Raw genomic sequence first — 57,139 nt, forward strand, 5'->3', positions numbered from 1 at the left:
ACCATATTTGTAGTAAAAAGTTTAAAAAATGATTTAGATGGGTCGTTAGCTCAGTCGGTAGAGCAGTTGACTTTTAATCAATTGGTCGCAGGTTCGAATCCCGCACGACCCACCATCATTTCAAGAATCCCAGGTCGTTTAGCTCAGCTGGGAGAGCACCTCCCTTACAAGGAGGGGGTCACTGGTTCGATCCCAGTAACGACCACCATATTTGTAGTAAAAAGCGTAAGAAAAAGCTGAAATCTGTAGCAATATTTCAGAGAAAAATCCCCACTCAGGTGGGGATTTTTTTGCCTGAAATTCAGTCCCCAAGCATATCCCGCTGTTGCCATGACGAGCTGATCTCCACCTATTATCGTGCCACACTGCCACACTGCCACACTGCCACACTGCCACACTGCCACACTGCCACACAGCGCCTCTTCTATTCTGCTCTTCCTAGTTTCCCTACCTTACCCTACGACCGCCCATTGCAGTCCTATCCATCGTTATGTTTCCCATTCGGACGCCAGCAATAAAAAGGGCAGGCCAAGGCCTGCCCGTAAGAGTGCGCAAGGTGTTACATGATGCCGCGGATCAGGATCCCGCTGATCAGCAGCGGCGCCACCACCCGCCAGCACCAGAGCAGCGCCAGGCGCAGGATGGGGGGCAGGCCCGCAGGCAATATGGTGTCACCCAGGCGCCAGCCCAGCAGCAGGGTCAGCACCAGGCCGAACAGCGGCATCATCAAGTTGGAGGTGAGGTAGTCGAGCAGCTCGAAGATGGTCTTGCCAAACAGGGTCAGCTCGCTCCATGGGCCGAACGACAGGCTCACCGGAATGCCGGAGGCCATGATGAGCAGGGTCAGTACCCGACAGGCGCCGCGGCGTGACCAGCCCCACTCCTCGGTGGTGAAGCGCACCAGATGCTCCAGCATAGAGATGGAAGAGGAGAGAGCAGCGACCAGCAGCAGCAGGAAGAAGACCACCCCCAGCCCCTGACCGAACGGCAGATGGCTGAACACGGCGGGCATGGTCATAAAGGTGAGGCCGGGACCCGCTGTGGGGTCGATGCCGGTAGAGGCCAGCGCCGGGAAGATCATCAAGCCCGCCAGCACCGAGATGATGCTCGCTAGGGTGACCACCCAGACCCCGGAGCGCAGCACACCTTCGCTATTGGGCAGGTAGGCACCATAGGTGGTGTGTACACCCAGCCCGATGGAGAGAGAGAAGAAGGCCAGCCCCAGCGCGTCCAGCACGCCCTGGCCGGTCAGCATGGAGAAGTCCGGCAGCAGCAGTTGGCGCACGCCAGCCATGGCACCGGGCATGGAGAGGCCGACCGCCACTAACAACAGCATCATGATGAACAGTGCTGGCATCATCCAGCGCAGCGCTCGCTCCACCCCTTTTTGTATTCCCCCTTGCACAAACCACCAGGTCAGCCCGGCAAAGACCAGATGCGTGAGGATCGGCCACAAGGGATCGCTGACGTAACCGTTGAACAGGGTGGTCAGGGCGCTGCCCTCGCTCAGGTTGAGCTTGCCTGCCATCGCCAGTGCGGCATAGCCCACGGTCCAGCCACCGACCACGCTGTAGAAGCTGTAGATCAGGAAGCCGCAGAGGATCCCCATATATCCCATCCAGCGCCAGTTCGGCCCAACCAGCTTGCGGAAGGCGCCGAGCACCCCGCGCTGACTATGGCTGCCGAGCAGGGTCTCGCCGACCTGTACCGCCACCCCGAGGGTGAAGCTAAACAGCAGAAACACCAGCAGAAAGGCGCCACCGCCATTGGTGGCGGTCACATAGGGAAACTTCCAGATGGCACCAAGGCCAATCGCGGTGCCTGCTGCGGCCAGCACATGACCAAGACGGGAAGACCACTGAACCTGGCTCATACAACCTCCGGGTAACACAACATCGAAGCAATACTCCTGAGTAGCAATAAACGACAGACCATAAAAAAGGCCGCCCGAGGCGACCTTTGCAATGAACATTCAGAAAACTGTGCGTGCAAGGTCACCTCTCTTGCGAGCTAAAAAATCGACCAAACAGCACGAGGATGGCAGACATGAGATGACAACCTGACTAATGAATGAGGAAACAGCCTAAACCATGGAAAGAATAATTGACACATAAAATAAAATTTTTTATGTGGGCAGCAATCACCACACTGCCTGTACGTACCACTCAATGGGGGAGCAGCTCGCCGAGCGCATCTTTTCTACCTTGTGACTATTTACTGGGCGATACTCGACGTAGCTTCTTCTGGAACTTGTGGCCGCCACATGGCGCTGACGGGAACAACTATGAGACAGGATGTCGTATGAGATGGGTGGTTCTGCTCTGGTGGCTGATCAGCCTGAGTGTGTCGGCGCAACCCGGATTAACCCTGCTGAGTCACGATTTACCCCCCTTTACCGAATACCGCGACGGCAAGCTCGACGGATTTGCCATTCGCCTGATCGATGAGGTGCAGGAGGAGCTTGGCACCCGTTATCCGGTGCGGATTTACCCGCTCAAGCGGGCGCTGGCGCTGGCACGGGTCGAGCCCGGCTATGGACTGTTCGTGGTACAGCGGCTCCCGGAGCGGGAGTCCCATTTCAAATGGGTTGGCCCGCTCTTTATCAATCGGGTCTTTATCTATCAGGCGCCGGATAGTCGCCACCCGCTGACCTCGCTGGCACAGCTGCGAGATCTGCCCAGAGTGGGGGTAGTGTTGGGCAATGCCGATGATGTGCGGCTGACCCATGAAGGCTACACCAATCTGGTGCGCTACAAGACGGTCGGGGAGGCGATAGAGCGGCTGATGCTGGGCAAGATCGATGCCTTGCCGATGGCGGAGCTGGTGATGGAGGCCACCCTCGACAAGATGGGGTTATCCCGGCGCAGCATCGTCAGCAGTGGCGTACTGCTCCATCAGGCCGGTCTCTATATCGTCTTCTCCAAGGGAACGGATGATGCCGAGATCACCCGCTGGCAGCATGCCCTGGAGGCCGTCAGAGTCGCACAGGGGCGGGCCGATGAGCCCACCCGCGAAGAGTAACCGTCACACCAGACCGCGAATCAAGATCCCGCCGATCAGCAAGGGGGCAATCCAGCGCCAGCAGTTCATCAGCAAGTGATGCCAGTGGCTGGCAATCCCCTGCGGCAGCGCCTTGCGTCCCAGCTTCCAACCCAGCAGCAGCGTCAGCATCAGGCCGAACAGCGGCATCATCAGGTTGGAGGTGACAAAGTCCAGCAGCTCGAAGATGGTTTTGCCAAACAGGGTTGCGTGTTGCAGCGGGCCAAACGACAGGCTGACCGGAACACCGCTAACCATGACGAATCCAGTGATGGCGCTGCAGGCCGTGCGGCGTGACCAGCCCCAGGTCTCGCACAGGAAGCACTGCAAATGCTCCAGCAGGGAGATGGCCGAGGAGAGCGCCGCAAAGACCAGCAGGGCGAAGAAGATCACCTCAAGCACCTGACCGAAGGGCAGCAGCTGAAATACTGCCGGCATGGTCATAAAGGTGAGACCGGGGCCGGAGGCCGGGTCGATACCGGTCGAGGCCAGCACCGGGAAAATCATCAAGCCCGCCAGTACCGCCACCATGCTGGCCAGCAGCACCACCCAGAGGCTGGAGCGACCAACCCCTTCGCTGGTCGGCAGATAGGCGCCGTAGGTGGTGTGAATGCCCAGACCGATGGAGAGGGAGAAGAAGGCCAGCCCCATGGCATCGAGCACACCGGACATCCCCAGCTTGCTGAAGTCGGGCATCAGGAAGTGACGCCCCCCCTCCATCGCATTGGGCAGAGTGAGGCCAAAGGCGACCAGCATCAGGATCATCAGGAACAGGGCCGGCATCATCCAGCGCAGAGTGCGCTCCACCCCTTTCTGAATGCCCCCTTGCACCACCATCCAGGTGAGGGCGGCAAACAGCAAGTGGGTGAGAATGGGCCAGAAATCACCGCTGACATAATCATTGAAACGTGCAGTGAGGACGGTGGCATCACCCTGATTGAGCTGGCCCGAGATAGCCATGCCGGTGTAGCCCAGGGTCCAGCCTCCCACCACGCTGTAGAAGCTGAAGATCATCAGGGTGCAGACCAGACCCATGACGCCGACCCAGCGCCAGCGTTTGCCAAGCAACTCGGAGAAGGCGCCGACGACCCCGCGACGGCTGATGCTGCCGAGCAGGGTCTCCCCCATCAGCACCGCGACCCCCAAGGTGAAGCTGAACAACAGGAAGACCAGCAGGAAGGCGCCGCCGCCGTTAACGGCAGTGACGTAGGGGAATTTCCAGATTGCGCCGATACCGACTGCGGAACCGGCTGCGGCGAGGATGTAGCCGAGTCGGGATGACCATTGGGACTGCTTCATAAGAACTCCAATCGAGAGCCCCCTTTGGCAGGGGCAGAATGGCGCTCATGTTACGGGGGGCGCGGCGCAATCACTACGACGGTTATCAGACGTAAATGCAATTTATTGGCATGATTCTCTAATTTAATTCTGTTTTTCGCCTAATCCTGCCACCAAATAAAAACCGGAGCGAGATTGCTCCGGTTTGGTCTCTGACAAGTGATCGTCTGCTGACTAGATCACCCCCAGCTCCCGCAGCCGCTCCATCAGGTAGCTGTGGGCGGTATGGCGCTCGGAGAGCACCACATTCGGGCGCGGATGGAGGAACAGCGGCAGAGAGATGCGCGACTTAGCGGCACTGCCCCCGGTCGGGTTGATGACGCGGTGGGTGGTGGAGGGGTAGTAGCCGCGAGAGGCCTCCTGCAGCATGTCACCGATGTTGATGATCAGGGTGCCAAAGTCGCACGGCACGTCCATCCACTCGCCATCTGAGCCCTTAACCTGCAAGCCCGGCTCGTTGGCGGCAGGCAGAATGGTGAGCAGGTTGATATCTTCGTGGGCGGCAGCGCGGATGGCACCCGGCTCCTCGGTGCCATCGAACGGCGGGTAGTGCAGCACCCGCAGCAGGGTCTTCTGGCTCTCTTCGATCATCGAGGAGAGGGGACAGCTGTAGTGAGCGGCGATATCGGCCGGGGTGTACTGCTCGACCCAGCCCAGCAGCTCGGCGGCCAGGCCGTTGGCGAGGCGGTAGTACTCCATCGCCTGCTCTTTCAGCTCTTCCGGCATCTGGCCCCAGGGGTAGAGGTGGAAGTACTCCTTGATGTCTTTCTGGCTATGGCCCTTGGCCACCTCGGAGACCGAGGGCGGGAAGTAGCCATCCTGAGTCTCGCGATTGAACAGGAAATCCTGCTTCTGCTCGCTCATGAAGAAGCGATACCAGTTGTCGTAGATGGACTGCACCAGCTCTTTCGGGATGGGGTGGTTGGTCAGCACGCCAAAGCCGGTGGTTCGCAGGGATTCGGTGAAGCGTTGGGCCGCATCGGGTGAGCGGTAATCGACGGTCAAAACTTTCATTGTTTTTGTTGCGCGCCAGTTAAAAGATGGCGCAGTTTACCTTTCACCTGATAACAAGGAAAGCGGGTTGGTCGCCCCGTCTGGCACGGCGGCCAATAGTGACAAACACATCAAAAAAACAGCCCCAACCCGCGCGGGCGTGCATCCCTTGTTCTGGCCTTTTATCCTCTCTAGAATGCTGGTCACTATCTTGTCCGGAGTCTGTTCATGTCCCCCAAAATCCTGTTGCTGACCCTGCCGGTATTGCTGGCGGGATGCAGTGCCCTGTCAGAAGATGAGTGCCGCACCATGAGCTGGTACAACCTGGGTTATCAGGATGGATCCCAGGGTAAAACCCGTCTGGCGACCCGAGACTACGTTTCGTCTTGCAGCGAGTTTGGCCTCAGAGTGGATGAAGCTGAGTGGAAACGGGGTTATGACAAGGGGCTGGAGCTCTACTGCATTCCCGAGCTGGCCTACAGCAAGGGCAAGGAGGGGCAGGCCTATCTGGGGGTATGTCCCAACGATGCCAGCTTCCTCAAGCAGTATCAGCGCGGCTACGAAGAGTACAAGCTGGCAGCCCGCCTGCGGGAGATCAGTGATGAGCTGGAGCGTACCGAGCGGGATATCGATACGCTTGAACGCAGCATCCGCAACGAAACCAACACGGAACAGCGCGACTACTACCGCGCCAAGCGCGATCGTTCCATTCGCCACTACGAGTCCCTGCGGCGGGAATACAACCGCCTGCGCTATCCGGATCGGGTGATCCAGTTCTCCTTCGGCGGTTAATTCCTCTCTTGATGGCCAGCCAGCGTGCTGGCCATGTTGCATCTTGTCAGATCAGGGCAGTACCCAGCGCTGCAACGCCAATGCGATGCCATCCTCATTGTGGTCGGCCGTGACCTGATGGGCATGGCGCTGGATCTGCGGGGCCGCATTGCCCATGGCGATCGCCAGCCCCACCTGTTCGAACATGCTGATGTCGTTGTTGTTGTCACCAAACGCCACCACCTGCTCCATCGCAATGCCTTCGCTGGCCGCCCACTGGGCCAGCCGGTTGCCCTTGCTGCAACCGGGCTGCACCAGCTCCACCGCATAGGGGGCCGCCCAGTCGCGGGTAAAGGGCATCTGCTCGACCACCTCGCCCATAAAGGTGTGCAGGCGTGCCGGATCCTGATTGAACAGCTCCAGCTTCCAGACCGGGTTATCGAGCCAGCCTGCCAGATCCTCGACCGGATGGAGGGCGATCTTGAGGTGGTCCGGCTGATGGGCTGCCCAGTGGCGGATGCGGGTGACATGCTCCTCGCAACCGATGTAGCCGATCCCGTCGCTCAGGTGGAACAGGGCGCCCATCTGCTGCATCTCGACCGCGGTCAGCAGCTCGGTGAGCGGAGCGACCGCCAGCGGGTCGCCGCTGAGGATCCGGTTTTGCGCCGGATCATAGATATATGCGCCGTTGCTACAGATGAGGGGGGTATCGAGGGCCAGCTCATGGTGGAAAGGGCGCGCCGTCATGTAGTGGCGTCCCGTGACCAGTAGCACCTTGATGCCGTGGGCGCGGGCCTGCGCCAGTGCCGCCCTGGTTGCCGACGAGATCTGGTGATCCCGGGTCAGCAGGGTGCCATCCATATCGAGCGCGATGGCCTTGTACTCACTCATAGCTCCTCCTGAGGGGCGAACGGTGCGAGGTGGAATCGGGGTTGAAGCCTGTGCAATGAGCAGCAGTCATCCATGTCGCCCTGATAGTCATCGACAGAGGGGATTAAAGTCCCAAAACTATCAATAGCATGCAAGCACTCTGCATCATGGTGCTGTGAGGTTGTGATCTGGCGCGGAGTTATGGCGAGTGCCTGGCAACCGCCAAAAACAACAAAGCAGGCGCCGGGATGCCTGCTTTGTTGCCTTCGGGGAGGGGGTTCTCTCGTTCCAGCCCGTCGTTTCCCGATAAGGTAAGACGGCTGATGGGGCTCTTGACCCGGTAAGGTCCTTCACCGCAGAGACCCGGTCAGGTATCTGCTTTGCCACCGGAAGATGTAACCATAGTATCCCTACCTCGGCGGTGAGTGGTTGCAAAGTAACCACTAATTTCGGTTGTTTTTGCAATAGTTCACCCTTAATCTAGGAAAAGTGGATTAGTCATTGCAACGAGGAAGGGTAAATGCTGAAACTTGATCGCATAGACAGACATATTCTCGAGCTGATGCAGGAGAATGGCCGCATCAGCAATCTGGAACTGGCCGAGCTGGTAGGGCTCTCGCCGTCCCCCTGCTCCCGCCGGGTCAAGGCGCTGGAGGATGCCGGTCTCATCGACACCCACGTTACCCTGCTCAACGCCCGCCAGCTTGGCCTCACCCTCACCGCTTACATTCACATCTCCATGGACAGACACACGCCGGAGCGGTTCGAAAGTTTCGATCGCGCCATCAAGGAGCTGCCCGAAGTGCTGGAGTGTGATCTCATCACCGGCAATGACGCCGACTACCAGCTCAAGGTGGTGGTGCGCGACATGGAACACTACCAGCACTTTCTGCTCGACAAGCTGACCCATATTCCGGGGGTGACCGGGGTGCGCTCCAGCTTCGTGCTGCGCCGTATCAAGCACAAGACCGCGCTGCCACTCAACCATCTGGGTTGAGTCACTACGCGCGGGACGGCGGCAGGTCTGGTGCGTGATAGCGTAAGACCGCCGCCACCGAACTCTTCGGGTTGAGTCGTACGCAAATAGAAAGAGGAGGCCAGTGGCCTCCTCTTTCTATTTGCTATCTGTCGCGGTAACTGTGAGCCGTGGCAGATATGTTCAGACACTTACCTGGCTGATGTCTTCCACCTGCAGCAGCCAGCCGGTCTGCTCTTGCTGCGGTTCGCCGCTGACCCGCAGCCGTTCACCGGTCGGCACCCACTGCCCTTCGGGCAGAGAGACCAGCAGGCTTTCACTGCCGTTGTCGAACAACCAGCGATCTTCACCTCGCGCTTCAATCAGATAACCTTCCATCTCCACTCTGGACTCGGCTTGCCAGGATGGCGCAACGGAATCACGGCTCTCGATGAAATCCCCCTGAACACCAAAACTGGCTAGCCCCCACAGAATGGAGAGCCCGACCAATGATGTTTGCATCTTGTCTCTCCTCTTTTTTGGAACTGTAGGACCAGTATGGGAACAGAAAACTGAGCGCACCATGAATAAGGTGGCAAAGTGCTGGCGAGATCGCGAAAAAAACCAGCCAGCTCGCAGCTGATGTCATTTTATGGCGCATGGATCACACTTTTTGGCACGATTCTCCGCCGTTGGTTGAGTCCATAGCGTATTCACCTATTGCACTAGAGATAGCCCACCCAGATCCGGGCAGCAGGGGTTGCATGCCAGTCACGGGCCGCTTGTTGTCGTTGTGTAGCCGGCCTAAGGTAGGTCGCTTTGATACCACTGTTGAGGAGCTTGTCTGATGTCCACTCTCTATCCCCGTGTCGGGGTCGGCGTTATTTTAACCAACGGGCAGGGGCTGGTGCTGCTTGGCAAACGCAAGGGGAGCCACGCCCCCTACTGGTCAATTCCTGGTGGCCATCTTGAACTGGGAGAAAGCTTCGAGTCGGCGGCGATCCGCGAGGTGGCCGAGGAGACGGGGCTTGAGATCCACGGGCCCGAGGTGGTGGCGGTGACCAACAATCTGGAGACCTGGCGCGAGAGCGGGCTGCACTATATCTCGGTCACCCTGCTGGCGCAGACCGATGGCGAGCCGCAACTGCTGGAGCCGGAAAAGTGCGAAGGCTGGATCTGGTGCGACCCGCGCGCGTTGCCCGAGCCCCATTTCGATGCCAGTCGCCAGTCCATCGCCTGCTGGCTGGCGGGACGCTGCTACTTGCCGAGTGATTTGCCAACGGTGTCGGCCGAATCAGCCGAATTGTCATAAAACGATCATTGGGCTGTCATATTATCCCCACTGGATATGTGATGAAGGGATGGGAGTGAGGTAATGGGACCGGTTTTTCTCCAGTTTTTGTGGCTCGGCTGTATCAGTTTTGGTGGCCCAGCCGCCCATATCGGCTACTTTCAGCGCACATTTGTCCAGCGGCTCGGCTGGCTGAGCCAGGCTGAGTTTGCCCGTCTGCTGGCGCTGTGCCAGCTGCTGCCGGGGCCTGCCTCCAGCCAGCTCGGCTTTGCCATTGGCCGCCAGCGTGCCGGTCTGGGCGGGGCGCTGGCGGCCTTTATCGGCTTCACGCTTCCCTCTTTCCTGCTGTTACTGGCTGCCGCGATCGGGATTGGCCAGTTGGGAGCCAATCTGTGGCTTGATGCAGCTCTGCACGGCCTCAAGCTGTTGGCGCTGATCGTGGTGACCGATGCGGTGCTCACCATGAGCCGCCAATTCTGCGCCACACCACTGACCCAGGGGATCATGGTGGCGACCGCCGCGGCACTCTGGTGGCAGCCCGGCCTGTTGACCCAGTTGCTGATGCTGGCGGGGGCCGCGCTGATCTGTGCTCGCTTGCTGGGTGGGGAGGGCACAACGCAAGCTGCCGTCGGGCAGCCAGGTCAGGCCACGGCTCGTCAGCCCCACTGGCCGACCCTGCTGCTGTTTGCTGCACTTTTTGTCGGGCTGCCGTTGTTCGGTGGCCCGATTGGCCAGCTGGTTGCCGACTTTTATCGGGCGGGAAGTCTGGTGTTTGGCGGTGGCCATGTGGTGTTGCCCCTGCTGCAGGAGAGTGTGGGCCATGGCATCAGCCAGCAGCAGTTTCTGACCGGCTACAGTCTGGCGCAGCTGGTGCCGGGCCCGATGTTTACCCTTGCTACTTATCTTGGTGCCCAGCTGTTACCGGCAACGCCGCTGATGGGCGCTTTGCTGGCGACCCTGGCGCTCTTTCTACCCGGCTTTCTGCTGCTGTGGGCTGTCGGTCCCTGTTGGCAACAGTGGCTGACCCAGCCCCGTCTGGCGGGAGCCGTCACCGGCATCAACGCCGCCGTTGTTGGCTTGCTGCTGGCGGCCCTTTATCAGCCGGTGTGGCAGAGCGCTGTGCTGGCGCCGACCGATCTGGCGTTGGCCTCCATCGGTTTCTATCTGTTGCGAGTGGTGAAATTGCCGGTGTTGGCACTGGCTGGTTTGCTGGTGGGGGCTACCATCTTGCTGGCGTGAGCGCCGGGGAAACCGGATAAAAAACGGCGCCTCCGTGATGGAGGCGCCGTTTTTATTGCGATGGGTCAGCCGTTCAGGCTTCGGGATCGAAATCCAGACTCAGGCTGTTGACGCAGTAGCGCTGGCCGGTCTCGGTTGGCCCGTCGGGGAAGACGTGACCGAGGTGGGAGCCGCACTGGCGGCAGGTGATCTCCACCCGCTTCATGCCGTGGCTGCTGTCTTCGATGTAGTTCACTGTCCCCTCGATGGCCTTGTCGAACGAGGGCCAGCCGCAGCCGGAATCAAACTTGGCATCCGAGTGAAACAGCACGCTCTTGCAACAGACGCAGAGGTAGTCACCGCTCTTGCGATTGTGGAGCAGAGCGCCGCTGTAGGGACGTTCGGTGCCCTTTTCCCAGCAAACGTGAAACTGCTCGGTACTCAGTTTGCTGCGCCACTGCTCCGGATTGTTACTGCTCATACCGACTCCTTGCCTTTCATAACGGCGTCCAGCATAGCGGCTCCGTAAAGCTGACTCCAGCATGCCTGTTATGCTTTGTCCGCATCTGTGATCGCTGTGGCAGGCTGGTCCGCACTGGATACAGGGATGAGTGCTGGCAGTGGTGGCTGGGCATCCACCGCCGTGCTGGCCAGCGCCACCCGCTCCAGCAGCTTGAGAGAGTGGGCGCGACCGACCGCCACCTGACGCTTGATATCATCAGGCAGAAACGGCAGGCCATCGTTGGTCGCCGTGTCGATGGTCTGGATCCACTCCAGCCCTTCCCCCGGTGGCGGCAGGCGGAACTGGATATCGTAATCGCTGGCGTTGAACAGCACGTACCAGCGCTCGCCGATACAGTTGATCATGCCGATATCCATGGCAAATGCCTGCCCCATAGGGGCGTGCCAATCCTGATCGGTGAGCTGGTGGCCGTCCGGGTGATACCAGTTGACCTGATGGCAGCTGGAGGACGCGCCGTTCCAGCTGTCATCGCTCAGTTGCAGGTTGGAGAAAACCCCCGATTCCGCCCGCAGCGCCATCATCTGCTGGGTGAAGGCGAACAGCCGCTCGTCTTCTGGCCGCCATTGCCAGTTGACCCAGCTGATCTGGTTGTCCTGACAGTAGGCGTTGTTGTTGCCAAGCTGGCTGCGGCCCATCTCGTCACCGGCCAGAAAATGGGGGGTCCCCTGAGAGAGCAGCAGGGTGGCGATCAAGTTGCGTTTTTGCTGCTGGCGCAGGCTGTTGACCCGCGGATCCAGGGTCGGCCCCTCCACCCCGTGGTTATGAGAGAGGTTGTTGCCGTGGCCATCCCGATTGTCTTCACCGTTGGCCTGATTGTGGCGCTGGTTGTAGGAGACCAGATCTTCCAGGGTGAAGCCGTCGTGATAGCAGAGGTAGTTGACGCTGGTGTGGGGGGATCGCCAATTCTTCGGGAAGATATCCCGCGAGCCCACCAGCCGGGTGGCAAAGTCCCCCATCTTGCCGGCATCACCACGCCAGAAGGCGCGCACCGTATCGCGATAGCGGTCGTTGATCTCCTGCCACTGGCTTGGAAATTGTCCCAGCCGGTAGCCGAAGGGCCCGATGTCCCAGGGCTCGGCAATGAGCTTGACCTGCGACAGTAGCGGATCGGCCATGATCGCCTTGAAGAAGGCCCCCATGGGATCGAACTCACCCGCTTCCCGCGCCAGCGTCACCGCCAGATCGAAACGGAAACCATCCACCTGCATCTCGGTCACCCAGTAACGCAGGGCATCGAGCACCAGCCTAAGGGTATTGGGGTGATCCAGATTGACGCTGTTACCACAGCCGGTGACGTTGGCGTGACGGGTGTAGTCGGGGCCGTGAGGGCCCGCTTCGAAGGCGAAATAACCGGCGTTGTCGAATCCCTTGAACGACAAGGTGGGGCCATCGAAGCCAGAGGCGGCAGTGTGGTTGTAGACCACATCCAGAATCACCTCCAGCCCGGCCCGGTGCAGCTCGCGCACCATGGTTTTGAACTCGGTCACCGCCTCGTCCTGCTTGGTGCTGTAGCGCGGCTCGGGGGCGAAGAAGGCGATGGGGTTGTAGCCCCAGTAGTTGGTCAGCCCCAGTCGTTCCAAACGTGGTTCCGACATAAAGGCGGCCACCGGCATCAATTGTACCGAGGTGATACCGAGACTCTTCATGTGTTCGATCATCAGCGGATGACTGACGCCCAGATAGGTGCCCTGCAGCGCCTTGGGGACCCCCGGGTGCTGTTTGGTAAAGCCCTTGACGTGAGTCTCATAGAGGATGGTGCGAGCATGGCTGATGCGGGGTTTGCCGACACCCTGCCAGTCAAAGCTGTCATCCACCACCACTGACTTGGCAATCATGGCGGCACTGTCACCCTGATAGAGCTCGTCATCCCAGTAGGTCGGGCGGCTGAGCGCTTTGGCGTAAGGGTCGATCAGCAGTTTTTGCGGGTCGAACAGCATCCCCTCCTGGGGGATGCCATAAACCCGATAGCCGTAGCGCTGGCCAGCCTGCACACCGCGCACGTAGCCAAAGCGATACTGGCCACGGCGGCCGGGCAACTCCAGCCGCATCAGCTCCTGCTCTTGCTCGTCAAACAGGCAGAGTTCTACCTTGTCCGATTGGGGGGCCCAGACACAGAAGTGACAACCATCCTTATCAAGTTGAGTGCCCAGTGGGTGGCTCAACCCGGTTTCCATAACAAGCATCAAGACTCCTGTTTAATGAACAAGGTTGCCAGCGGTGGCAGATCCAGCACTATGCTGTGTGCCATCCCCTGCCAGGGGGTCGGCTCGGCAGCGAACACCAGGCCCACATCATAGTTGCTGCCCCAGTAAAACTCGCTGTCGGTGTTGAGTACCACCCGATAGTAGCCAGCAGCCGGGACGCCGACCCGATATTCGAGACGGGGCACCGGGGTGAAGTTGGCCGCCACTACGATGGCCTGCTTGCCCTCTTTATCGGCCCGCAGCCAGGCAAAGATGCTGTTGTCGGCATCGTTGTGATCCAGCCAGCGGAAGCCGGTCTGTTCATAATCGGCCTGATACAAGGCAGGCTCATGACGGTAGAGGTGGTTAAGATCGCGGATCAACCGCTGCTGGCCACCGTGCTTGGGGAACTGCAGCAGGTGCCATGGCAGTTGGGCATCGTGGTTCCACTCGTTGCTTTGGGCGATTTCGGTGCCCATAAAGTTGAGTTTCTTGCCCGGGTGGGCATACATGAAGCCCATGTAAGCGCGCAAGTTGGCCGCTTGTTGCCATTCGTCGCCGGGCATCTTGTAAATCATCGAGTGTTTGCCGTGCACCACCTCATCGTGGGAGAGCGACAGAATGAAGTTCTCGTCATAGTGGTACACCATGGAGAAGGTCATGTCGTTGTGGTGATAACGGCGGTGGATCGGCTCTTTCTGCATATAGGTGAGGGTGTCGTGCATCCAGCCCATGTTCCACTTGAAGCCAAAACCGAGGCCGCCGAGGAAGGTGGGGCGGGAGACTCCGGCATAGGCGGTGGACTCTTCGGCGATGGTCATGGCGTGAGGATACTTGCTGTACACCTCTTCGTTGGTCCACTTGAGCAGGCTGACCGCTTCGTAGTTGTGGTTGCCACCATCGACGTTCGGCACCCACTCGCCCTCATTGCGTGAATAATCGAGATAGAGCATGGAGGCGACAGCGTCTACCCGCAGGCCATCGATGTGGAACTTGTCGAGCCAGAACAGGGCGCTTGCCACCAGAAACTGGCGGACATTGTTGCGGCCATAGTCATAGATGTAGGAGTTCCAGTCCGGGTGCCAGCCACGGCGCGGGTCTTCATATTCATAAAGTGGCGTGCCATCGAAGCGAGCCAGTCCGTGGGCATCGGAGGGGAAGTGGGCGGGCACCCAATCCAGAATGACGCCGATGCCAGCCTGGTGGCACTGGTCAACGAAGTACTTGAAGTCATCGGCGCTGCCATAGCGACTGGTGGGGGAGAACATGCCCACCGGCTGGTAGCCCCAGGAGCCGCTGAACGGGTGCTCGGAGATGGGCAGCAGCTCGATGTGGGTGTACTCCATCTCCTTGACGTAGGCCACCAGCTCTACCGCCAGCTCACGCCAGCTCAGGCTGTCGCCATTGGGGTGGCGCTTCCAGGATCCGATGTGCAGCTCATAGATGGAGAGCGGCTGTTCCCGCTTGTCGTTATGCTGGCTGGCAAGCCAGTCTGCATCCTGCCACTGATACTGCTGCTGGTCATAGACCACGGAGGCGAACGACGGGTACTGCTCGCAATAGAAACCGACCGGATCGCTCTTGTGCGGCAAGCGATGACCAGCGGGATCTTTCAGCTCGAACTTGTAGCGATCCCCTGCTTTCAGCCCCGGTACAAACAGCACCCAGTGACCGCAGAGGCTGCGTTGCATCGGGTGGCGACGGCCATCCCAGAAGTTGAAGTCGCCGATCAGGCTCACCGCAGTGGCGCTCGGCGCATAGACCGCAAAACGGACCCCTTCGACCTGTTGACCAAGATGCTCAACGGTGCGTAATTGTGCACCAAGGGTGTGGTAGAGGTTTTCTGGTTGCGCGGTCAGTTCAGCAAGATCCGCCCAGGCAGCATCCTGAAATTGATAGGGGTCGATGACCTCGGTGGTGGCATCTTGGTAGCTGGCGAGCAGCTGATAAGGAAAGGGATTCTTGCGGCGGGTGAAAACAGTTTCAAAAAGGCCCGATTCATCGGAGGGTGCCAGAGTGGCAACAATTTTGCCTGATTTGAGATCCTTGATGCGGACTTCGAGGGCATCAGGCAACCAGGCGGTCAGTTTGAGGCCGGGCCCAGCCGGATTGGCCTGCAGGCCTAGATGAGAGAAGGGATCGGAACAGCGGGCAGCAACCAAACTTTCAACGAGCATCGAGATTTCCTTTCATGACAGAGCATCCACTCCGGCCTGGGCCGGAGTGGATTTAGGTGAGTCAGCTGTGTTGCACAGTGGCTCAACGACTGGCCTCATCACGGGCTTGGCTCATTTTGCCAGCCAGTGCCTTGAGTGCCTCATTGGCAAAAATATCTTCCAGGTCAGCAGAGAGCTTGCGGCGCCAGTTGGGGTATTCGTAACTGGTGCCCGGCACGTTGACCGGTTTGTCCATCTCCAGCCAATCCTCCAGCTGGGTACTGAACAGGGCACAGCTACCGCGGGACATGTGGAGCTGCAGACCGTGGTTGAGTTCGGTGTTCATACCGACCCAGTTCACGTCATGGCTGATGTGGTCAGAGATGACGTGATGCGCATGCAAGCTGTCCAGGATCCGCTGCTTGGCCTGATGGCGATCAGCATACAGCGTCTTCAAAACATCCTCATCTGGATATAAACCCAGTTGACGGCCCAGCGCCAGATCATCGCAATGCCAGAATCCCTTGAGGGTCGGCATGTCGTGAGTGGTCAGGGCTGACATCGCCTGCTCGGTGTAGTGGGCAGGTGAGATGAAGCCGCCATCCGTCTTGGCGCGCTCGAAGAAGAACACCTTGTAGGAGTGGACGCCATTCTCTTTCAGGGTCACGTCGATCCCTTCCGGCACAGTGCCCAGATCCTCGCCGATCAGCAGGCACTGGTTGCGGTGGGATTCGAGGGCCAGAATGCCCAGCAGATCGTTGACCGGATAATAGATGTAGGCGCCTTTGGCGGCAGATGCTCCGGGCGGTACCCACCACAGGCGCAGCAGCGCCATCACGTGGTCGATGCGCAGTGCGCCACAGGAGCGCATGTTGGCACGAAACATCTCCACCATTGGCTGGTAGGCGGCTTCAAACAGCTGGTTCGGATTCATCGGGGGCAGGCCCCAATTCTGACCCAGTGGCCCCAGCACATCAGGCGGCGCACCGACCGAGGCTTTCGGGCAGTAGAGATCCTGGTTGGCCCAGATCTCGGTGGAGCCTTCAGAGACGCCAACCGCCAGATCCCGGTAGATCCCCATCACCATGCCGGCCGCCTTGGCGCGCGCATCGGCTTGCGCCAGCTGCTCATCGGCCAGGAACTGCAGGTATAGGTAGAAGTTCACATCTTGCTGATGCTCGGCCATCCAGGCGGCAACTGCGGGGTTGTGGTAATTGCGGAACGGCTCCGGCCATACCGGCCAGCCCCAGGCGTTGTCGCCTTTGGCATAGAAGTAGGCCTGCAGGGCATCAAATGCCGCTTGCTGTTGCAAGCTGTCGCCACCGGCGGCCACGAAGGCATCAAAGGCAGCCTGACGTTCGGCGCCAAAGCTGGCTTCGTCGAACACCTGACGCAGCATGGCGAGTTTGGTCTGGATAACGCCAGTGTAATCGACGTTCTCCTGGGCGCGCAGCTCGGCCAGATGTTGCTGGAAGGTGGGGCTTGCCACTTCCGCTTTCAGGCGATCGCTCTGCTGGAATTCAGGCACCGCTTCCACATTGATATAGGCGACGTTGAGCCAGCGACGGGAAGAGGGGCTGTAGGGGCTGGCACTCTCCGGATTGGCCGGGTAGAGGGCGTGGATAGGGTTGAGGCCGACGAAGTGGGCACCCCAGGCGGCGGCTTTCTCGACCAGCTGGCCCAGATCGCTGAAATCACCGATGCCCCAGTTGTGGCGGCTGCGCAGGCAGTAGAGCTGCACGCTCGGGCCCCACACCTTGCGGCCATCGGCAATCGGCGCCTGCTTGTAGCAGGCTTGGGGGACGACGATAAGGCGCATGGTAGCCAGCGGCTCGTCGTTACCCTCTTCCAGCAGCACCAGCTGGTGATAACCCAGCTCGGGGGCCATCTCCAGCGTCACCTGATAGGCCTGGCACTCCATCTCCTCAAATTCAGCCACGCCGACCAGCTCACCCTCGATGGGGGTGAATTGACCGGACAACACCGCACCCTGCTCCTGCTGGAGCTGCCAGATGAGGGCGTCGTTGACGAATTCGAGGGGGAGGCGGACCTCGAGGGTGACGGCGTCGCCGGTGCGAACCACCATCACAGGATCCAGCGCCCGCAGCCAGTGCTGGCGATGCTCCTCTTCCAGCTGTTGCACCAGTGCAGCCTCGTCATCGACGCGGTAACCCATGGCGCCCAGCATGGCGGCCTTGCTCTCTTCGGATACCTGTGCCGGATGGCCCCAGGCATCAACATATTCACTGGCAATGCCCTTTGCGGCAGCCAGCTGTTCAATCAGGGTGGTCATAGTTTGAGAATTCCCGCTGTGGATTCTATCTATACTATTTTGATTCATTTTTATGGGTTGGTATGTGAACAGTGGCTTTTGGGCCATGCTAAACCGCGCACATTTTTACATATCTCTGTGAATGGTTGTGTGACCGGGCAGGCACTATTGTGGATCTCTGTGCACGACCCCGTTATGACACTATTTTCATCAAAATATGGTAATCAGTTACATAAACAGAAAATTAATTTCACAGTTTTTCATGACGTAGCGCAATTTCAGACAGAAAGTTGGTTGACTCACCTGAGAGTTCTAGTAAATTTACAAACGGAATTTTCTTTAACTACTGAACAGTTAGGTAACAAAATTATGACTATCAAAGTAGGTATCAACGGTTTTGGCCGTATCGGTCGTTTCGTATTCCGTCTGGCTTGCGAGCGTGCAGACATCGAAGTTGTTGGTATCAACGACCTGATCGATGTTGACTACATGGCTTACATGCTGAAGTACGATTCAACTCACGGTCGTTTCAACGGTACCGTAGAAGTTAAAGACGGCAACCTGGTTGTAAACGGTAAAACCGTTCGCGTTACCGCCGTTCGTGACCCAGCTGAGCTGAAGTGGGGCGAAATCGGTGTTGACGTTGTTGCCGAAGCGACTGGTCTGTTCCTGGATGACGCTACTGCACGTAAGCACATCCAAGCTGGTGCCAAGAAAGTTGTTCTGACTGGCCCGTCCAAAGACGCTACCCCGATGTTCGTAATGGGTGTTAACGACGCGACCTACGCTGGCCAGGACATCGTTTCCAACGCTTCCTGCACCACCAACTGCCTGGCACCGATCGCCAAGGTTCTGAACGATACCTTCGGTATCGAGTCTGGCCTGATGACCACCGTTCACGCTACCACTGCTACCCAGAAGACCGTTGATGGTCCGTCCGCCAAAGACTGGCGCGGTGGTCGTGGCGCTGGCCAAAACATCATCCCGTCCTCTACCGGTGCAGCTAAAGCTGTTGGCGTAGTTATCCCAGAACTGAAAGGCCTGCTGACCGGTATGGCTTTCCGTGTTCCGACTCCGGACGTGTCTGTTGTTGACCTGACCGTTAACCTGAAGAAGCCTGCTACTTACGAGCAGATCTGTGCTGCAATGAAAGCCGCTTCCGAAGGTTCCATGAAGGGCGTTCTGGGCTACACCGAAGATCAAGTTGTTTCCAACGACTTCATCGGTGAGCGTCAGACCTCCGTATTCGATGCCAAAGCCGGTATCCAGCTGAACGACAAGTTCGTTAAAGTTGTGTCCTGGTACGACAACGAAATGGGCTACTCCAGCAAAGTTCTGGACCTGATCGCTCACATCTCCAAGTAATTTGGGATGCGCAATCGCGTAGCTTAAAAAAGGCGGCCATTGGCCGCCTTTTTGTTTTTCGCTTCCCCTGATGACAGGAGTCCATATGCATACCATTCGTCCTCTGACCGCCAACTGCCAGCTCGCCAACAATGCGGCCGGTCTGCCGGTTCTCACCATCAACAATGACTATGGCAAGGCAGAGATAAGTCTGTTTGGTGCTCATGTGCTGAGCTATCAGCGTCATGGTGAGCCCGCCTCCATCTGGCTGAGCGACAAGGCTGTGCTGGATGGCAGCAAGCCGATCCGTGGCGGTATCCCGCTCTGCTGGCCCTGGTTTGGCCCGGCGCCAGCGCGCGTCGGCAGTGGCAAGCCTTCCCATGGTTTCGCCCGTACCACCCTTTGGGAGCTGGACGGTGTGTCCGACCATGCTGATGGCACGCTCGTCCATCTGTCTCTGCGTGATAGTGATGGGACCCGCGCCCTGTGGGATCATGCCTTCGAGCTGGAGCTGGATGTGCTGGTGGGCAAAGAGCTCTCGCTGGTGCTGGCCACTCGCAACACCGGCGCTCAGCCGCTGACTTATAGCGGTGCGTTGCACACCTATCTTGCTATCAGCGCACCAGAAGCTGTGAGTGTGACCGGTCTGGGCGAGCCCTATGCCGACAAGCTGACCGGACAGGATGCCCAGCAGCAGGGTGCATTGACCCTCAATGGCGCGTTGGATCGGGTCTACTGGCAGCCAGAGGCGCTGGTTTGCGTCAAAGATGGCGAGCGTGAGACCCGGGTCATGAGCGGCCACCACGACAGCGTGGTGGTCTGGACCCCCTGGCTGGAAGGCGCCACCGCCATGGCCGACATGAGCGACGATGGTTATCGCACCATGTTGTGTGTCGAGGCGGCCATCGCTGGTGAGGCGGGGGTCACTGTTGAGCCGGATGAAGAGCACAGCTTCTCTACCGTGATCATCTAACTTCAGCCACATCCCATAAAACAAGAGGGCACCCATCGGGTGCCCTCTTTGCATCTCATCCCCGTTGCAATCAAGCGTTGCCTTGGGTCTTGAGCTTGAGTTCGGCAGCAAAGTTGAGCATCCGATCGAGGGGGATCAGCGCTTTCACCCGCAGTTCCTCATCTACATGGATCTCGTGCGGCTCAGCGCCATCGGTGAGGGCGGCTTTGATCGCCACCAGACCGTTCATCGCCATCCAGGGGCAGTGGGCACAGCTGCGGCAGGTGGCGCCATCGCCACCGGTCGGTGCTTCCACCATCTCTTTATCCGGACAGGCCTGCTGCATCTTGTAGAAGATGCCCCGATCGGTTGCCACGATCAGCTTCTGCTGGGGCAGCTCTTTGGCGGCCTTGATCAGCTGGCTGGTGGAGCCCACCGCATCGGCCAGCTCGATCACCGAGGCGGGGGATTCCGGATGAACCAGCACGGCGGCGTCCGGATTTTGCTCTTTCAGCTCGCGCAGGGCGCGGGCCTTGAACTCGTCGTGAACGATACAGTGGCCCTGCCAGCGTAGCATCTGGGCGCCGGTCTTCTTCTCGATGTAAGCACCCAGATGGCGATCCGGGCCCCAGATAATCTTGTGACCCTGGCTATCGAGGTGCTCGACAATTTCCAGCGCGATGCTGGAGGTGACCACCCAGTCAGCCCGCGCCTTGACCGCTGCCGAGGTATTGGCATAGACCACCACGGTATGGTCGGGGTTGGCGTCACAAAAGGCCGAGAACTTATCGATAGGGCAGCCCAGATCGAGGGAACATTCAGCCTTCAGGGTCGGCATCAGCACCTGCTTATGGGGGCTCAGGATCTTGGAGGTCTCACCCATGAAGCGCACCCCGGCGACGATCAGGGTCTGTGCCTCATGATCCCGGCCAAAGCGGGCCATCTCCAGCGAATCCCCGACGAATCCGCCGGTGGCTTCGGCCAGCGCCTGGATCTCGGGATCCGTGTAGTAGTGGGCCACCAGTACCGCCTTGCGAGTCTGGAGCAGCGCCTTGATGTCTGCGATCAAGGTCGTTTTCTGCTCGGTGCTCAGGGGAATAGGCTTGGCCGGAAAGGGGTAGTCCATTTCGACTACCGGCGGGACACTGCTCAGTGCATTGCTCATTGCGACTGTTCCATCAACGCTCGGGAAGGCGAAAATTATAACCAGAAGCTGGCGACAAACCCATCACAAATCCGGTGAAACGCAAGTGGGGGAATATACTCAGATAATTCGTTGTCACCCTGCCATAAGGAGTTGCCCCATGAAGCAACGCTCCCTCAAGTTCAAGTTGTTGTGCCTGACCATGGGACTGTTTCTGCTGACTGGGCTAGCCATGACCCTGTTGCAGTCGGCCTCCTTCAGCACCCTTCGTAGCATGGTGATGACCCAGACCAGCGCCGCGCTGGAGCAAGAGGTCTCCCGCAGCCTGCAGTATCAGGCGGAGCGCTATGCCATCCAGATCGCCTCGCTGATGCAGAACTCCTATCAGATCCCCCTGACCGTGGCCGCCCAGATTGAAGCCGGGATGGCCAAGCCGGAGCTGCGGTTGTCGCGGCCGCAGGTCGAGTCGCTGCTCGGCAGCAGCTTGCAACAGGCGAGCGGGATCAGCTCCATCTACGCCCAGTTTGAACCGGATGGTTATGACGGCGAGGATGGCAACTGGTTGGCGGGGGCCAGCCACTCGGTGGTGGGAAAGGGGAGTCTGGAGATTTATTTCACCAAGGGCCAAGGGGGGACGGTCACCCAGCAGCAGATTGATGCTGCGACCAGCGAGGCCAAGTTCGATACCTCTCTCAACGAATTCGGCATTCGTAACAGCGAATGGTATCTCTGTGGCCGCGACACTCGCCAGCCCTGCCTGATGGAACCCTACCTCTACGAGATAAGCCCGGGCAACAAGATGTTGATGACCAGTTTGACTGTGCCCATTCTCCATGATGGCAAGTTTGTCGGGCTGGCCGGGGTGGATATGAACCTGCCCATCTTTCAACAACTGGCTGAAAATCTTGGCAAGAGCCTTTATGACAACAAGGCCGATGTGACCCTGGTCAGCAAGATGGGGCTTATTGTGGGCAGCAACCGCTATGCCGACAAGCTGGGTCGTCCGCTCAAGGAGGTGGGCCTGACCCTGCCGACCGGTCAGCCGGTGAGTAGCGACAGTGACTTCATTCTCCAACAACCGATCCGGATCGAGGTGGCCAATACCCAGTGGTGGTTGATGATCAAGGTGCCCAAGGCGTTGGCACTGAGCAAGGCGCACACCATCAGTGGTGAGCTTGGCACTCTGTTGGGAGATGCCCAACGGCAGCAGGTGTTGGCGATGGGGGTCATCATCCTGCTGGTGCTGGGACTACTGGTCTGGTTTATCCAGACCATTACCGCGCCGCTCTCCCTCATCAGTCGCCATGTAGGTCATCTCTCCAGCAATGAGGGGGACTTGACCCAGCAGATGGATATCGACACCCATCAGGAGCTGATCGATCTTGGCTCCCAGCTTAATGCCTTCCTCGGCAAGCTGCGGGGTATGGTGCAAATGAGTAAGGGGATCGGCCAGCAGGTTTATCAGCAGGCGCGGGAGATGAAACATACCGCCGACACCATGCGCAACAGTCTGGATGAGCAGAATCTGGAGCTGGAGAGCGTGGTGAGCGCCATGCATCAGATGAGTACCACTGCGGTCAGCGTGGCGGGTTATGCCGAACAGGCGGCGCAGGAGTCGGAGTCTGCGACCCACCACATCAATACCGCCCAACAGACCCTCAGCAATGCGCGTAACGAGATCCACACCCTGGTTGGCGATATGCATGAGGCGGACAAGGCGGTGGCGCTGGTGGCCCAGCGCAGCACCAATATCAGCCGGATCCTCGATGTGATCCGCGCCATTGCCGAGCAGACCAATCTGTTGGCCCTCAATGCCGCCATCGAGGCGGCGCGGGCAGGTGATATGGGACGCGGCTTTGCTGTGGTGGCGGACGAGGTGCGGGCGTTGGCGACCAAGACCCGGGAGTCGACCGACGAAATTGGCCAGCTGATCGGCAGTCTGCAGACCGAAGTGAGCAGCAGCCAGCGTCTGATGAATACCGGTATCGAGCGCTCTGCCACCACGGTGCAGGGCACCGAGCAGGCGTTCGAGGCGCTCAATCGGGTGGTGGCCCAGATCCAGCAGATCCACGACCACATCAGTCAGGTGGCCACCGCCGCCGAGCAGCAGAGTGCGGTGAGCGACACCATCAACCAGAACCTGATGCGGATCGGCGACACCGCCAACGTGATCGGACAGGAGGCCAGCTCCAGCCATCAGCTGAGCGAGGCACTGGAGCAAGCGGCTACTGCGCTGGCCAGCCAGCTCGACCGGCTGCGTACCTGAGTGGCAGCCAGAGAAACAAAAGCCCGCGATCGATCGCGGGCTTTTTTATGGTTCGATGGCCGTGTGCCGTCAGTTACGCGGTTCAACCAGCAGGATGTGGGAGTCGGCCCCCACCACCCTGACCTTGCTGCCCGCTGGCAGTGACGCGTCGCAGCGCACTGTCCAGACAGTGTCGTCCAGATGTACCCGGCTGGTGCCTTGAGCGACATCATCCAGCAGGGTCAGCTCGCGGCCCATATAGCTCTGCATCCGCTCATTGATGGTGCTGGCGGCATCCTGACCTGAGTTGTCACGCTGGTGCTGCCAGCGCCACCAGGCCCAGGTGGTGAGCAGGGATTGCACCGCAAACAGCAGCAACTGCACCTGCCAGCCAAAGGGCCAGACCAGCAGCAGTAGCCCTACTTCCAGCGCGGCGATGCCGGTCCAGAGCAGGAAGCCCACCGAGCCGAGCACCTCGATGGCCAGCAGAATGAAGCCGAACCCCAGCCAGTGCCAGTGGGTCAGCCCCTCGAACAGGGCTGTCATGACTTGCTGCCCTTGCCATCTTTGTTGAACAGCTCGGCCATGCCGGCCACAGAGCCAATCAGGCTGCCCGCTTCCAGCGGCATCATGATGATCTTGCTGTTGGGGCCTTCACCGATGCGGGCCAGCGCTTCGGTATATTTCTGGGCCACGAAGTAGTTGATGGCCTGCATATCACCCTCTGCGATGGCTTTGGAGACCATGTGGGTCGCCTTGGCTTCCGCCTCGGCAGCCCGCTCCCGCGCTTCGGCGGCGAGGAAGGCGGCCTGGCGCTCACCTTCGGCTTTGAGGATCTGGGACTGCTTCTCGCCTTCCGCTTTCAGGATCTTGGACTGGCGCACTCCTTCGGCTTCCAGCACCTCGGCCCGTTTCTGGCGCTCGGCCTTCATCTGGGCGTTCATCGCCTCGACCAGTGCCAGCGGTGGGCGCACATCTTTAATTTCGATGCGGGTCACCTTGATGCCCCAGGGGGCGGTGGCGGCATCCATGGTGCGCAGCAGCTTCTCGTTGATGGTGTCGCGCTGGGAGAGCATCTCGTCCAGCTCCATGGCGCCGAGCACGGTCCGCATATTGGTCATGGTGAGATTGCGGATGGCGCTGGTGAGATCGTTGACCTCATAACCCGCTTTGCGGGCATCCACCACCTGCACAAAGCTGATGGCGTCGATGGTGACGTTGGCGTTGTCGCGGGAGATCACCTCTTGCGCCGGGATGTCCAGCACCTGTTCCATCATGATGATCTTGTGACCGACCCGATCAACATAGGGGATCAGCAAGTTAAGGCCGGGGGAGAGGGTGCGGGTGTAGCGGCCGAAGCGCTCCACGGTCCAGTTGTAGCCCTGTGGCACTATCTTGATGCCCGCGCTCAGGGTGACGATCACCAGGAACACGAAAATCCCTAGCACAATCAATGATTCATTCATCATTTAGCTCCTTATGAAACACAGCCCCTAGCCTATGGTCTGGCGTCAGGTACCACAAGTGACTTCACTCGCCTTTGTCGTGAATTGGCTTTGCTAATTACTTAAAAGCATTAAAAAGCATTTTTTATTATTTTGAGGGATAAGCTGCCCTGCCTATAGTCGCCCCATATTAGTCGTGTTCCGAGGGATGGGCCGAAATGGATTATTTACCTATGTTTGCCAAGTTGGAAGGCCGCCCGGTACTGCTGGTGGGCGGGGGCGAGGTTGCCCTGCGCAAGGCGCGCCTGCTGCTGGCAGCCGGTGCTCGGCTGACCCTGGTCTCCCCGGAGCTTGAACCGGAATTCACTGAATTTGCCGGCCGCTTCACCCATCTGGCGGAGCGTTTCACCCCGGCCCATCTGGCAGGCCAGATCCTGGTGGTGGCAGCAACCGACAATCTCGAAGTCAACGCACTGGTTTATCAGAGTGCCAACCAGCTGGGGCTGTTCGTCAACGTGGTGGATGACCCCAAGCGTTCCAGCTTTATCTTCCCCTCGATCATCGATCGCTCGCCGCTGATGGTGGCTGTTTCCAGCGGTGGCAAGGCGCCGGTGCTGGTGCGCCTGCTGCGCGAGCGGCTGGAGAGCCTGCTGCCGCGCCATCTTGGCGGGCTGACCGAGCTCTCAGGCCGGGTTCGTGACAAGGCCAAGCGGGTGCTCTCTTCTATCTCCGATCGCCGCCGCTTCTGGGAGCGCGCGTTTGCCTCCAACACCCTCGCCAGCCTGATTGAAAAAGAGGATTGGCAAGGCGCCGAGCAGTGGCTAAGCGATGGCCTCGACCACGCCAAGAGCGAAGTGGGGGAAGTGGTGCTGGTCGGCGCGGGCCCCGGCGATCCGGGCCTGCTGACCCTAAAGGCGCTGCAACAGATTCAACAGGCGGAAGTGGTGCTCTACGACCAGCTGGTCTCGCCTGAGATCCTCGATCTGGTGCGCCGCGATGCCACTCTGGTGTCGGTCGGCAAGAAGGCGGGCGCCCACAGCGTGCCGCAGGAGGAGACCAATCGCCTGCTGGTGGAGTACGCCAAGGCGGGCAACCGGGTGGTGCGACTGAAAGGGGGCGATCCCTTCATGTTTGGCCGTGGCGGCGAGGAGCTGGAAGTGCTGGCCGATGAAGGCATTCCCTTCTCGGTGGTGCCCGGCATCACGGCCGCCGCCGGTGCCACTGCCTATGCCGGTATCCCGCTGACCCACCGCGATTACGCCCAGAGCGCCGTCTTTATCACTGGCCACTGCCAGAAAGAGGGTAAGGAGCCCGACTGGCAGCAGCTCGCCGCCACCAGTCAGACCCTGGTTATCTACATGGGGCTGATGCGCTCCGAGCATATCCAGCAGCAGCTGGTGGATCACGGCCGAAGCCAAGCCACCCCCATCGCCATCATCGAGCGCGGCACCACCGCCCGTCAGCGGGTGCTGACCGGCACGCTGGCGGATCTGGCGGAGCTGGCCAAACAGGCGGTGAGCCCGTCGCTTATCGTCATCGGCGAAGTGGTGGCACTGCGCGAGCGGCTCGCCTGGTTTGGGGAAAAAAGCGGGGAACAGGGCGGCAAGCAGCGCGCTAACCCGGATCTCGATGGCTGCGACCTCAAGCTGGTGCAGCTGGCCTGAGCCAGACAGAGATATTTGATGCGGCTGCCGGTGCGGCCGTGCACTGAACCACCCAGCGCCCCGAGCAGGCGCATTAGCAATGACCCGAGGACCAACATGGACCGTGAAAGAGTGACTCACTTGCAGCAACCCCATGTGGAGAACACCCCAGCCGGTATCTCCCGTGAACGATTGACTCACCTGCAGCAGCTGGAAGCCGAGAGCATCCATATCATCCGCGAGGTGGCTGCCGAATTTGAAAACCCGGTGATGATGTACTCCATCGGCAAGGACTCCTCCGTCATGCTGCATCTGGCCCGCAAGGCCTTCTATCCGGGCAAGATCCCGTTCCCCTTGCTGCACGTCGACACCGACTGGAAGTTCAAGGAGATGATCACCTTCCGCGACGAGACCGCCAAAAAGTACGGGCTGGATCTCATCGTCCACAAGAACCCGGATGGCCTCGCCATGGGCATCAACCCCTTCGTCCACGGCAGCGGCAAGCACACCGACATCATGAAGACCGAGGGGCTCAAGCAGGCACTCAACAAATATGGCTTCGATGCCGCCTTCGGTGGCGCCCGCCGCGACGAGGAGAAGTCCCGCGCCAAGGAGCGGGTCTACTCCTTCCGTGACAAGTCCCACCGCTGGGATCCGAAGAACCAGCGCCCCGAGCTATGGCGCGTCTACAACAGCCAGGTCAACAAGGGGGAGAGCATCCGGGTGTTCCCGCTCTCCAACTGGACCGAGCTCGATATCTGGCAATACATCTATCTCGAGAACATCGACATAGTGCCGCTCTACTTCGCGGCCCATCGTCCGGTGGTGGAGCGCAACGGCATCAAGATCATGGTGGATGACGATCGCATGCCGCTGACCGCCGAGGATGAGGTAAAGCAGGAGCTGGTGCGCTTCCGCACCCTTGGCTGCTACCCGCTGACCGGGGCCATCGAATCCGATGCCACCACCTTGCCGGAAATTATTGAAGAGATGCTGCTCACCACCTCGAGCGAGCGGCAAGGGCGGCTGATTGACCACGATCAGGCCGGCTCCATGGAGCAGAAGAAGCGTCAGGGATATTTCTAAGGAGTCGTCAGCATGAACAGCCATATTCAGACCGCCATCACCGAACAGGGCATCGAAGCCTATCTGCACGCCCAGCAGCACAAGAGTCTGCTGCGTTTTCTCACCTGCGGCAGCGTGGATGACGGCAAGAGCACCCTTATCGGTCGCCTGTTGCACGACTCCCAGCAGATTTATGAAGATCAGCTCAAAGCGCTGGAGTCCGACAGCCAGAAGCTCGGCACCACCGGCGAGAAGCTGGATCTGGCGCTGCTGGTAGACGGCCTGCAAGCGGAGCGCGAGCAGGGCATCACCATCGACGTGGCCTACCGCTATTTCTCTACCGCCAAGCGCAAATTTATCATCTCGGATACCCCGGGCCATGAGCAGTACACCCGCAACATGGCCACCGGCGCCTCCACCTGCGATCTGGCCATCATTCTGATCGACGCTCGCAAGGGGGTACTGGATCAGACCCGTCGCCACAGCTTTATTGCCAGCCTGCTTGGCATCAAGCAGTTCGTGGTAGCGGTCAACAAGATGGATCTGGTGGAGTTCAGTCAGGAGGTGTTCGAGCGCATCAGTGCCGATTACCGCGAATTTGCCAAGAAGCTCAGCGTCGACACCATCCATATCGTGCCGGTCTCGGCGCTGGACGGTGACAACGTGGTCAACCCGAGCGACAAGCTGGCCTGGCACCAAGGTGAGACTCTGCTCTCTCTGCTTGAAACCGCTGAGGTAGAGCGCGAACTGGAGCGTCATCCGGTGCGTCTGCCGGTGCAGTATGTGAACCGACCCAACCTCGATTTTCGCGGCTTCGCGGGCACGCTCGCCTCCGGCATCCTGCGGGTGGGCGACCGGCTTGCGGTGCTGCCGTCCGGCAAGGAGAGCACAGTGGCCCGCATCGTCACCTTCGACGGGGATCTGGAGTACGCCCTGCCGGGTCAGGCCATCACCATCACCTTCGCCGATGAAATCGACATCAGCCGTGGCGACCTGCTGGTGGATACGGCCAACCGTCCGCAAGTGACCCAGAACCTGCTGGCCCATATCGTCTGGATGGGGGAGGAGTCCCTGCAACCGGGCCGGGTCTACGACGTCAAACTGGCCACCAAGAAGAGTCGCGGTCAGGTGGAGGCCATCCACCACCGCATCGAAATCAACAAGCTGGATGAGCTGCCCGCGAACGAACTCAAGCTCAACGAGATCGGCCTGTGCGAGCTGAGCCTCACCGATCCGGTAGCGTTCGACCCGTATCGGGAGATCCGCGACACCGGCAGCTTTATCCTGATCGACCGGCTGACCAACGTCACCGTCGGCGCCGGCATGATAGTGGAAGGCTTGGCTGCCAAAGCGGTAAAAGGGCACTACAGCGAGTTCGAAATCGAGCTCAACGCGCTGGTACGCAAGCACTTCCCCCACTGGCAGGCGTTGGCCATCGGCAACGACAGCGACAAGCAATAGATCGTTGTTCTCCCTCCCTGCGGGAGAGAGCAGGATGATGAGCGTCCCCCGTTATTCCCACCCCTCCTGCCGCCGAGGAAAAGAGGGGGGCAGGGAGTCAGTGTGCCCTCTCCCTTTGGGAGAGGGCTAGGGTGAGGGGCGGGATTGCGCCGAAAAGAAGGAGTCTGGATGAATAACGTTGTATGGCACCCGCATGCGGTGAACAAGGCCAGCCGGGCCGAGGCCAAGGGGCAACGACCGCTGGTGATCTGGTTTACCGGGTTGTCGGGGGCAGGCAAATCGACTCTGGCGGGGGCGCTGGAGCAGGCGCTGGCCGCTGAGGGCAAGCACACCTATCTGCTCGATGGCGACAATGTGCGCCACGGCCTCTGTGGCGATCTTGGTTTCGATGATGCCGCCCGGCAGGAGAATATCCGCCGGGTCGGCGAGGTGGCCAAACTGATGGTGGATGCGGGTTTAATCGTGCTCACCGCCTTTATCTCGCCGTTTCGTGCCGAGCGGGCGCTGGTGCGCAGTCTCTTGGAGGAAGGGGAGTTTGTCGAGGTGTTTGTTGATGCGCCGCTCGCCGTCTGCGAAGAGCGCGACCCCAAGGGGCTCTACAAAAAGGCGCGGGCGGGGGAGATCACGAATTTTACCGGTATCGACTCCGCTTACGAGGCGCCGGAGCAGCCGGAAATTCATCTGCTGAATGCCGGTAAACCGGTGGAGGTGCTGATGGATGAACTGCTGACCGCCCTGCGGCAGGGGGGCTACCTGTAGTTGCTGCGTTGCTCTGTCTGATAAAGGAAGCCGGAGCATTATTCCGGCAACAGGGTAATGAGCCGTGCTGTAAGCAAAGAGCAGGCGAGGCGGGCAAAGAGGCAATCTTTGCCCGTCCCCCCAGCGAATATTGAACCAACTCAATGCTGCCGGTATAAACCCTGCAACGGGATCTTCCGATCCTTACCTATATCTTGGTACAGGTAGTCTCGATTGTTCGAATACGCTGCGTTATCCGAACCTACGGGTTCTGAGTTAATTTTCATCTTCACCAAATAGTTGCATTGTCTCTGGATTAACTCTATCGGGATCAAAAGCAATAACATCCCCATCGGCATCATATACCACACCGTCTATTTGTTTATTGCGGTATCCTTCATCAATTAATAATTGAACTGCTTGAAAATACTGATTGTTTGTGCACTGAAGCTCTTTCGTAATAATTTTGTGAATGCCAGGCTTCCACGGTTGCTTTGGCAACAATTCGTTGACTTTTAACGCGAAAGATAAGTCTATTGCCTGCTTACTTTTGGTGTTAATAGAATGGGAGTAACTCACTAGTTTTTCTTTTTCAATACGTTCACTATTTGAAATGGAAAACTCTTTTGATGCTTCAATGCATAGGTCTATAAAGAAGTTCTTGCTTTTTACTTTTTTACCGTTTTGATCTATAGGTCTAATTTTTTTAATAAAGTCCCACGTTGTGGATATTTGCTCTTTCGTGTAAAAAGATAAATCAAACTTTTCTAGGTCGTTAGCATTGAAATCATATTTACCAAAAAATCTACTTACTGTTATTAAACTAACGATTTGCCTCCATTTTTTTAAGAAATTTTCATTTCCAAACGATCCAATAGGGCGAAATTCCTCTAACGACTCATCAGTCTTCTTAAGTATTACAGCAATTTTAGGCCATACAGATAACGGGGACTTTTGAGAGAATACTTGATTATATGCATTGTCAGAACGCATAAATCTTGCACGTAATGACGATGCTTTTTGAGGCGACTTTAATATTAAATTTACATATCCAGAGGCTAGGTATAGTGGCGTGACGATTTTTGAAGATGGAATCCCCATATTTATGTGGAAATTCTTCCGGCGCTCATAATACAAATCGGCTCTTTCAAGAATATCTTCAATATCTCTCTGTATCTTATCTGTAGCATGTAGTGATGCTAATTCAACATCTGTCTGATTGTTTGTTGCGCGAATAATTTTATCACGAATATTCTCATCTTGAGAGACTATAACTTTAATAAGAATAGAGCGAGACTCAGGATCTTTTCCTCCAGATTCGAAATATCTAAAAATTGACTCTGTCGTCTGCAATCCATTCACAATTTGTATATCTTGTAACTGTATAGAGTCACCAATTACATTAGCTGATGTAGCCAGTATTGTTACACCATTATTTAACCACCAAAAATCAGGAGAAGATTCATCCTGTAATGTATCTCGTATGTCTTCATTAACACGATTTAACCCCATAAAATCGCGAACGTTCGAATCAAAGAGATAGCGTCTTAGTTTGCCATTATCAGAAATAAAACCATAATAATCCTTTAAATTAGCTAGTAATACATATCGTTCACCACTAGTTAATACTTTGGAGTATGCTAATTCTAAAGAAAAGTTTGGTTTCTTTCGGTGTAATTCAACTAGTTCTGTTGAACCAAAAAATTTAAATGAAACATTGCATGACCCGAAGCATTCTTTTGTAATTGCAACAATTTGTTCTGCTCGTGAATTAACAGAAGTACCAATGCTACCTGTATCTCCTCTAGATGCATAGGAGTAATTAATATGGAATTTACTTAATCTCGGAGAGACCTTTCGGTATGCATATTTTAGATTTTCACGAGTTTTTAATATTTTTTCTGAATAGTCACCACTTAACTCTTGAGAGTCTAAACTCAAATCTAACAATTCTGAAATGCTTGAGTATAAACTTTCAATTGGTGCTTGTTTAAACGTATCGTGATGCTTACAAGTAATAATCCAAACTTCTAATTCAGAACCAGACTTAGGCCAAATGAATGATTCTGGTTCTGTCAACAAGTGACCATTAATAAAAATGAAAAAACCATCAATGCCGCCATCATTACGGCCATCTACAGAACCATATAGGATATCGTCATGTGATAAATCATAATCTTTTAAAATTTGTTCAAATGCTAGGTATTCAAAAACCTCATCATTTCTATTTGATGGAACCTTCTTTTCGATGCGGTCGTCGACTATTCCATCTAACAATAAAGTATCATTTTTAGCCAGTTTGTTATCCTTAGCAATGAGTTAATAGTGATACCTTCCATTTAATTCTGTTATGCCTTGAATTTATGATGAAAAGTGTAAGTTTCAAATCTATGTGTTATTTCATATATTGGGCTAAAAATAGTAGGTTGGAGCTGAACGCAGTGAAGCCCAACGTTTACCGCGAAACGTATTTGAACATTTATTTTACCGTTCGGGCAAATACATGTTTATCCCGCTCTGGTTGACGCGATAACGCTCGTCTATTGGGCTTGGCTACGCTGCGCCAACCGACAAAAACCACGCTACCGCCCCTGAATTTCAGCCTCCAGCTTGCTGCTTTACCTGAGATTTGGCACTGGCTTGGCTCATGGCTGACTCCTGCGAGAGGTTGCCAAGCGACTATGTTACCGAACGGGGCTGGGGTGGAAAGTGGAAGCGGGCAGTTTTCTGAACCAGATCAACAAATTAATCAATAACGGGCGGCGATGTGCTCGTGCAAGAACAGCCGCCTATCAGCGCAGAGGGAAATCGGACAGTGAAGCGAGGATGTCGTCCTCTTGTTGGCGGGCATTAAAAAACCCTATGGGCCCAAAGGCTCATAGGGTTTTTCTGCGGTGATTGTTTGGGTAGTGGTTATCTGGCTTGGCGCAGCGGGACGGCGCGGGTGGCTGCGGCTTCATAGCGGCTTTGGTTCGCCGGAGCGGTTTTCTGGAACTGGCGCACCAGCCGGTCGAGATCGCTCAACTGGTTGACCAGCTGGGTGATGCCGTGCACGGCGTGCTGGCTGCCGACACTGGAGTCATCGGCCAGGGTCTTGATGCTGAGCACGTTGCGGTTGATCTCGGCGGTAACGTGGGATTGCTCCTGTACCGCTTGGGCAATCTGGCCGCTGCCGGAGGCCACCTGCTGCAACATGTTGTTGATCTGCTGCAGTACCGCGCCGGTGGCCGATGCCTTCTGCTGGCAGCTGTCGGCGAGCTGGCACCCTTTTTCCATCGCCTGTTCTGCCTGGCCCGAGCTGTTTTGCAGTTCGGTGATCATCTTCTGGATCTCGCTGGTAGAGGATTGGGTCTTGATGGCCAGCGAGCGGATTTCGTCGGCCACCACCGAGAAGCCACGGCCTGCTTCGCCAGCCCGGGCTGCTTCGATGGCGGCGTTGAGGGCCAGCAGATTGGTCTGGTTGGCGATGTTGTTGATCACATCGAGGATACCGTCGATATCGCGGCAGTGGCCGACCAGCGCGCTGATAACGGTTTTGGAGGTGGTCAGCTCGCTGTTCATACCGGCTACGGCTGCAACTGTCTCTGCCACGCTGCTATTGCCGCTCTTGAAGAGCACGGCGGTCTCATCCAGCAGGCTGGAGGAGTCGCTGGTGCTTTGCGAGACCTCGCGAATGGACTCCGACATCTCGGTAACGGCGGTCGCCACCTGATTGGTTTCGGCTTGCTGCTGTTGCAGGTTGTCGGTGATGGATTCGGCGTTGCGCAGATCCCCCTCGGCGGCCTGCAGGATCTTGCTGCAAGTCTGCTGGGTGCGGGCCAGCACGGCGTTGAATTCGGCCTGATTGAGCAGCATCGAGAGTTCGATGGCGGCGATGTTGTCCACCTTGTTGGTGTAGAGCAACTGCATCAGCGGATTATCGAAGCGGCTGCGGGCCATCTTGTTGAGCTTGCCGAGGCGACGGGAGAGGGCATTCAGGGTCACGGCGGCCACGGCCAGCGGGAGGGCTACCAGCGCCAGTTGCCAGTTCATCTCGTGGCTGTAACCGAGGGCAAACATGGCGAGCAGGCTCAGCAGCAGGCAGAGGTTGATGGTCAGGGTATGAGAGAAGGTGGGCAGCTTGAGTGCCAGCGGCAGCTTGTCATTGCGCAGGTCAGCATAGACCTTCTCGGTCCGCTGTTTGATCTCTTCGCTCGGGGCGGTGCGCACCGACTGATACTCCACCACTCTGCCACTGGCATCCTTGATGGGGGTGACAAACGCGCTGACCCAGTAGTGGTCGCCGTTCTTGCAGCGGTTTTTCACCGGCCCCATCCAGCTCTTGCCATCACGGATATGGTTCCACAGATCGGCAAAGGCCTGTTTCGGCATGTCCGGATGGCGCACCAGATTGTGGTGTTCACCGACCAGCTCATCCAGCTGGAAGCCTGCAATCTCGCAGAACTCGTCGTTGGCGTAAGTGATGCGGCTCTCCAGATCCGTGGTGGAGATCAGGCTCTGGTGGTCTGGATAGAGGCGTTCCCTTTGGGTAACCGGTTGATTGATTCTCATGGCCTTGCTCCCGAGCTGTGGTGGTTAAGTTTTAAACTGTATCAAAACCTTTGCAAAGGGCGGGCCATCAACCACATCAAGTGACTTTTGTGTCAATAAGGGGGCGCAGCCAGTGAGAGCAGCGGTGCTGCAGTTGCAATGTGCAAAAAATGGGCAGCGAGAGACGAGGAGATCTGCATTTTGCACCTCACTTTGCTGAGTGAGGTGCTGTGAGCGGGATCTGGGGGGAGTCGGTGGGCGTGTTGCCCCCATCGACGCTCAGGGGGTGGCGTCAGGGGTATGGGGTGCGGTCTCGCTGACCAGCTGCATCACTTCAATCTGGATCCCCTGCACCAGCACGGTTTTCAGATCCTGCAGGTACTCCTCCAGCGGCGACTCTTGCAGCAGCTGGGCGAGCTCGTTGCCCACCGGGGTGAGCCGGTAGTAGAGCAGGGTGATGTTGTGCTGCTTGCACTGCAGCCGCCAGCGCTGGTTGCCGAACTCCAGCTCGACCCCATCGGCGGGCAGCGGGCCGGACTCCAGCTCCCCGCGGTGCAGCAGACCCAGCTCGAACAGCTGCAGCAGGGCGTTGTAGGGCAGCCGGTATTTGCCAAGGCCGAGGCGGGTTGCCTTGGCACGGCTCAGCAGGCTGGCACCCTTGTGCAACCCCAGCAACAGCCGCTGCTCGTCGCTGCCGGTGTAGCGGCAGGTCAGTGAACAGATACGCTGAAACAGCTGGGCTTCCCGTTGGGTCATCTCTTTGAGGGTGGAGAGCGCCCGGATGGAGAAGCGGCCCGGGGTGGCTATCTCCAGCGCGAAGATCCGCCCCCACAGCTGCTGCATCGGCACCATGCTGATATCTTCCGCCAGATGCAGGAAGCGGGTCAGCCAGTCGCTGTCCATCTCCCCTCCGGCTGCCGTCTCTTCACAGTGGCGAGCGGCCATCACCATGATGGCTTCCAGATTACGCTGGCGGGCGGCCTGATCCGCCAGATGGCGAAAGGTGGCGCGCTGTTCGAAGGTGCTGTCGCTGTTGCGGGTGAGCATGCCGTCGATGCCGCGACTGCGGGCCAGACGCAGGGTCTGCTCCTGACTGCTCAGGATCGAACTCTCTTTCTTGGGGGGCGGGAGGTCTGCCATGCTGACTCCATTAGCACAGGTTCAGGAGATGAATGTTACTCCAACCCTGAGGCCAAGATAACAAAGCGGCCTCCGTGGAGGCCGCTTTTTTTTCAACGGGAGGATTACTCCTCGTAGACGCTCACCTCGACCGCTTCCATCGAGTAGGAGGCGGTGGCCATCTCGTGGCTGGAACTTATTGTGCGCATCTTGCCCTTCACCCAGATCGCATCCCACAGATCATCCACCGGTGCACCCTTGGGGTAGCTCACATAGATCACCTGATTGGTGGGGGGCGGCGGCACATGGATGCAGGCGCCGAAGTAGGGCACCAGCAGGAAGGCGGTGATCTTCTTGGCATCCCCTTCCAGCGGTACCACGAAGCCCGGAATGCGCACATCCTGGCTGTTCAGCTTCTTGTTCACCCCGCCCACCGGCTGCGGCACGGAGGTGAGATCCCCATCGTGACTCACCTGAGGGGGTGGCAGCAGTTTTTCCCCCTCCGGGATCAGCACATCCCAGTCGATGGTCTTGTAATCGGCGGCCATGGCGGGCAGCACCAGCAGGCTGGCCAGCAGCGCCACTATTTTCCACTTCATCATCTGTCCTTCTGTTTCTATTTTGGGCGTCTCGCTAGACGCGAATACTCATGCCATCGCTCAGGCTATAGCGGTAAGCGCGGGCGGCAGGGAGCAGGCCGATCACCATGCCCGCCAGCCACACCACCCCCAGCAGTTGCCACTCGTAGGTGCTCGGCAGCCCCAGACTTAATTGCAGGCCATAGTGGCTGAGCAGCCAGGGCGTGGCAAGCCCCTGCCCCAGATAGAGCACGGCGACCCCGAGGGCGATGCCGACCGTGGTCAGCGCCATTGCCTCCAGCGCCAGCAGCAGGAACAGGTGGGAAGGGCCAGCGCCGAGGGAACGCAAAATAGCGAGTTCCCGGCGCCGCTCGTTAAGCCCCGCCAGCAGGGTGGTCAGCATGCCGATCAGGCCCGCCACCACCACGAAACCGGCGATCACCGAGAGGGCGGTTTCCGCCACGCTCATCAGGCTCCACAACTCCTGCAGGGCGGCACCGGGCAGGATCGCCATCAGCGGCTCTTTGGCATAGGTGTTGACGCTGCGCTGCAGCTGGAACGCCAGAATCCGGTTGCTCAAGCCCACCATAAAGGCGGTGATGGTTTTCGGGGTGAGCTCCAGTGCCAGCGCCTGCTCGGCGGTCACGTTCTTGCTGTGGCGGCCGGTATCCCAGCCCAGATGGATCGCCTCGATCCCCGCCAGCGGCACATGGATGGTGCGATCGATGGGGGTGCCGGTCGGTGCCAGTATTCCCACCACCTTGAACGGTAGGTTGTCATGCTGGCTGAACGAGGTGTTGCCAGCGCCGTGGGCGATGACGATGGCCTGATCGAGCCGATAGCCCAGCTTCTCGGCCACCTGAGCGCCCAGTACCGCTTCAAACGGCGTCTCGAACGGCCGCCCCTCCCGCAGTTGCAGCGACTGCTGCTGACCGTACTTCAGGTGGGTGAAGTAGTCGCCATTGGTGCCGAGCACCCGAAATCCCTTGTGGGAGTCACCAAGCGAAAGCGGGATGGTCCAGGCAACGCCGGGTTTCTGCTTGATGGCCTGATAGGAGTCCCACCCCACGTTGTTGGTGGGGTTGCCGATGCGAAACACCGAGTAGAGCAGCAGGTTCACCTGACCTGAGCGAGCGCCAACGATGAGATCAGTACCCGAGACGGTGTTGGAGAAGCTTTCGCGCGCCTGGGTGCGTACCCGTTCCACCCCGAGCAGCAGGGTGACGCTGATGGCAACGGCCAGCAGGGTGAGTCCGGCGGTGAGGCGACGGGCCCAGAGACTTTGTAGGGCGAGTTTTAGCACGTTACCCTCCGGTTTTGTTGTGGTACCGCGTGGGGGCGCATGTTGCTCATCAGGGAGATGCAGTGTTGAACGGTGATCAGCATGATGCCTTCCTGTTGAGCTGTTGCAGATTTTCAACCCGTGGAAACAGGGGCTCGAGATAGGGGTCATGGCTGACGAAGATCAGGGTCGAGCCCTGCTTCTCGCACTCCTCGAACAACAGCTTGATAAAGGCCGCCCGGTTGTCGGTATCGAGGGCCGAGGTGGGCTCGTCGGCGATCACCAGTGGCGGTGAGCCGATCAATGCCCGCGCGGCGGCAACCCGCTGTTGCTGGCCGATGCTGAGGGCATGAACGGGGCGGTGCAGCGCTTCATCCGGCAGTTGCAGCTCCGCCAGCAGACGGCGGGCCTCCTGCTCCGGACTGCCCTGCAGGCGGGCCCGCTTTTCGGGGGAGAAGGTGAGGGCCGCGGTGACGTTGTCCTGCACCGAGAGAAAGGGCAGCAGATTGAACTGCTGGAAGATATAACCCAGATTGGCCGCCCGGAAGTGGTCACGGGCACGGCCAGAGAGCCGGGCCAATGGTTGGCCCAGCACCTCCAGGGTGCCGTGGTTGGCGGTCTGGATCCCGGCCAGCAACCCGAGCAGGGTCGACTTGCCGGAGCCCGATGGCCCCTTGATAAAGACCCGCTCACCCTCGTTGATGGTGAGGGCGGGCAGATCGAGTACAACTTCATGACCCGGCCAGGCAAAGGCCAGATCGCGGATCTCAACCACGGCTTTTTTCATGGTGTTACCAGCTCAGCTTGTTGGCGGACGGGGTCAGCTCGCCAGCGGTCTGGCCGGTGGGCAGGATCCCCTGCACGCTCAGCTTCGCAAGGCTCGGATAGACACTGAACAGGGTCGCCTCAAGGCCGGTGAGTTTGGCCGGAGTGGCGCAGGTGTAGGTGTACATGGCGCCCATATCGGCGTGACCCGCTTCGTCATGATCATGGTGGTGTTCATGCTCGTCGCTGGCAGCCTTGTCATGGTCATGGTCATGGTCATGGTCGTGATCATGCTCTTCTTTGGCGGCTTGCAGCTCTTGCTGGGTCAGCTTGCAGCCAGCGGCCGGGTCGAGGCGGAACAGGGCGTCTGGCTGCTTGAGTTGAGCCATAGCCTTGGCGTATTGCGCCTTCTCTTCAGCGCTCTTGGCTGTGTGCTCGAAGCCCACCAGATCGGCCGCAGGGGCTTGTAGCTCGATCATCAGCTGGTTGCCATCGACCACCAGATTGAGGTGGCCGTGGCCGTGTTCATGGGCGCCGTGGCTGTGGCTCTCGTGTTCGTCGTGATTTGCGTGTGCGCCAAAGGCCGCAGCGGTCAGTAACAGAGTAACTGCTTTCATCTTTAATCCTTTTTCAAAACAAATAGCGAAATTAAACAAAGGGATAGAGAAAAGCAGGGGATGGCGGTGCACGGATGGCATAGGTGTGAAGCGTGGCGGTATCCGCCGAACGTTGCGTGCTTGCAACAACGGGCAGAACAGCAGTCGCACTGGGGAAGCAATAGGGGGTGGCGGTGATGACTTGTTTGCCATCCAGATGGAGGGCGCAAACCAGACAGTGATGGTCGTCGTGGCCGGGCAGGGCGGATTCAAGCTGATGCCGGGCAAGGGCAGGCTGCAGCCATAACCAGCCCAGCAGCAAGATCCAGATTTTCAGCTTGATACGACCCATAGACCCTTATGGAAAGGGCGCCATCAGCGCCCTTTCTCTCTGACTTAGAGATGGGACTTGATGAGCCCCATCACGGTAGTAATGTTGTTGGCATCGAGCTGGCCATCTTTGGCAAACAGCACCTTGCCCTCTTTATCCAGCAGGATGATCGCCGAGCTTTCCGGCATCAGATCCCAGGCGTTGCGCGCCATGCCCTTGGCATCCAGCACCATGGCGGACCAGGGGAACTCTTTCTTGCTGTCCTCGGCACTGCTCTTCACGAAGCCGGAGGTGCCCCAGATGGCGTCATTGCTGTTGATGATGGTGACGGTCTGGTACTTGTCCTGCGGCAGTTTGGCCGCCTTGATCGCCTCGATCATCGGGGCGTTCAGCTCCTTGGCACTGGAGCGACCCGCAATATGCTGGATCATGAACACCTTGCCAGTGAGCGACTGGCTCTGCCACGGCTGGTAGCCGATATCCTTGCCGCTGAGTACCAGCTCACCCTTGTCACTGACATTGACCAGCGGCACCGGGTTGCCATCCTTGAAGTTGTGAGCAAAGACCAGAGATGGCAGCAGCGCCAAAGTAAGTACCAGATGTTTCATCCTGATGACACTCCATTTGTTATGTTATAACGAGTTTCGGATTGAGGGAATGGGCGAGCTTCATCCTAAACTGATCGGATCTGTTTAAAAAGTGTTAAATAAGATCGCAATTCAGAAGCGTCTGCGCCCCGCCAGTCAGGAGGTTGGCTGGCAAGGGCGGCTAGGATGGCATGACATCGATAAAAATCAATGAATTGGCTGCTGGTCTGAGGTGTCTGGGTCAGTAGAGCGACTCGCTGATGAGCGGGATCTTGGCCATGGTCATCTGCTGGGCCAGCAGGGACGAGCCGGTCAGCAGCACATGGCGCTGATTATTGATCACCACCACATCACCGGGTACGCCACTATCTGCCGTAATGGCGAGCCAGGCAGGGGAGACGCTGCCGATGCTGATGTTCGGATAAATGATGCTGAGCACATATTGCGGGGCCAATTCCGCCAGCAGGCTGGCCATCAACAGCGCCTTTTCGTCGCTGTCGGCTTTGTTGTCCTGCAGGGCTTGCAGTGGCGATGCGAATTGACTCAGCTGTTCTGGTTGGGTCGGTATGGCGTTCAACCACTCCTGCAGCAGGCTGACGCTGGTGCTGAGATCTTTAGCGGCAAACTGCTGGGCCAGCGGTTTGAGATGGCCCTTGAAGTGGTAGAAGAGCTGGGAATAATCGGGTCGTACGCAAGGCAACTTGCGATTGCTGGGATGGACGCAGGGCACCACTTTCATCTGGTAAAAAGCATCTTCCTGATACTGCTGATAGGCTTGCCAAAACAGTATTGATTCCGTGCTGTCGTCTCGCAGAGTGAATGCCTGCTCCAGATTGCGAAACTTGGTGGCGGTCTCCGGGCTGCTCTGATTGATCAGGTTAATGCTGTTGTAGAGCCGCGGGCTGATGTAGGCGTAGAGGGTCTCCAGCGGATTGCTGAGGGAGGCGTCCAGCAGGCTCATTTCGTGACGACTGGCCGCAATCACCTGATCGTCAGTGGTCAGCTGGAAATGCTTGCGCTGACCATCGGTGGATTGCCACTGCCAGCTCATGTTTATCTCGTTGGCATTAGCAGTGGCGCCAAGCGCAGTGCCGAGAGTGAGGCTGAGCAACAGGGTCGGGATCGGCTTCATGGTGATGCTTCCTGCCGTGGACGATAATTAACAACTAGGTGAGCTGGCAGCACTTTGGTGAAGTTTCGTTTTGTGATCTGGATAACAGATTGATGTCACTTTTAATTTAATTGTGAAATTAAGTCACCGAGGAGGGAACATGAAGCCTTGGATCATAGTGGTGTGGGGGTTACTCAGCCTGCCAGCCATGGCGGGTCAGGTGATCGTTAACCAGGGACTGTCTATTGGGGATACCTTTGCGTTGCGCGATCAACTGGCGCGCGAACACCAATGGCAGGAGTGGTTGCGCTATCAGCAGGCAATCAAGTGGCTGGAGGTACTGCCGGTCAATTGCGAGCTGATGAGCCAACCGGGCGGTGGTTATCGCTGCGGTGGCGACTACTATCGCCCCTACCAGAAAGATGGCCGTGAAATATATATTCAGGGCAATCCTGCCGGAGAAACAACCGGAACGTTGCCGCAAACACCCACAAAAAAGGCGCCATAAGGCGCCTTTTTTTCATCCCGAGCAGCGCTTACTTGGCAGCGTAACGCTCGGCAGAGGTGATGATCTCGGCTTCGGCGGCAGCCTTGTCGCCCCAACCTTCAACCTTGACCCATTTACCTGCTTCCAGCTCTTTGTAGCGCTCGAAGAAGTGCTGGATCTGGGCTTTCAGCAGTTCCGGCAGATCGTTCACATCCTTGATGTGGTCGTACTGCTTGGTCAGCTTGGAGTGCGGCACGGCAACGATCTTGGCATCTTCGCCAGACTCGTCGGTCATCTTCAGTACGCCGACCGGGCGGCAGCGGATGACAGAGCCAGCCAGCAGCGGGTAAGGGGTCGGAACCAGTACGTCGACAGGGTCACCATCCAGAGAGAGGGTCGCGTTCACGTAGCCGTAGTTGCACGGATAGAACATCGGGGTGGACATGAAGCGATCGACGAAAATTGCGCCGCTGTCTTTGTCGACTTCGTATTTGATCGGGTCGGCATTCTGCGGGATCTCGATGATGACATAGATATCGTCGGGCAGGCTCTTGCCAGCCGGTACCAGGTTCAGGCTCATGATTTTTCCTTCGTTGTTAGTATCAGGTTTGCAGGGCGATATTATAGCGATGTGATGTTAAATGACCACATGTCAGCAGTGATTGTGGTCATCAGAAACGGGTGATGTGTGCTTTGCACTTATGAGGTGTCTGCAAAATGCAACAATGGCCCGTGGGGCACCGTGGCAGAGATCGGGATATTTCCGCCATGGTGCCTCCATGCAGAGTCAAAGCGAGTAGGGGAGCCGCGACTCGTCAACCAGTCGCGACAGGGCTGCCACTATCTGGGGATCAAACTGGCTGCCGGAGCGGGACTGGATATATTCCATGGTTTGCGCCAGCGTCCAGGGCTCCTTGTAGGGGCGCTTGCTGAGCAGGGCATCGAATACATCGACCACCGCCACGATGCGGGCCGAGAGAGGAATTTGCTGGCCAGCTAACTGTTGTGGATAGCCCTTGCCATCGAAATGTTCATGGTGGCCACGGGCGATTTCGGCCCCCAGCGAGAGATAACTGGTTCCCTCCACCATCTCCCCCGCCTTGTGCAGGATATCGGCACCAATACCGGCGTGTTGTTCCATGATGACTCGCTCGGGCGGATCAAATCGCCCCGGCTTGTGCAGAATATGGTCGGGCGTCCCCACCTTGCCCACATCGTGCAGGATGGAGGCCATGCCAATCATCTCGACAAACTCCGGGGTCAGCTGCTCGGGATAGGCTGCCATCTGTTGCAGCTCTTCCACCAGTGCATCGGAGAGTTTTTGTACTCGCAATACGTGATCGCCAGTGTCAGAGTCGCGAAATTCTGCCAACGCGGCCAGTGCTACCACGGTGGCCTCCTGGGCGCGCAGCAACTGATTGTAGAGATAGAGATTGTCGTATGCTGCCGAGATGCGCTGGCAGAAGACATCCAGCAGGTCGCACTCGAGTGGGTCAAGAGGCTGGGTCGGGGTGAAACTCAGCACAAACTCACGCCCATTCTGGGCGGCGATATAGAGGGAGTCCTGCGGATGCTCAAAACGGTTACAGCGCGCCGCCAAGGCCTTGCTCACCGAGTCGTTGAGGGAGGGAAAGTCGGCAATCTTGCCATCGTCCAATAAGGTCTCGTAGTCACCGGTGGCTGCCAGGATCTCCAGCCCCAGCTCGCCGGGACGGCGCTCGGCGCAGATCGCCCCCTCGGTGCCCACATCGAGAATGGCGCTGATCTGTTTCAGTACGCCGGAGGCAAACTCCTTGAGCGAATGAAGGTGATAGAGATCGCCCGCCCCCTCCAGAATTTTGCCGAGTCCCTGGCGACTTTTATCGATGGCGCTGAGGGTTTCGTAAGAGCGCAGAGAGGCGATGACGGTGGTAAAGAGCTTTTGTACCGTCAGTTCGGTCTTGGTTTTGTAGTCGTTGATGTCGTAATCGAGGATCACCCGTTGCTCGGGGGCCTGGCCGGGCTGGCCGGTACGCAGCACGATGCGCACCAGCGAGTTGTGCATCTCGTTGCGGATCCGGTGCACCAGCCGCAGACCGGCATCTTCGGTCTCCATCACCACATCGAGCAGGATCAGCGCAATTTTGGGATTGGCCTCCAGCATGCGGCCAGCTTCGGTGCCGCTGTAGGCATTGAGTAGCTCCAGCGGGCGGGATTTGTAGTGAATGTTGGAGAGGGCCAGGCGAGTGGCGTGATGAATGTCTGGCTCGTCATCGACGATCAGTACTTGCCATGGATTGAGTGCCTTGGGGACCACGACCTCGTCATCGTCGAGTTCGATGATATCGTCGTCCAGCCAGATGTCGTCCTTGTCTTGGGCACTGCTCATATCGGGTCCGCCTCCAGGCGTTCAATGAGTATATTGACAGTATGCATGATCACCCCTCGCGGGATCACCAAGATACGTCTATATCGTGAGCTGGCTCCACCTCTTTATCTCTACTCGAAAGGTTCCAGATACCCCTGGATAGACTTCTTCAACCAGGCCAACACCTTGCCGTGATAGGCATTTTCCGCCAGATAGACGCCATAGTCCCGCCACTGCAGGCTGAACTTGTGTTTCAGGGTCAACAGGGAGCCCTGTCGCAGCTGGCTCTGGATCAGTGGCGAGGGGAGCACCGCCCAGCCCAGCCCGTCCAGTACCGCATTACGCATCAGCTCGAAGCTGGAGAGCCCGATATGCTTGCCGCCAACCGGCAGCAGGCTTTTGACAGAAAATTCATCCACATAGGAGAGGGTGACCTGGGTATGCTCGGTCAGATCCTGCTGCAGCACCCGCTTCAGGCTGGCCAGCGGATGGCTGGGGGCCACCACCATCAGGGTGCGGATCGGGTTGAGCACGTCGATATTGAGGCCGCTGCGCTCCTGATCCTCGGTGATGAGGCCAAAAGCGGCATCGACGAAGCCCTCTTCCACCAGCGCGGGCAGTTCGGGCGGGGAGGCGAGTACCAGCGAGATGCTGGTACCGGGAAACTGGCTGCGCAAGGCGGCCAGCAGCTCGCGCCACACCTGTTCGGGGATGGCATCATCGCGGGCGATCCGCAGTGCCACCTCGGCCCCCGACGCGTAATGCTCGCACTTCTGTTGCAGGCTGTTGGCCGCCTGCAACAGGCGGGTGCAGTCATCCAGCACCAGCTCGCCGATCTCGGTCAGCCGACTCTGGTTGGCGCCGCGTTCAAAAAGTTCGACGCCAAGCTCGACTTCAAGAGCCGCGATGGCAGTACTGACGGCGCTGCGGCTCTTGCCAAGACGCCGGGCTGTACTGGCGATGGAGCCACTGTTGGCTGATTCTACAAAGAGTTCTATCTGATAGAGCTTCATGATGATGTGTCAGGACGGAGTGTTCTAGCACCACCTTAGCCCGACCTCTGATAGCAAGGCAAACCATCAGCGTCTGATAACTCGACGCTCAGCGATTCCTGCCCGCGCTACCACTGCGGCTATCATCTCTCCCGTCGCAGCAATTAAAGGAAAACATATGTTAATCAGTCGCATGCTTTTAGCGCGGATATTTTTGACGGGAGCCATCATCACCGAGGTGGCGGGGACATCCAGTATGGCGATGATCCCCGAGGATGCCGCGGGATGGATGAACTACCTGCCGATGTGGGTACTGATCTCGATCTCTTACCTGTTACTGGCCAAAGCCGCCAAAACAATCTCCATTGGTATTGCGTTCGCGTTGTGGGAGGGGCTGGGGATTGCACTGATCACCGTCGTCTCTGTGCTGTTCCTCGATTACAACCTGAACGCTCAGGAGCTGATCGGTCTGGCACTGGCAATAGTGGGTATTGTTATGGTGACCATGGGAGAAACCCATGACGACCCGGTGACCAGCAGTGAAACAACTAATGCGAAGGAGGCGGTATGCACCCGTTAATTATCGTGTTTGGCGCGGCCCTGCTGGATATCGGTGCCAATATGGCGATCAACCGCTCGCGGGGGTTTCGCTACAAAGGGTGGGGCGTGCTGGGGATTATGCTGGTACTCGGCGCATTTACCCTGCTCTCCGAAGTGGTGAGCAGTGGCAAGATTGACCTGGCCGTGGCCTACGCCACCTGGGGTGCCATCGGTATTCTGGGTACCGCACTGGGTGGTTTGCTCATCTTCCGTGAGCGACTCAAGCCTATCGGCTGGGCTGGCATGATGGTGATGGCGCTGGCCGTCGCCATGCTGACCACCGCCTGATAACGCTTTATCAATGAAAAAGCCGCCCGGTTCGCCGGGCGGCTTTTTGTTTGGCCGATGATTTGGCCGATTGTTTGGCTGACGCAGACTCAGCGTGGCGCTTCGTAGAGCTCCAGCGGCAGGCCGTCGGGGTCGGCGAAGAAGGTGAAGCGCTTGCCGGTCAGCTCGTCCACCCGTACCGGCTCTACCACCACCTGATGAGTCAGCAGATGGGCGATGACCCGGTCTAGATCGCTGACCCGAAAGGCGAGATGGCGCAGGCCGCAGGCTTCGGGCGTAGAGGGGCGGCTGGGGGTGATTGGGAAGCTGAACAGCTCCAGCTGGCTGCCATCCGGCAACGCCAGATCCAGTTTCCACGACTGGCGCGCCTCACGCAGGGTCTCGGCGATGATGGGCAGCCCCAGCACCTGGTGGTAGAAGTGGCGCGAGCGTTGGTAATCGCTGGCGATGATGGCCACATGGTGGATGGCGTCAAACAGCGGAAAGGTCATGGTGCTTCCTTGTCAGCAGCATACTGAACGGGCAGCCTGTGCTACCCGTCCGGTTGATTTAGTTGAAGAAACTACCGAGCAGGTCATCCAGTGCACTGCGCGGTGAGCTGCTGGCACAACCGGCCGGTGATCCCATGGTGGCGGTCTTGGCCGGTACTTGCAGGCTGCCCGGACAGCCGTTGGTGACGTGGGTACCGCTGGCGCGGGAGAAGTTGGCCCAGCTGACCCCTTCCGGCATCTTTAGCCCCAGACTGTTGACGCCGCGCTGGCTCATGTAGCCGCTAAAGAGTTGCAATGCGCCGCTGGCACCGGTCAAGCCAGCCGGAGTGTTGTCATCGCGACCGACCCAGATGCTGACCAGCTCGTTGTTGTCCAACCCGGCGAACCAGGAGTCGCGCAGTTCGTTGGTGGTGCCGGTCTTGGCGGCCATGGTGGCACCGGGGAACTTGGCACTCAGCGCGCGCGCCGTGCCCTGACTCACCGTCTTGGTCATGGCGAACAGGGTCAACCAGCTTGCTTGCTGGTCGGTGACCCGCTTGGCGGTCTGATCATGCTGATAGAGCAGGGCACCATCCCCATTGACCACGGCGCGAATGGCCGACAGCGGCTGGGTCAGCCCCTGATTGGCGATGGGCAGATACATCTGGTTCACCTCCATCGGGGAGAGGGCGACCGCCCCCAGCACCAGCGATGGATAGGGCTGGATCTCCTGCTGGACTCCCAGTTTGTGCAGGGTATCTACCACCTTCTCCAACCCCACCTGCAGACCCAGATTGACGGTCGGCACGTTGAGGGAGCTGGCCAGAGCATCCATTAGCGGCACGCTTTGGCGGAACTTGCGATCGTAGTTTTGTGGTGTCCAGATCTGACCATCCTGACCGCGAATGCGGATCGGCTGGTCCTTGAGTGGGGTCGCCAGGGTCAGACCGTTAGAGAGGCCAGTCAGATAGACCGCCGGTTTGACCAAGGATCCAATCTGGCGGCGGGCATCCAGCGCCCGGTTGAAACCGGCGTAACGGGGATCCCGGCCTCCGACCAGTGCCACCACTTCCCCTTTATGCCAGTCAGAGACCACCATGGCGGCTTCGAGGCGTTTTTTGCCACGCAGCTTCTCGATATCGCGCAGGCCGAACTCGACCGCCTGCTCGGCCGCATGCTGGGCGATAGGGTCGAGGCTGGTGAAGATCTTGAGGCCAGACTGTTTGAGCAGATCGGCTCCAAAGCGGCTCTGGATCTCCCGCTTGAGCAGCCCCATAAAGGCCGGGGTACGGCCATAACTCATCTGGCCACGGGCGATGATGCCAAGCGGCTGGCGGCTGGCCAGATCATACTCGGCCGGTTGCAGGCTGCCGTGATCCATCAGCAGTTTCAGCACCAGATCGCGGCGGGTTTTGGCCCGCTCCGGGAAACGCCAGGGATCGTAATAGGAGGGGCCCTTCACCAGCCCCACCAGCAGGGCGACCTGATCGATATCCAGCTCGTTGGCCGGAATACCGAAATAGAAGTAGGAGGCGAGGCCGAAGCCGTAGACCCCTTGCGAGAAGTTCTGCCCCAGATAGACCTCATTGAGGTAGGACTCGAGGATCTCGTCCTTGCTGTAGCGATAGTCGATCAGCACCGCCATGTAGGCTTCCTGCAGTTTGCGCCACAGGCTGCGCTCGCGGGTCAGGAAGAAGTTTTTGGCCAGCTGCTGGGTGAGGGTGCTGCCCCCTTGCACGGTGCGGCCCGCCAGCAGGTTTGCTGCCATGGCGCGGATGATGGCCACCGGCGAGACGCCGCCATGCTGGTAGAAGTCGCGATCCTCGGTGGTGAGCAGGGTCACCAGCAGGCTATCGGGCACCTCGGCGAGGCGGACCAGCAGGCGATCTTCCCGATCCTCGGTGTTGAGGCGATCGAGCAGCACCGGGTCCATCTGGGCGTAACCGAGCTGGCGCTGGTTCTCCAGCGACTGGATCCCTTCAAGACGCGGACCGTTGAAGGTGAGGCGCAGGCCACGGGCGCCATCGGCCCCGTCATAGAACTGGAACGGGCGGCGAATAAGCTCGATACGGTTGCCATTGATGCTGTATTCGCCGGGGGTATGGGGCTGACGCACCTGCTTGTAGCTCAGCATGTTGAGTTCGCGCAGCATTTGGGCCTGAGAGAGTCGCTGGCTGGGGTAGAGCTCCAGCGGGCGGCTGTAGACCATCACCGGCAGTTGCCACTTCTCGCCATCGAAGCGCTCGCGCACCTTGGTATCCAGATAGATGCCGAATACCACCATAAAGGCCGCCACCACCAGGGAGAGCTTGAAGCCAAGCCAGAACAGCTTGCGCCAGATGGTGCGTTTGGGAGCGGCCTTCTTGGGGGGGCTCTTGCGTCGTTGGGTTGCCATAAATCCTCTTTGCTTTCCTTTCTACTTGTTATGTCGCATTCGCGAACGTCCGATCGGGCTTAACCCATCGAACCTATATGCCCATCTTCTTCTTGATGACCTTGGTCGGCATCGCGTCCAGCGGATTGTCCGGCCAGTAGTGGCGGGGATAGCGCCCCTTCATCTCTTTCTTCACCTGTTCGTAGGAGCCAGCCCAGAAGGCGGCCAGATCGGCGGTGATCTGCAGCGGCCGCTGGGCGGGGGAGAGCAACTCCACCACCAGCGGCACCCGACCATCGGCCACGCAGGGGGTCGAACCTTGCCCGAACATCTCCTGAATGCGCACCGGGATCACCGGTGCCTGCCCCGGCTCATATCGGATCCGCACCCGGCTGCCGGTCGGCGCAGCAAAGTGGCTCGGCAGCGCCTCGTCCAGTCGCTTGGGCAGCGGCCAGGGCAGGGATTGGCGCAGAATGTCGCCCAGATTGAGCTTTTTCAGCTGCTCCAGCCGGGTCATGCCGCTTACCGCTGGCAGCAGCCACTGTTCCAGTCCGGCCAACAGGCTGTCGTTATCCATGGCGGGCCACCCCTCATCGGGCAGCCAGTCGCGGGCGCAGCGCAAACGGGCCAGCAGTCCTTCGCTGCTCTCGTCCCAGGGCAGCACATGCAGCCCCTTGCGGCGAATGCCTTGCAGCAGGCAGCGTCCTTTCTGCTCGTCAGAGAGTTCGGTCAGCGGTCGCTGGCTCAGCACCAGTTCGCCTAACACCAGCTGGCGTTCGGCGCGCACCCGCTCTTCCCGTTCATCCCAGTCGAACCACTGCCGTTCGCTCACCAGTTCCGGCAGCAGGCGTACTAGCTCGTCCAGCTCGACCGGTTCGGCGATAAAGATGCGGCTGCCGCGATCGTTCTGCCCCATCTCGATGGCGATCAGGGCCGCTTGTCCCTGACATGGATGACCTTCTACCAGATCGCAGCTCACCCCACCACTGAGTTGATAGCGACTGCCGCTGCGCAGCTTGCCGATGCGATCCGGCCAGGCGAGGGCGCAGAGCAGCCCCAACCACTGACCCTGTGCATTGGCAGGGCGGGCGCCAAGCCGTTCAAACCAGCGGGCCGCCCCCTGACGCAGGGCACTTTGACGGCGTTGGAACAGCACCGAGAGGCGCTCCGATCCTCGCAGATCTTCTTCTTGCAACGCCACCAGATATGCGGCATCGGCGACAATCCCTGTCAGACCCTCGGACTCCAGCTCGCGGGCGCGCAGCAGCATGCGGGCGAGGCGAGGGTGGGTACCGAAGGCGGCCATGGCGCGGCCAGCGGGAGTAAGTTGTTGTTCACCTTCCGGCTTCATGGCGCCAAGGGCCACCAGCAGCCGCTGGGCGCTGGCCACCGCAGCGGCGGGGGGCATGTCTAGCAGCGGCAGATCTTCTACCTTGGCGCCCCACTGGGCGGCGTCCTGCAGCAGGCCGGTCAGCTCCTGAGTGAGAATATCTGGCGGGCTCTGCTCGGCGAGCCGCTCCTGCACTTCGCTGCTCCAGAGCCGGTAGCAGACGCCGGGGCCGAGACGGCCGGCACGCCCTGCCCGTTGGGTGGCGGAGGATTTGGCTATCTGGCGGGTCTCCAGTCGGGTGACGCCGCTTTTCAGATCAAAGGAGGCGCGCCGCTCCAGCCCGCTGTCGATCACCACCGAGATCCCCTCGATGGTGAGGGAGGTCTCCGCCACATTGGTGGTGAGCACCAGCTTACGGCGGCCGGCAGGCGCCGGTTCGATGGCTGCCTGCTGGGCCGCCATGTCGAGGCGGCCGTAGAGGGGAGCGAGAGTCACGTCGTCCGGCAGCTTGTCTGCCAACCATTGCGCCAACCGCTCGATCTCCCCCTGTCCCGGCAGAAACACCAGCAGGCTGCCGCGGTGGGCGGCCAGCGCCTCCAGCACCACGGCGCCGACTTGCGGATCCAGCCACTGCTGGCGGTTGGCGGGGCGGTAGTGGTAGTCGATGGGAAAACCGCGTCCCTCGGAACGGATTACCGGGGCATCCGGCAACAGGCGCTCGAGCGCCATGCCATCCAGAGTAGCGGACATCACCAAGAGCTTGAGGTCATCGCGCAGCCCTTGCTGGCTCTCGATGGCGAAGGCCAGCGCGGTATCGGCGTGCAGACTGCGTTCGTGGAACTCATCGAAGATCACCAGCGAGACACCGGTCAGCTCGGGGTCTTGCTGCAGCATCCGGGTCAGCACCCCCTCGGTCACTATCTCGAGCCGGGTCTGGCCACTGGTGCGGCTTTCGCCACGGACCCGCAAGCCAATGCGTTCGCCCACCTTCTCCCCCAGCTGGCGTGCCAGAAAGCTGGCGATATTGCGCGCCGCCAGCCGCCTTGGCTCCAGCATGATGATGCGGCCGGGCAGCCGGTTCTGGCGTACCAGCTCCAGCGGCAGCAGGGTCGATTTGCCCGCGCCGGGGGGCGCCTGCAGGATCACGCTGCTGTGGCTGTCGAGGGCGGCAAAAAGTTCGGGCAAGACCGAAACGATGGGGAGCTGGGACAAAGCGATGGGAACCTTCTGTGACGAGCGGGAAATCGGCGCCTATTCTGCCACAGCCAGCCGCGCCACCGTGAGTGGATGTGACAGGCTGGCTAGTCGGGCAGGTGGCGAGACACGGCCGGATAGCTGTCATAGAATGAGGCCATCCAGTGAGCGTTAAAGAGGTACTCTCATCGATATGGCAAAACTCTTCTTTGCCCTGCCCATCAAGGCGCTCGCCCCCGAGCTTATCGGCTGGCGCGATCAGCAGCCCTGGCCCGGTCAGCCGGTGCCGCAAGTTAACCTCCATCTGACCCTGGCTTTTCTGGGCGAGGCGGACGAGCTGACCACTCGGCGTCTCATTGCCGCTGTTGAACACCAACACTGCCCGCCGCTCGCCATCAGGCTGGATGAGAGCGGCTGGTTCAGCCGGGCCAAGGCCGCCTGGATCGGCCCGAAAGAGTGGCCCAACGAGCTGAGCGTATTGGCCCGGGCGTTGCGCCGCCACGGCGAGAAGCTGCGTCTTGGCAATGGCGAGCAGGGTTATCGCCCCCACGTCACCTTGTCGCGTAAGGCGGGTGAGGCGCCGGCTACCCTGCCAGCCCCAAATTTTCTGCTGCAGGCCGATGAGTTCTGCCTCTATCAATCGATCTCGACCCCGGACGGAGTGCGCTACCAGCCGCTCGCCTGCTGGCCGCTTCGCACCAGAGAGAAGGTAAGTGCATGAAGTTTGATCCGCCATTGCAATCCGGTCAGCTTATTTCACGCTACAAGCGGTTTCTGACCGATGTGCAACTTGATAACGGTGAGCTGATCACCATTCACTGCGCCAATACCGGCGCCATGACCGGCTGCGCCGAGCCGGGCACCCGGGTCTGGTACTCCACCTCCGACAATCCCAAGCGCAAGCTGCCCAACAGCTGGGAGATCGCCGAGAGTCCGGCGGGCCACTTTATCTGCGTCAATACCGCCCGCGCCAACCAGATTGCCCGAGAGCTTATCGAGCAGCAGGCGCTAGCCCCGCTGGCGGGTTACAGCCGGTTGCGCACCGAGGTGAAGTATGGCGAAGAGAACAGTCGCATCGATCTGCTGCTGGAAGATGACGAGAAGGGCAATTGTTACATCGAGGTAAAATCGGTGACCCTGCTCGACGAGCGGGAAGGGGCTGGCATGGGTTACTTCCCTGATGCGGTCACTGCCCGTGGTGCCAAGCACTTGCGTGAATTGATGGCGATGAAAGCGGCAGGCCACAGGGCTGTGCTGTTATTTATGGTGTTGCACTCCGGAATAACCCGGATGCGCCCTGCAACCCATATAGATCCGCACTATAGTCTGCTAATTGAGCAGTCAATAGCAGCCGGGGTTGAAATTTTATGCTATCGGCCCCATGTTGGGGTCTACGGCATGGTGGCTCAGAATTTTATTCCGTTTGAATCTGGCCACTTGTGATCCGAGGGATGTGGATAAATATAGGATTAGGTAACATTATTGGTACGGCTCGTTTGCTTACCCGTTACCCTTCTGCTATAGATGTCGCCCTCAATTTATGGATGGCACGTGTAGCGTGTTGAATTAGGAGACAGGGCATGCCAACAGGCGAAAGCAGAAAATCTCTGGGCCCCCTGGCGATTGCGGGTGTCGAGCCTTACCAAGTCCAGCCGGGTGAGGAGTACATGAATGACAAACAAAAGACGCATTTTCGCAAGATCTTGGGCGCCTGGCGTAATCAACTGATGCAGGAAGTTGATCGCACAGTTGATCATATGAAAGATGAAGCCGCTAACTTTCCGGATCCGGTAGATCGTGCCGCGCAAGAAGAAGAGTTTGCTCTCGAGTTGCGTACCCGGGATCGTGAGCGCAAATTGATCAAGAAGATCGAGAAGACCTTGGTGTTGCTTGAAGACGATGATTTTGGTTACTGCGAGCATTGCGGTATCGAAATTGGTATCCGTCGTCTTGAAGCCCGTCCTACCGCCGACCTTTGTGTCGACTGCAAGACGCTGGCCGAGATCAAGGAAAAACAGATGGCCGGTTGATCCCGCCCCTCTGACAGATAAAAAAGGGAGCTCGCAGGCTCCCTTTTTTATTGAGCTTTTGGCGGGTGGCCCCCAGAATGCAGCCTCAATGTATTGCTTACCCGAACAGCCATGTCAGTGAATACCACGTCCTTACCCCGCATACGCCCCTATGTCGGTCGCTTCGCCCCCTCACCCTCAGGCCCGCTTCACTTCGGCTCGCTGATTGCGGCACTCGGCAGTTTTTTGCAGGCCAGAGTGCAGCAGGGGCGCTGGCTGGTGCGGATTGAAGATATTGATCCGCCGCGCGAGATTGCGGGGGCCGCGGGCCTGATCCTCCACACGCTGGAGGCATACGGCCTGGAGTGGGACGGGGAAGTGATGTACCAAAGCGATCGCCACGACCGCTATGACCAGATCATCGACCAGCTCTATCAGGCGGGTGATATCTACTGGTGCCGCTGTACCCGCCGGGAAATCATGGCTGCGGGGGGACTTTATAGTGGCCACTGTCGCACCCTTGGGCTGACTGCAGCGGGTTGCGCCGCCCGGTTGCGCCAGCACCAGCCGGTCTACCACTTCGAGGACCGGTTGCAGGGCCATATCGATGTGCCAGCGGCGCTGGCCGAAGAGGATTTCATTATCCGCCGCCGTGATGGCCTCTACGCCTACAACCTGGCGGTCGTGGTGGACGACATGGACAGCGGCATCACCGAGATAGTGCGCGGCGCCGATCTGCTGGAGCCGACGGTGCGCCAGATTGCGCTCTACCAGACCCTGGGGGCGCCGGTGCCTGACTGGGTGCATCTGCCGCTGGTGGTGCTGGCCGATGGCAACAAGTTGTCGAAGCAGAACCATGCGCCGGCACTGGCGCTGGATGAGGTGCGACCAGCCCTGTGGCAGGCACTGCACTTCCTCGGCCAGTGTCCGCCCCCCGAGCTGATGGCGAGCCGGATCGACGAGATCATCGGTTGGGGCATTGCCAACTGGCAGCTCGAACGGGTGCCCGCCAGCCAGAAGATCCCGCTGGACGTTGAGTAAAGAGAGCCGGCTTTCGTGTAATAGGACGGGAGCTAGGCGCAGATAGACCGCTATTTTTGGGGCCGGTTTGATTCAAATGGGGTGAAGTCACCACATGGTTTTTCATTTGGTCAGGCGTGAGCTATGCACAGGTAGACCGCTATTTTTGCTGACAGACGGTTTCATGCGGGATCAATTGTCAGCACGGTTTTTCATTTGGTCAGGCGTGGGCTATGCACAGATAGACCGCTATTTTTGGGGCCGGTTTGATTCAAATGAGGTGAAGTCACCACATGGTTTTTCATTTGGTCAGGCGTGAGCTATGATAGGCCGCTATTTTTTGGCCTCCCGTCAATTTAGAAGTAATTAAGAGGTGTACCATTTTTTCCCAGATCGCAAACTTTTGCCGCAAGGTGCTCGGCAAGGAAGACGGCGAGCAGCCGGCGGAATCTCCTGTTCCAGCCCGTGTCGCCGGTCAACGTCGTACCTTAAGCCGTGACCAGCACCCTGTTTCGCGCAAAGAGATCAGCGAGAATGCACTCAAGGTGCTCTATCGCCTGAACAAAGGGGGTTATGAAGCCTACCTGGTCGGCGGCGGAGTCCGGGATATTCTGCTCGGGAAGACGCCCAAGGATTTCGACATCGCCACCGATGCGACGCCGGAGCAGATCAAGGCGCTGTTCAGCAACTGCCGCCTGATTGGCCGCCGTTTCCGCTTGGCCCACATTGTCTTTGGTCGTGACGTGATCGAAGTGGCCACCTTCCGGGGTCACCACCATCAGGTCAATACCAGCAAACATATGTCGGTCCAGTCTGACGAAGGCATGCTGCTGCGCGATAACGTCTACGGCACCATCGAAGAGGATGCCGAGCGCCGCGACTTTACCGTTAACGCCCTCTATTACAGTGCCAAGGATTTTACCCTGCACGATTTCGAGGGTGGGCTGGAAGATCTGGCCGAGCGCAAGCTGGAGCTGATCGGTGATCCCGAGACCCGTTACCGCGAAGATCCGGTGCGGATGCTGCGTGCGGTACGTTTTGCCGCCAAGCTGGATATGACCATCAGCCCGCGCACTGCCGCCCCCATCGCCGAATTGGCCTCGCTGCTGCAGGATATTCCTCCGGCCCGCCTGTTTGAGGAGACGCTCAAGCTGTTCCTGGCTGGCGACGGTCTGGCGACCTACAAGCTGTTGCGTGAATATGGTCTGTTCCAGCCATTGTTCCCGCAAGTAGCTGCGCTGTTCACCCCGCATGGCAACTCCCCTTACGAGCAGTTTATCGAACATGCCCTGGCCGATACCGATGCCCGGGTTCGTGAAGATAAGCGGGTCAATCCGGCGTTCCTGTACGCCACCCTGTTGTGGGGTTGTGTCGAAGCCCGTGGTCGGGTGCTGGAGAATGAGAGTGGTCTGCCCTGGTATGACGCCTTCATGCTGGCGATCAACGAGGTGCTGGACAATCAGGTGCGGATCATCGCCGTTCCCCGCCGTTTCACTACCGATGTCCGCGATATCTGGGCACTGCAACAGCGTCTGACCCGTCGTCAGGGCCGTCACCCCGAGCGGGCCATGGAGCATCCCAAGTTCCGCGCGGCATTCGACTTCCTGTTGCTACGCAACCGGGTCGAGCGTGGTCTTGGCGAGCTGGCCAGCTGGTGGGAGCGCTATGTCGCCTCCAATTCCGATGTGCGGCCGCAACTGCAGCGGGAGGCGACCCGCCGCCCTGCGAGTGGCGAGCGTGCCCCGGCCGCTGAACCCCGCAGCGCTGACGGCGAGAAACGCAGCAGCAACAGCCGCAACCGTCGTCGCCCCCGTCGCCGTAAGCCGAAAGTGGCCGAGTGATAACAGACGTGATGACCGAGGTCTTCATCGCCATTGGTTCCAACCTGTCTGACCCGCTGGGTCAGGCTCGTCGCGCCGTTGCCGCCCTGGCAAGGTTGCCGGAATCTGTGCTGGTGCAGGCCTCGTCGTTTTACAGCAGCCGCCCCATGGGGCCTGCTGACCAACCGGACTACGTCAATGCCGTAGCCCGGCTCAATACCCGGCTCGCGCCACTTGCGCTGCTGGATCAATTACAAAAAATCGAGCTGGAACAGGGACGTGTGCGCAAAGATGAGCGGTGGGGACCCAGAACCCTGGATCTCGATCTGCTGCTCTATGGGGATCAGGTGATCAACCATGAGCGCCTGATCGTACCCCACTACGGCATGAAGGAGCGGGAGTTCGTGCTGTTGCCCCTTGCCGAAATTGCGCCTGCTCTGGTGCTGCCCTGCGGCACCCCGCTCGCCCGACTGGTTGCCCGCTGCCCGCACAATGATTTGGCCATCATTGCGCCGAGTGCAGATCTACAGGAGCCTCTATGAGCAAGATCACCACCGCCAGCCTGCTGAAGATGAAGCAGGAAGGTCAAAAGTTCACCGCCATCACCGCCTATGATGCCACTTTTGCCAAGCTGTTCGACGACGAAGGGGCCCACGTGCTGCTCATCGGCGATTCGCTGGGCATGGTGCTGCAAGGGGGTCAGGATACCCTGGCGGTCAACATGGATGAGATGGTCTATCACACCCGCTGTGTGGCGCGCGGTGCCAGCAAGGCGCTGGTCATCGCCGACATGCCGTTCATGAGCTACGCCACCCCTGAGCAGACTTACCTGAACGCCGCCCGCCTGATGGCTGCCGGTGCCCGCATGGTGAAGCTGGAAGGGGGCGACTGGCTCTGCGACTCCATCCGCCACCTCACCCGCAACGGGGTGCCGGTGTGCGGTCACCTCGGCCTCACCCCGCAATCCGTCCATGTCTTTGGCGGCTTCAAGGTGCAGGGGCGCGACGAGTTTCAGGCCCAGGAGATCTACCGTCAGGCCCTCGAACTGCAAGCGGCCGGTATCCAGCTGCTGGTGCTCGAGTGTGTGCCCACGGCGCTGGCCGAGCGCATCACCAAGGCGCTGCGCATCCCGGTGATCGGCATAGGTGCCGGCCCCGCGACCGACGGCCAGATCCTGGTGATGCACGATGCCTTTGGCGTCACCTCCGGTTATGTGCCCAAGTTCACCAAGAACTTCCTGGCCGAGACCGGCGATGTGCGTGCCGCCATCCGCCTCTATGTCCAGCAGGTGAGCGAGGGGAGCTTCCCCGGCCCTGAACACTGTTTTAACTGATCCGGTTCGGTATTCTGATGGGGGCATATGCCCCCATTTGCCTTTGTTGGCCAGAGATATTTAATCCGTATCTTGTTAATTCATCTGAGGTTGTGCTTCTGCATAGTTGAATTGCTGATAGTTGAACTATTGGATAGTTGAGCTGCAGATGATGCTGGTGAACAATCCAGTGCCATCCGCTCTGGGTGATGTAATCCGTCTCTTTTTGATTTATCGGAAGGTGAATTGCTGATGTTGGTCGTAAATAATCCCGTCGTTCTGCGTGAGCAGATCAGCCAATGGCGCCGTGAAGGGCGTGCCATCGCATTCGTGCCCACCATGGGCAACCTG

At 58.8% G+C, this 57,139-nt stretch carries 51 protein-coding genes and 2 tRNA genes (1 of these 53 cut by a window edge); 25 read left to right on the forward strand and 28 right to left on the reverse strand.

Translation table 11 applies throughout. From position 1 onward, the window contains the following. Positions 1-39 precede the first annotated feature (39 nt). Together BN1135_RS18005 and BN1135_RS18010 are read left to right on the forward strand one after the other, a co-directional pair. Positions 40-115 (forward strand) — tRNA-Lys (locus BN1135_RS18005). Positions 116-132: 17 nt separating this feature from the next. Continuing rightward, positions 133-208, forward strand: a tRNA-Val gene (locus BN1135_RS18010). A gap of 351 nt (positions 209-559) precedes the next feature. Here BN1135_RS18010 and BN1135_RS18015 read toward each other — a convergent pair. After that, complete coding sequence (locus BN1135_RS18015) at positions 560-1,873, reverse strand: sodium-dependent transporter (RefSeq protein ID WP_042023470.1); 1,314 nt, start codon at positions 1,871-1,873, stop codon at positions 560-562. Between the two features lie 428 nt (positions 1,874-2,301). On the opposite strand from BN1135_RS18015, the gene BN1135_RS18020 reads away from it, so the two are divergent. Further along, positions 2,302-3,021 carry a substrate-binding periplasmic protein gene (locus BN1135_RS18020; protein WP_042023472.1) on the forward strand — a complete coding sequence of 240 codons (720 nt, stop codon included), beginning with the start codon at positions 2,302-2,304 and terminating at the stop codon, positions 3,019-3,021. Between the two features lie 3 nt (positions 3,022-3,024). Here BN1135_RS18020 and BN1135_RS18025 read toward each other — a convergent pair whose 3' ends face one another. Together BN1135_RS18025 and BN1135_RS18030 are read right to left on the reverse strand one after the other, a co-directional pair. After that, the gene (locus BN1135_RS18025) at positions 3,025-4,338 is read right to left on the reverse strand and encodes a sodium-dependent transporter (RefSeq protein WP_042023474.1); all 1,314 of its coding nucleotides are present in this window, start codon (positions 4,336-4,338) and stop codon (positions 3,025-3,027) included. 213 nt (positions 4,339-4,551) lie between these two features. Beyond that, positions 4,552-5,391, reverse strand: a complete 840-nt coding sequence (locus BN1135_RS18030; RefSeq protein WP_042023476.1) for an isopenicillin N synthase family dioxygenase — start codon at positions 5,389-5,391, stop codon at positions 4,552-4,554. A gap of 207 nt (positions 5,392-5,598) precedes the next feature. On the opposite strand from BN1135_RS18030, the gene BN1135_RS18035 reads away from it, so the two are divergent. Beyond that, positions 5,599-6,162, forward strand: a complete 564-nt coding sequence (locus tag BN1135_RS18035; RefSeq protein ID WP_042023479.1) for a DUF2799 domain-containing protein — start codon at positions 5,599-5,601, stop codon at positions 6,160-6,162. Positions 6,163-6,213: 51 nt separating this feature from the next. Here the strand turns inward: BN1135_RS18035 and BN1135_RS18040 are convergent, their stop codons facing one another. Next, complete coding sequence (locus BN1135_RS18040; protein ID WP_042023481.1) at positions 6,214-7,032, reverse strand: Cof-type HAD-IIB family hydrolase; 819 nt, start codon at positions 7,030-7,032, stop codon at positions 6,214-6,216. Positions 7,033-7,531: 499 nt separating this feature from the next. Here BN1135_RS18040 and BN1135_RS18045 point away from each other — a divergent pair, with 499 nt between their 5' ends. After that, a complete protein-coding gene (locus tag BN1135_RS18045; protein WP_042023483.1) occupies positions 7,532-8,008 on the forward strand; it encodes an Lrp/AsnC family transcriptional regulator in 477 nt (158 codons plus the stop codon). A 162-nt stretch (positions 8,009-8,170) separates the two neighbouring features. Here the strand turns inward: BN1135_RS18045 and BN1135_RS18050 are convergent, their stop codons facing one another. Then, a complete protein-coding gene (locus tag BN1135_RS18050) occupies positions 8,171-8,488 on the reverse strand; it encodes a hypothetical protein (protein WP_042023487.1) in 318 nt (105 codons plus the stop codon). Between the two features lie 325 nt (positions 8,489-8,813). Here BN1135_RS18050 and BN1135_RS18055 point away from each other — a divergent pair, with 325 nt between their 5' ends. Continuing rightward, complete coding sequence (locus BN1135_RS18055; protein WP_042023488.1) at positions 8,814-9,278, forward strand: nucleotide triphosphate diphosphatase NUDT15; 465 nt, start codon at positions 8,814-8,816, stop codon at positions 9,276-9,278. A 63-nt stretch (positions 9,279-9,341) separates the two neighbouring features. After that, the gene (gene chrA / locus BN1135_RS18060; RefSeq protein WP_042023489.1) at positions 9,342-10,496 is read left to right on the forward strand and encodes a chromate efflux transporter; all 1,155 of its coding nucleotides are present in this window, start codon (positions 9,342-9,344) and stop codon (positions 10,494-10,496) included. Between the two features lie 73 nt (positions 10,497-10,569). Here the strand turns inward: chrA and msrB are convergent, their stop codons facing one another. From msrB to malQ, 4 genes are all read right to left on the reverse strand, one after another. Further along, positions 10,570-10,956 (reverse strand): peptide-methionine (R)-S-oxide reductase MsrB, encoded by a 387-nt coding sequence (msrB, locus tag BN1135_RS18065; protein WP_042023490.1) that lies wholly within the window; start codon positions 10,954-10,956, stop codon positions 10,570-10,572. Positions 10,957-11,024: 68 nt separating this feature from the next. Further along, complete coding sequence (glgX, locus tag BN1135_RS18070; protein ID WP_042023491.1) at positions 11,025-13,181, reverse strand: glycogen debranching protein GlgX; 2,157 nt, start codon at positions 13,179-13,181, stop codon at positions 11,025-11,027. Continuing rightward, positions 13,181-15,358: a 1,4-alpha-glucan branching protein GlgB gene (gene glgB, locus BN1135_RS18075; RefSeq protein WP_042023492.1), complete on the reverse strand. Its 2,178-nt coding sequence runs from the start codon at positions 15,356-15,358 to the stop codon at positions 13,181-13,183. The genes glgX and glgB overlap by 1 nt, the downstream gene beginning before the upstream one ends. 82 nt (positions 15,359-15,440) lie before the next feature. After that, a complete protein-coding gene (gene malQ, locus BN1135_RS18080) occupies positions 15,441-17,630 on the reverse strand; it encodes a 4-alpha-glucanotransferase (RefSeq protein ID WP_042023495.1) in 2,190 nt (729 codons plus the stop codon). A gap of 348 nt (positions 17,631-17,978) precedes the next feature. On the opposite strand from malQ, the gene gap reads away from it, so the two are divergent. Then, a complete protein-coding gene (gene gap, locus BN1135_RS18085; protein WP_042023497.1) occupies positions 17,979-18,974 on the forward strand; it encodes a type I glyceraldehyde-3-phosphate dehydrogenase in 996 nt (331 codons plus the stop codon). A gap of 85 nt (positions 18,975-19,059) precedes the next feature. Then, positions 19,060-19,926, forward strand: coding sequence for a D-hexose-6-phosphate mutarotase (locus BN1135_RS18090; protein WP_042023499.1), 867 nt, complete (start codon positions 19,060-19,062; stop codon positions 19,924-19,926). A 70-nt stretch (positions 19,927-19,996) separates the two neighbouring features. On the opposite strand, the gene nadA is transcribed toward BN1135_RS18090, so the two are convergent. Then, positions 19,997-21,070: a quinolinate synthase NadA gene (gene nadA, locus BN1135_RS18095; RefSeq protein WP_042023501.1), complete on the reverse strand. Its 1,074-nt coding sequence runs from the start codon at positions 21,068-21,070 to the stop codon at positions 19,997-19,999. A gap of 139 nt (positions 21,071-21,209) precedes the next feature. Here nadA and BN1135_RS18100 point away from each other — a divergent pair, with 139 nt between their 5' ends. After that, on the forward strand, positions 21,210-23,315 hold the full coding sequence (locus BN1135_RS18100; RefSeq protein WP_042023502.1) for a methyl-accepting chemotaxis protein: 2,106 nt from the start codon (positions 21,210-21,212) through the stop codon (positions 23,313-23,315). Positions 23,316-23,384: 69 nt separating this feature from the next. Here BN1135_RS18100 and BN1135_RS18105 read toward each other — a convergent pair whose 3' ends face one another. Beyond that, positions 23,385-23,840 carry an NfeD family protein gene (locus tag BN1135_RS18105; RefSeq protein WP_042023504.1) on the reverse strand — a complete coding sequence of 152 codons (456 nt, stop codon included), beginning with the start codon at positions 23,838-23,840 and terminating at the stop codon, positions 23,385-23,387. Next, on the reverse strand, positions 23,837-24,760 hold the full coding sequence (locus BN1135_RS18110) for an SPFH domain-containing protein (protein WP_042023506.1): 924 nt from the start codon (positions 24,758-24,760) through the stop codon (positions 23,837-23,839). The genes BN1135_RS18105 and BN1135_RS18110 overlap by 4 nt, the downstream gene beginning before the upstream one ends. Positions 24,761-24,957: 197 nt before the next feature. Here BN1135_RS18110 and cysG point away from each other — a divergent pair, with 197 nt between their 5' ends. The 4 genes from cysG to cysC all read left to right on the forward strand — a co-directional run bounded on the left by cysG (position 24,958) and on the right by cysC (position 29,667). Next, on the forward strand, positions 24,958-26,403 hold the full coding sequence (gene cysG / locus BN1135_RS18115) for a siroheme synthase CysG (protein WP_042023509.1): 1,446 nt from the start codon (positions 24,958-24,960) through the stop codon (positions 26,401-26,403). A 96-nt stretch (positions 26,404-26,499) separates the two neighbouring features. Beyond that, positions 26,500-27,468, forward strand: coding sequence for a sulfate adenylyltransferase subunit CysD (cysD, locus tag BN1135_RS18120; RefSeq protein WP_082186840.1), 969 nt, complete (start codon positions 26,500-26,502; stop codon positions 27,466-27,468). A gap of 12 nt (positions 27,469-27,480) precedes the next feature. Beyond that, on the forward strand, positions 27,481-28,908 hold the full coding sequence (cysN, locus tag BN1135_RS18125) for a sulfate adenylyltransferase subunit CysN (RefSeq protein ID WP_042023511.1): 1,428 nt from the start codon (positions 27,481-27,483) through the stop codon (positions 28,906-28,908). A gap of 168 nt (positions 28,909-29,076) precedes the next feature. Further along, positions 29,077-29,667 carry an adenylyl-sulfate kinase gene (gene cysC, locus BN1135_RS18130; protein ID WP_042023513.1) on the forward strand — a complete coding sequence of 197 codons (591 nt, stop codon included), beginning with the start codon at positions 29,077-29,079 and terminating at the stop codon, positions 29,665-29,667. A 255-nt stretch (positions 29,668-29,922) separates the two neighbouring features. On the opposite strand, the gene BN1135_RS18135 is transcribed toward cysC, so the two are convergent. From BN1135_RS18135 to BN1135_RS18180, 10 genes are all read right to left on the reverse strand, one after another. After that, positions 29,923-31,923, reverse strand: a complete 2,001-nt coding sequence (locus BN1135_RS18135) for an AIPR family protein (protein ID WP_213391085.1) — start codon at positions 31,921-31,923, stop codon at positions 29,923-29,925. Between the two features lie 636 nt (positions 31,924-32,559). Next, positions 32,560-34,197 (reverse strand): methyl-accepting chemotaxis protein, encoded by a 1,638-nt coding sequence (locus BN1135_RS18140; RefSeq protein ID WP_042023517.1) that lies wholly within the window; start codon positions 34,195-34,197, stop codon positions 32,560-32,562. A gap of 258 nt (positions 34,198-34,455) precedes the next feature. Next, positions 34,456-35,316 (reverse strand): TIGR03899 family protein, encoded by an 861-nt coding sequence (locus BN1135_RS18145; protein ID WP_042023518.1) that lies wholly within the window; start codon positions 35,314-35,316, stop codon positions 34,456-34,458. A gap of 104 nt (positions 35,317-35,420) precedes the next feature. Then, positions 35,421-35,897: a DUF3299 domain-containing protein gene (locus tag BN1135_RS18150; protein ID WP_042023520.1), complete on the reverse strand. Its 477-nt coding sequence runs from the start codon at positions 35,895-35,897 to the stop codon at positions 35,421-35,423. A gap of 31 nt (positions 35,898-35,928) precedes the next feature. Beyond that, positions 35,929-37,176 (reverse strand): ABC transporter permease, encoded by a 1,248-nt coding sequence (locus BN1135_RS18155; RefSeq protein WP_042023522.1) that lies wholly within the window; start codon positions 37,174-37,176, stop codon positions 35,929-35,931. A 76-nt stretch (positions 37,177-37,252) separates the two neighbouring features. After that, positions 37,253-37,942 (reverse strand): ABC transporter ATP-binding protein, encoded by a 690-nt coding sequence (locus tag BN1135_RS18160; RefSeq protein ID WP_042023523.1) that lies wholly within the window; start codon positions 37,940-37,942, stop codon positions 37,253-37,255. A 4-nt stretch (positions 37,943-37,946) separates the two neighbouring features. Further along, positions 37,947-38,537: a DUF2796 domain-containing protein gene (locus tag BN1135_RS18165; protein WP_042023526.1), complete on the reverse strand. Its 591-nt coding sequence runs from the start codon at positions 38,535-38,537 to the stop codon at positions 37,947-37,949. Positions 38,538-38,568: 31 nt separating this feature from the next. Then, complete coding sequence (locus tag BN1135_RS18170) at positions 38,569-38,868, reverse strand: DUF2607 family protein (protein ID WP_042023529.1); 300 nt, start codon at positions 38,866-38,868, stop codon at positions 38,569-38,571. A 44-nt stretch (positions 38,869-38,912) separates the two neighbouring features. Further along, the gene (locus BN1135_RS18175; protein ID WP_042023532.1) at positions 38,913-39,455 is read right to left on the reverse strand and encodes a YtfJ family protein; all 543 of its coding nucleotides are present in this window, start codon (positions 39,453-39,455) and stop codon (positions 38,913-38,915) included. A gap of 220 nt (positions 39,456-39,675) precedes the next feature. Next, positions 39,676-40,566, reverse strand: a complete 891-nt coding sequence (locus BN1135_RS18180) for a hypothetical protein (protein ID WP_042023534.1) — start codon at positions 40,564-40,566, stop codon at positions 39,676-39,678. 139 nt (positions 40,567-40,705) lie between these two features. On the opposite strand from BN1135_RS18180, the gene BN1135_RS18185 reads away from it, so the two are divergent. Then, the gene (locus BN1135_RS18185) at positions 40,706-41,053 is read left to right on the forward strand and encodes a hypothetical protein (protein ID WP_042023536.1); all 348 of its coding nucleotides are present in this window, start codon (positions 40,706-40,708) and stop codon (positions 41,051-41,053) included. 28 nt (positions 41,054-41,081) lie between these two features. Here the strand turns inward: BN1135_RS18185 and ppa are convergent, their stop codons facing one another. The 3 genes from ppa to BN1135_RS18200 all read right to left on the reverse strand — a co-directional run bounded on the left by ppa (position 41,082) and on the right by BN1135_RS18200 (position 44,392). After that, positions 41,082-41,612, reverse strand: coding sequence for an inorganic diphosphatase (ppa, locus tag BN1135_RS18190; protein WP_042023537.1), 531 nt, complete (start codon positions 41,610-41,612; stop codon positions 41,082-41,084). A gap of 207 nt (positions 41,613-41,819) precedes the next feature. Then, a complete protein-coding gene (locus tag BN1135_RS18195; protein ID WP_042023539.1) occupies positions 41,820-43,400 on the reverse strand; it encodes a DUF3369 domain-containing protein in 1,581 nt (526 codons plus the stop codon). 110 nt (positions 43,401-43,510) lie between these two features. After that, positions 43,511-44,392 carry a LysR family transcriptional regulator gene (locus tag BN1135_RS18200; RefSeq protein WP_042023540.1) on the reverse strand — a complete coding sequence of 294 codons (882 nt, stop codon included), beginning with the start codon at positions 44,390-44,392 and terminating at the stop codon, positions 43,511-43,513. A gap of 157 nt (positions 44,393-44,549) precedes the next feature. Between BN1135_RS18200 and BN1135_RS18205 the strand changes: the two genes are divergently transcribed. Beyond that, positions 44,550-44,951 carry an SMR family transporter gene (locus tag BN1135_RS18205; protein ID WP_082186841.1) on the forward strand — a complete coding sequence of 134 codons (402 nt, stop codon included), beginning with the start codon at positions 44,550-44,552 and terminating at the stop codon, positions 44,949-44,951. After that, complete coding sequence (locus BN1135_RS18210) at positions 44,939-45,259, forward strand: SMR family transporter (RefSeq protein ID WP_042023541.1); 321 nt, start codon at positions 44,939-44,941, stop codon at positions 45,257-45,259. The genes BN1135_RS18205 and BN1135_RS18210 overlap by 13 nt, the downstream gene beginning before the upstream one ends. An 89-nt stretch (positions 45,260-45,348) precedes the next feature. Here the strand turns inward: BN1135_RS18210 and gloA2 are convergent, their stop codons facing one another. From gloA2 to hrpB, 3 genes are all read right to left on the reverse strand, one after another. Continuing rightward, positions 45,349-45,750: an SMU1112c/YaeR family gloxylase I-like metalloprotein gene (gloA2, locus tag BN1135_RS18215; protein WP_042023544.1), complete on the reverse strand. Its 402-nt coding sequence runs from the start codon at positions 45,748-45,750 to the stop codon at positions 45,349-45,351. 58 nt (positions 45,751-45,808) lie between these two features. Next, positions 45,809-48,124 (reverse strand): penicillin-binding protein 1B, encoded by a 2,316-nt coding sequence (mrcB, locus tag BN1135_RS18220; protein ID WP_042023546.1) that lies wholly within the window; start codon positions 48,122-48,124, stop codon positions 45,809-45,811. Between the two features lie 73 nt (positions 48,125-48,197). After that, on the reverse strand, positions 48,198-50,645 hold the full coding sequence (hrpB, locus tag BN1135_RS18225) for an ATP-dependent helicase HrpB (RefSeq protein ID WP_042023548.1): 2,448 nt from the start codon (positions 50,643-50,645) through the stop codon (positions 48,198-48,200). Between the two features lie 175 nt (positions 50,646-50,820). On the opposite strand from hrpB, the gene thpR reads away from it, so the two are divergent. The 8 genes from thpR to panC form a co-directional block, all read left to right on the forward strand. After that, positions 50,821-51,348, forward strand: a complete 528-nt coding sequence (gene thpR, locus BN1135_RS18230) for an RNA 2',3'-cyclic phosphodiesterase (protein ID WP_042023549.1) — start codon at positions 50,821-50,823, stop codon at positions 51,346-51,348. After that, a complete protein-coding gene (gene sfsA / locus BN1135_RS18235) occupies positions 51,345-52,070 on the forward strand; it encodes a DNA/RNA nuclease SfsA (RefSeq protein WP_042023551.1) in 726 nt (241 codons plus the stop codon). Before thpR ends, sfsA begins: the two co-directional genes overlap by 4 nt. A gap of 137 nt (positions 52,071-52,207) precedes the next feature. Beyond that, positions 52,208-52,657 (forward strand): RNA polymerase-binding protein DksA, encoded by a 450-nt coding sequence (gene dksA / locus BN1135_RS18240; RefSeq protein WP_042023554.1) that lies wholly within the window; start codon positions 52,208-52,210, stop codon positions 52,655-52,657. A gap of 111 nt (positions 52,658-52,768) precedes the next feature. Further along, positions 52,769-53,677: a tRNA glutamyl-Q(34) synthetase GluQRS gene (gene gluQRS / locus BN1135_RS18245; protein WP_042023557.1), complete on the forward strand. Its 909-nt coding sequence runs from the start codon at positions 52,769-52,771 to the stop codon at positions 53,675-53,677. Positions 53,678-54,021: 344 nt separating this feature from the next. After that, positions 54,022-55,497 carry a polynucleotide adenylyltransferase PcnB gene (gene pcnB, locus BN1135_RS18250; RefSeq protein ID WP_042023560.1) on the forward strand — a complete coding sequence of 492 codons (1,476 nt, stop codon included), beginning with the start codon at positions 54,022-54,024 and terminating at the stop codon, positions 55,495-55,497. 11 nt (positions 55,498-55,508) lie between these two features. Further along, positions 55,509-56,018, forward strand: a complete 510-nt coding sequence (folK, locus tag BN1135_RS18255; RefSeq protein ID WP_042023563.1) for a 2-amino-4-hydroxy-6-hydroxymethyldihydropteridine diphosphokinase — start codon at positions 55,509-55,511, stop codon at positions 56,016-56,018. After that, positions 56,015-56,809, forward strand: a complete 795-nt coding sequence (gene panB, locus BN1135_RS18260; RefSeq protein WP_042023565.1) for a 3-methyl-2-oxobutanoate hydroxymethyltransferase — start codon at positions 56,015-56,017, stop codon at positions 56,807-56,809. The genes folK and panB overlap by 4 nt, the downstream gene beginning before the upstream one ends. A 231-nt stretch (positions 56,810-57,040) precedes the next feature. Beyond that, positions 57,041-57,139: the 5' end (the start) of a pantoate--beta-alanine ligase gene (panC, locus tag BN1135_RS18265; RefSeq protein ID WP_042023567.1), read on the forward strand. Its footprint extends 759 nt past the window's final position; 99 of the gene's 858 nt are visible here — the first part of the coding sequence; the start codon lies at positions 57,041-57,043; the stop codon falls past the right edge of the window.

The sequence above is a fragment of the Aeromonas sobria genome, assembly GCF_000820145.1.
GTDB classification, from domain to species: Bacteria; Pseudomonadota; Gammaproteobacteria; order Enterobacterales; family Aeromonadaceae; genus Aeromonas; species Aeromonas sobria.

Excerpts from the sequence above, each read along its gene's own strand:
- panB (WP_042023565.1), top strand. The coding sequence starts at position 56,015 with ATGAGCAAGATCACCACCGCCAGCCTGCTGAAGATGAAGCAGGAAGGT.
- BN1135_RS18040 (WP_042023481.1), bottom strand. The coding sequence starts at position 7,032 with ATGAGTGAGTACAAGGCCATCGCGCTCGATATGGATGGCACCCTGCTG.
- BN1135_RS18165 (WP_042023526.1), bottom strand. The coding sequence starts at position 38,537 with ATGAAAGCAGTTACTCTGTTACTGACCGCTGCGGCCTTTGGCGCACAC.
- cysC (WP_042023513.1), top strand. The coding sequence starts at position 29,077 with ATGAATAACGTTGTATGGCACCCGCATGCGGTGAACAAGGCCAGCCGG.
- BN1135_RS18185 (WP_042023536.1), top strand. The coding sequence starts at position 40,706 with ATGAAGCCTTGGATCATAGTGGTGTGGGGGTTACTCAGCCTGCCAGCC.
- BN1135_RS18140 (WP_042023517.1), bottom strand. The coding sequence starts at position 34,197 with ATGAGAATCAATCAACCGGTTACCCAAAGGGAACGCCTCTATCCAGAC.
- thpR (WP_042023549.1), top strand. The coding sequence starts at position 50,821 with ATGGCAAAACTCTTCTTTGCCCTGCCCATCAAGGCGCTCGCCCCCGAG.
- BN1135_RS18110 (WP_042023506.1), bottom strand. The coding sequence starts at position 24,760 with ATGAATGAATCATTGATTGTGCTAGGGATTTTCGTGTTCCTGGTGATC.
- BN1135_RS18105 (WP_042023504.1), bottom strand. The coding sequence starts at position 23,840 with ATGACAGCCCTGTTCGAGGGGCTGACCCACTGGCACTGGCTGGGGTTC.
- BN1135_RS18180 (WP_042023534.1), bottom strand. The coding sequence starts at position 40,566 with ATGAAGCCGATCCCGACCCTGTTGCTCAGCCTCACTCTCGGCACTGCG.
- ppa (WP_042023537.1), bottom strand. The coding sequence starts at position 41,612 with ATGAGCCTGAACCTGGTACCGGCTGGCAAGAGCCTGCCCGACGATATC.
- BN1135_RS18150 (WP_042023520.1), bottom strand. The coding sequence starts at position 35,897 with ATGATGAAGTGGAAAATAGTGGCGCTGCTGGCCAGCCTGCTGGTGCTG.
- mrcB (WP_042023546.1), bottom strand. The coding sequence starts at position 48,124 with ATGGCAACCCAACGACGCAAGAGCCCCCCCAAGAAGGCCGCTCCCAAA.
- BN1135_RS18160 (WP_042023523.1), bottom strand. The coding sequence starts at position 37,942 with ATGAAAAAAGCCGTGGTTGAGATCCGCGATCTGGCCTTTGCCTGGCCG.
- gloA2 (WP_042023544.1), bottom strand. The coding sequence starts at position 45,750 with ATGACCTTTCCGCTGTTTGACGCCATCCACCATGTGGCCATCATCGCC.
- BN1135_RS18145 (WP_042023518.1), bottom strand. The coding sequence starts at position 35,316 with ATGGCAGACCTCCCGCCCCCCAAGAAAGAGAGTTCGATCCTGAGCAGT.
- chrA (WP_042023489.1), top strand. The coding sequence starts at position 9,342 with ATGGGACCGGTTTTTCTCCAGTTTTTGTGGCTCGGCTGTATCAGTTTT.
- glgX (WP_042023491.1), bottom strand. The coding sequence starts at position 13,181 with ATGCTTGTTATGGAAACCGGGTTGAGCCACCCACTGGGCACTCAACTT.
- BN1135_RS18035 (WP_042023479.1), top strand. The coding sequence starts at position 5,599 with ATGTCCCCCAAAATCCTGTTGCTGACCCTGCCGGTATTGCTGGCGGGA.
- BN1135_RS18025 (WP_042023474.1), bottom strand. The coding sequence starts at position 4,338 with ATGAAGCAGTCCCAATGGTCATCCCGACTCGGCTACATCCTCGCCGCA.
- BN1135_RS18020 (WP_042023472.1), top strand. The coding sequence starts at position 2,302 with ATGAGATGGGTGGTTCTGCTCTGGTGGCTGATCAGCCTGAGTGTGTCG.
- BN1135_RS18200 (WP_042023540.1), bottom strand. The coding sequence starts at position 44,392 with ATGAAGCTCTATCAGATAGAACTCTTTGTAGAATCAGCCAACAGTGGC.
- BN1135_RS18045 (WP_042023483.1), top strand. The coding sequence starts at position 7,532 with ATGCTGAAACTTGATCGCATAGACAGACATATTCTCGAGCTGATGCAG.
- msrB (WP_042023490.1), bottom strand. The coding sequence starts at position 10,956 with ATGAGCAGTAACAATCCGGAGCAGTGGCGCAGCAAACTGAGTACCGAG.
- BN1135_RS18205 (WP_082186841.1), top strand. The coding sequence starts at position 44,550 with ATGTTAATCAGTCGCATGCTTTTAGCGCGGATATTTTTGACGGGAGCC.
- BN1135_RS18170 (WP_042023529.1), bottom strand. The coding sequence starts at position 38,868 with ATGGGTCGTATCAAGCTGAAAATCTGGATCTTGCTGCTGGGCTGGTTA.
- BN1135_RS18090 (WP_042023499.1), top strand. The coding sequence starts at position 19,060 with ATGCATACCATTCGTCCTCTGACCGCCAACTGCCAGCTCGCCAACAAT.
- BN1135_RS18175 (WP_042023532.1), bottom strand. The coding sequence starts at position 39,455 with ATGAAACATCTGGTACTTACTTTGGCGCTGCTGCCATCTCTGGTCTTT.
- BN1135_RS18195 (WP_042023539.1), bottom strand. The coding sequence starts at position 43,400 with ATGAGCAGTGCCCAAGACAAGGACGACATCTGGCTGGACGACGATATC.
- gap (WP_042023497.1), top strand. The coding sequence starts at position 17,979 with ATGACTATCAAAGTAGGTATCAACGGTTTTGGCCGTATCGGTCGTTTC.
- gluQRS (WP_042023557.1), top strand. The coding sequence starts at position 52,769 with ATGTCAGTGAATACCACGTCCTTACCCCGCATACGCCCCTATGTCGGT.
- nadA (WP_042023501.1), bottom strand. The coding sequence starts at position 21,070 with ATGAGCAATGCACTGAGCAGTGTCCCGCCGGTAGTCGAAATGGACTAC.
- cysD (WP_082186840.1), top strand. The coding sequence starts at position 26,500 with ATGGACCGTGAAAGAGTGACTCACTTGCAGCAACCCCATGTGGAGAAC.
- BN1135_RS18055 (WP_042023488.1), top strand. The coding sequence starts at position 8,814 with ATGTCCACTCTCTATCCCCGTGTCGGGGTCGGCGTTATTTTAACCAAC.
- BN1135_RS18210 (WP_042023541.1), top strand. The coding sequence starts at position 44,939 with ATGCACCCGTTAATTATCGTGTTTGGCGCGGCCCTGCTGGATATCGGT.
- cysN (WP_042023511.1), top strand. The coding sequence starts at position 27,481 with ATGAACAGCCATATTCAGACCGCCATCACCGAACAGGGCATCGAAGCC.
- malQ (WP_042023495.1), bottom strand. The coding sequence starts at position 17,630 with ATGACCACCCTGATTGAACAGCTGGCTGCCGCAAAGGGCATTGCCAGT.
- cysG (WP_042023509.1), top strand. The coding sequence starts at position 24,958 with ATGGATTATTTACCTATGTTTGCCAAGTTGGAAGGCCGCCCGGTACTG.
- dksA (WP_042023554.1), top strand. The coding sequence starts at position 52,208 with ATGCCAACAGGCGAAAGCAGAAAATCTCTGGGCCCCCTGGCGATTGCG.
- sfsA (WP_042023551.1), top strand. The coding sequence starts at position 51,345 with ATGAAGTTTGATCCGCCATTGCAATCCGGTCAGCTTATTTCACGCTAC.
- folK (WP_042023563.1), top strand. The coding sequence starts at position 55,509 with ATGACCGAGGTCTTCATCGCCATTGGTTCCAACCTGTCTGACCCGCTG.
- BN1135_RS18050 (WP_042023487.1), bottom strand. The coding sequence starts at position 8,488 with ATGCAAACATCATTGGTCGGGCTCTCCATTCTGTGGGGGCTAGCCAGT.
- BN1135_RS18100 (WP_042023502.1), top strand. The coding sequence starts at position 21,210 with ATGAAGCAACGCTCCCTCAAGTTCAAGTTGTTGTGCCTGACCATGGGA.
- BN1135_RS18030 (WP_042023476.1), bottom strand. The coding sequence starts at position 5,391 with ATGAAAGTTTTGACCGTCGATTACCGCTCACCCGATGCGGCCCAACGC.
- glgB (WP_042023492.1), bottom strand. The coding sequence starts at position 15,358 with ATGCTCGTTGAAAGTTTGGTTGCTGCCCGCTGTTCCGATCCCTTCTCT.
- BN1135_RS18015 (WP_042023470.1), bottom strand. The coding sequence starts at position 1,873 with ATGAGCCAGGTTCAGTGGTCTTCCCGTCTTGGTCATGTGCTGGCCGCA.